The 57,671-nt window shown below is 34.0% G+C and carries 50 protein-coding genes, 3 tRNA genes and 1 other RNA gene (1 of these 54 running past the window's edge); 20 read left to right on the top strand and 34 right to left on the bottom strand.

What is annotated here, in order from left to right:
* The 6 genes from tyrS to RBR53_10325 form a co-directional block, all read right to left on the bottom strand.
* A protein-coding gene (gene tyrS, locus RBR53_10350; GenBank protein MDY0133054.1) for a tyrosine--tRNA ligase crosses the window boundary here: on the bottom strand, positions 1-312 show its start. The gene continues 969 nt to the left of window position 1, outside the view; the window shows 312 of its 1,281 coding nt (coding positions 1-312); its start codon is at positions 310-312; its stop codon lies beyond the left edge, outside the window.
* 160 nt (positions 313-472) lie between these two features.
* The gene (gene rny, locus RBR53_10345; GenBank protein MDY0133053.1) at positions 473-2,035 is read right to left on the bottom strand and encodes a ribonuclease Y; all 1,563 of its coding nucleotides are present in this window, start codon (positions 2,033-2,035) and stop codon (positions 473-475) included.
* A 306-nt stretch (positions 2,036-2,341) separates the two neighbouring features.
* Positions 2,342-2,525: non-coding RNA, 6S RNA (gene ssrS / locus RBR53_10340), on the bottom strand.
* A 6-nt stretch (positions 2,526-2,531) separates the two neighbouring features.
* Positions 2,532-2,813, bottom strand: a complete 282-nt coding sequence (locus tag RBR53_10335; protein ID MDY0133052.1) for a hypothetical protein — start codon at positions 2,811-2,813, stop codon at positions 2,532-2,534.
* A gap of 15 nt (positions 2,814-2,828) precedes the next feature.
* On the bottom strand, positions 2,829-3,074 hold the full coding sequence (locus RBR53_10330) for a hypothetical protein (protein ID MDY0133051.1): 246 nt from the start codon (positions 3,072-3,074) through the stop codon (positions 2,829-2,831).
* A 150-nt stretch (positions 3,075-3,224) separates the two neighbouring features.
* On the bottom strand, positions 3,225-3,983 hold the full coding sequence (locus RBR53_10325; protein ID MDY0133050.1) for an NTP transferase domain-containing protein: 759 nt from the start codon (positions 3,981-3,983) through the stop codon (positions 3,225-3,227).
* Positions 3,984-4,298: 315 nt separating this feature from the next.
* Between RBR53_10325 and RBR53_10320 the strand changes: the two genes are divergently transcribed.
* The 6 genes from RBR53_10320 to RBR53_10295 all read left to right on the top strand — a co-directional run bounded on the left by RBR53_10320 (position 4,299) and on the right by RBR53_10295 (position 11,486).
* Positions 4,299-5,132 (top strand): GGDEF domain-containing protein, encoded by an 834-nt coding sequence (locus RBR53_10320; protein ID MDY0133049.1) that lies wholly within the window; start codon positions 4,299-4,301, stop codon positions 5,130-5,132.
* Between the two features lie 8 nt (positions 5,133-5,140).
* Positions 5,141-5,818, top strand: coding sequence for a protein phosphatase CheZ (locus RBR53_10315; GenBank protein MDY0133048.1), 678 nt, complete (start codon positions 5,141-5,143; stop codon positions 5,816-5,818).
* Between the two features lie 202 nt (positions 5,819-6,020).
* Positions 6,021-6,704: a GntR family transcriptional regulator gene (locus RBR53_10310; GenBank protein ID MDY0133047.1), complete on the top strand. Its 684-nt coding sequence runs from the start codon at positions 6,021-6,023 to the stop codon at positions 6,702-6,704.
* Between the two features lie 4 nt (positions 6,705-6,708).
* Positions 6,709-8,220, top strand: coding sequence for an FAD-dependent oxidoreductase (locus RBR53_10305; GenBank protein MDY0133046.1), 1,512 nt, complete (start codon positions 6,709-6,711; stop codon positions 8,218-8,220).
* A gap of 11 nt (positions 8,221-8,231) precedes the next feature.
* Positions 8,232-9,788 (top strand): FGGY-family carbohydrate kinase, encoded by a 1,557-nt coding sequence (locus RBR53_10300; GenBank protein ID MDY0133045.1) that lies wholly within the window; start codon positions 8,232-8,234, stop codon positions 9,786-9,788.
* Between the two features lie 9 nt (positions 9,789-9,797).
* Positions 9,798-11,486, top strand: coding sequence for an FAD-binding oxidoreductase (locus tag RBR53_10295; protein ID MDY0133044.1), 1,689 nt, complete (start codon positions 9,798-9,800; stop codon positions 11,484-11,486).
* Positions 11,487-11,515: 29 nt separating this feature from the next.
* Here the strand turns inward: RBR53_10295 and RBR53_10290 are convergent, their stop codons facing one another.
* The 6 genes from RBR53_10290 to RBR53_10265 form a co-directional block, all read right to left on the bottom strand.
* On the bottom strand, positions 11,516-12,628 hold the full coding sequence (locus RBR53_10290; protein ID MDY0133043.1) for a hypothetical protein: 1,113 nt from the start codon (positions 12,626-12,628) through the stop codon (positions 11,516-11,518).
* A gap of 78 nt (positions 12,629-12,706) precedes the next feature.
* Entirely contained in the window at positions 12,707-14,248 is a 1,542-nt protein-coding gene (locus tag RBR53_10285) for a hypothetical protein (protein ID MDY0133042.1), read from the bottom strand.
* Positions 14,249-14,285: 37 nt separating this feature from the next.
* A complete protein-coding gene (locus RBR53_10280) occupies positions 14,286-15,197 on the bottom strand; it encodes a Wzz/FepE/Etk N-terminal domain-containing protein (protein ID MDY0133041.1) in 912 nt (303 codons plus the stop codon).
* 25 nt (positions 15,198-15,222) lie between these two features.
* Complete coding sequence (locus RBR53_10275) at positions 15,223-18,555, bottom strand: SLBB domain-containing protein (protein ID MDY0133040.1); 3,333 nt, start codon at positions 18,553-18,555, stop codon at positions 15,223-15,225.
* A 36-nt stretch (positions 18,556-18,591) separates the two neighbouring features.
* The gene (locus RBR53_10270; protein MDY0133039.1) at positions 18,592-20,490 is read right to left on the bottom strand and encodes a nucleoside-diphosphate sugar epimerase/dehydratase; all 1,899 of its coding nucleotides are present in this window, start codon (positions 20,488-20,490) and stop codon (positions 18,592-18,594) included.
* Between the two features lie 65 nt (positions 20,491-20,555).
* Positions 20,556-21,326: a TerB family tellurite resistance protein gene (locus tag RBR53_10265; GenBank protein ID MDY0133038.1), complete on the bottom strand. Its 771-nt coding sequence runs from the start codon at positions 21,324-21,326 to the stop codon at positions 20,556-20,558.
* Positions 21,327-21,700: 374 nt separating this feature from the next.
* Here RBR53_10265 and RBR53_10260 point away from each other — a divergent pair, with 374 nt between their 5' ends.
* The gene (locus tag RBR53_10260; GenBank protein MDY0133037.1) at positions 21,701-22,033 is read left to right on the top strand and encodes a PilZ domain-containing protein; all 333 of its coding nucleotides are present in this window, start codon (positions 21,701-21,703) and stop codon (positions 22,031-22,033) included.
* Between the two features lie 21 nt (positions 22,034-22,054).
* On the opposite strand, the gene RBR53_10255 is transcribed toward RBR53_10260, so the two are convergent.
* Both RBR53_10255 and RBR53_10250 read right to left on the bottom strand, forming a co-directional pair.
* Positions 22,055-23,755, bottom strand: a complete 1,701-nt coding sequence (locus tag RBR53_10255; GenBank protein ID MDY0133036.1) for an FAD-dependent oxidoreductase — start codon at positions 23,753-23,755, stop codon at positions 22,055-22,057.
* Positions 23,756-23,862: 107 nt separating this feature from the next.
* Complete coding sequence (locus RBR53_10250) at positions 23,863-25,857, bottom strand: U32 family peptidase (protein MDY0133035.1); 1,995 nt, start codon at positions 25,855-25,857, stop codon at positions 23,863-23,865.
* Positions 25,858-25,931: 74 nt separating this feature from the next.
* Here RBR53_10250 and RBR53_10245 point away from each other — a divergent pair, with 74 nt between their 5' ends.
* From RBR53_10245 to RBR53_10225, 5 genes are all read left to right on the top strand, one after another.
* Complete coding sequence (locus RBR53_10245) at positions 25,932-28,058, top strand: DEAD/DEAH box helicase (protein MDY0133034.1); 2,127 nt, start codon at positions 25,932-25,934, stop codon at positions 28,056-28,058.
* Positions 28,059-28,088: 30 nt separating this feature from the next.
* Positions 28,089-29,675, top strand: coding sequence for a peptide chain release factor 3 (locus RBR53_10240; GenBank protein ID MDY0133033.1), 1,587 nt, complete (start codon positions 28,089-28,091; stop codon positions 29,673-29,675).
* Between the two features lie 172 nt (positions 29,676-29,847).
* Positions 29,848-33,519 (top strand): DUF3683 domain-containing protein, encoded by a 3,672-nt coding sequence (locus RBR53_10235; protein ID MDY0133032.1) that lies wholly within the window; start codon positions 29,848-29,850, stop codon positions 33,517-33,519.
* A gap of 150 nt (positions 33,520-33,669) precedes the next feature.
* A complete protein-coding gene (locus tag RBR53_10230; GenBank protein ID MDY0133031.1) occupies positions 33,670-34,017 on the top strand; it encodes a hypothetical protein in 348 nt (115 codons plus the stop codon).
* 1 nt (position 34,018) lies between these two features.
* Positions 34,019-34,216 (top strand): hypothetical protein, encoded by a 198-nt coding sequence (locus RBR53_10225; protein MDY0133030.1) that lies wholly within the window; start codon positions 34,019-34,021, stop codon positions 34,214-34,216.
* Between the two features lie 120 nt (positions 34,217-34,336).
* Here the strand turns inward: RBR53_10225 and RBR53_10220 are convergent, their stop codons facing one another.
* Together RBR53_10220 and RBR53_10215 are read right to left on the bottom strand one after the other, a co-directional pair.
* On the bottom strand, positions 34,337-34,972 hold the full coding sequence (locus tag RBR53_10220; GenBank protein MDY0133029.1) for a class II aldolase/adducin family protein: 636 nt from the start codon (positions 34,970-34,972) through the stop codon (positions 34,337-34,339).
* Positions 34,972-36,054: an aminotransferase class I/II-fold pyridoxal phosphate-dependent enzyme gene (locus RBR53_10215; GenBank protein MDY0133028.1), complete on the bottom strand. Its 1,083-nt coding sequence runs from the start codon at positions 36,052-36,054 to the stop codon at positions 34,972-34,974. The genes RBR53_10220 and RBR53_10215 overlap by 1 nt, the downstream gene beginning before the upstream one ends.
* A gap of 134 nt (positions 36,055-36,188) precedes the next feature.
* On the opposite strand from RBR53_10215, the gene RBR53_10210 reads away from it, so the two are divergent.
* On the top strand, positions 36,189-36,692 hold the full coding sequence (locus RBR53_10210) for a DUF2937 family protein (protein ID MDY0133027.1): 504 nt from the start codon (positions 36,189-36,191) through the stop codon (positions 36,690-36,692).
* A gap of 266 nt (positions 36,693-36,958) precedes the next feature.
* Here the strand turns inward: RBR53_10210 and RBR53_10205 are convergent, their stop codons facing one another.
* Together RBR53_10205 and RBR53_10200 are read right to left on the bottom strand one after the other, a co-directional pair.
* Entirely contained in the window at positions 36,959-38,131 is a 1,173-nt protein-coding gene (locus tag RBR53_10205) for an FprA family A-type flavoprotein (protein MDY0133026.1), read from the bottom strand.
* A gap of 269 nt (positions 38,132-38,400) precedes the next feature.
* Entirely contained in the window at positions 38,401-39,057 is a 657-nt protein-coding gene (locus tag RBR53_10200) for a TetR family transcriptional regulator (GenBank protein ID MDY0133025.1), read from the bottom strand.
* 81 nt (positions 39,058-39,138) lie between these two features.
* Between RBR53_10200 and RBR53_10195 the strand changes: the two genes are divergently transcribed.
* The 4 genes from RBR53_10195 (at position 39,139) to RBR53_10180 (ending at position 42,754) form a co-directional block, all read left to right on the top strand.
* On the top strand, positions 39,139-40,509 hold the full coding sequence (locus RBR53_10195) for an aldehyde dehydrogenase (protein ID MDY0133024.1): 1,371 nt from the start codon (positions 39,139-39,141) through the stop codon (positions 40,507-40,509).
* Positions 40,510-40,863: 354 nt separating this feature from the next.
* Positions 40,864-41,472, top strand: coding sequence for a sigma-70 family RNA polymerase sigma factor (locus RBR53_10190; GenBank protein MDY0133023.1), 609 nt, complete (start codon positions 40,864-40,866; stop codon positions 41,470-41,472).
* Positions 41,465-41,722: a zf-HC2 domain-containing protein gene (locus tag RBR53_10185; GenBank protein ID MDY0133022.1), complete on the top strand. Its 258-nt coding sequence runs from the start codon at positions 41,465-41,467 to the stop codon at positions 41,720-41,722. The genes RBR53_10190 and RBR53_10185 overlap by 8 nt, the downstream gene beginning before the upstream one ends.
* Before the next feature lie 111 nt (positions 41,723-41,833).
* Positions 41,834-42,754, top strand: coding sequence for an Hsp33 family molecular chaperone HslO (locus tag RBR53_10180; protein ID MDY0133021.1), 921 nt, complete (start codon positions 41,834-41,836; stop codon positions 42,752-42,754).
* Positions 42,755-42,864: 110 nt separating this feature from the next.
* Here the strand turns inward: RBR53_10180 and RBR53_10175 are convergent, their stop codons facing one another.
* A complete protein-coding gene (locus RBR53_10175) occupies positions 42,865-43,404 on the bottom strand; it encodes an HD domain-containing protein (GenBank protein ID MDY0133020.1) in 540 nt (179 codons plus the stop codon).
* A 90-nt stretch (positions 43,405-43,494) separates the two neighbouring features.
* A complete protein-coding gene (locus tag RBR53_10170) occupies positions 43,495-43,884 on the bottom strand; it encodes a nuclear transport factor 2 family protein (GenBank protein MDY0133019.1) in 390 nt (129 codons plus the stop codon).
* Positions 43,885-44,135: 251 nt separating this feature from the next.
* On the opposite strand from RBR53_10170, the gene RBR53_10165 reads away from it, so the two are divergent.
* Together RBR53_10165 and RBR53_10160 are read left to right on the top strand one after the other, a co-directional pair.
* Positions 44,136-44,774: a YchE family NAAT transporter gene (locus tag RBR53_10165; protein MDY0133018.1), complete on the top strand. Its 639-nt coding sequence runs from the start codon at positions 44,136-44,138 to the stop codon at positions 44,772-44,774.
* A 44-nt stretch (positions 44,775-44,818) separates the two neighbouring features.
* Positions 44,819-45,667 carry a mechanosensitive ion channel gene (locus RBR53_10160; protein MDY0133017.1) on the top strand — a complete coding sequence of 283 codons (849 nt, stop codon included), beginning with the start codon at positions 44,819-44,821 and terminating at the stop codon, positions 45,665-45,667.
* Here RBR53_10160 and RBR53_10155 read toward each other — a convergent pair.
* The 14 genes from RBR53_10155 to RBR53_10090 all read right to left on the bottom strand — a co-directional run bounded on the left by RBR53_10155 (position 45,664) and on the right by RBR53_10090 (position 56,697).
* Positions 45,664-46,740 (bottom strand): patatin-like phospholipase family protein, encoded by a 1,077-nt coding sequence (locus RBR53_10155; protein MDY0133016.1) that lies wholly within the window; start codon positions 46,738-46,740, stop codon positions 45,664-45,666. The genes RBR53_10160 and RBR53_10155 overlap by 4 nt on opposite strands.
* A complete protein-coding gene (locus tag RBR53_10150) occupies positions 46,737-47,225 on the bottom strand; it encodes a PaaI family thioesterase (GenBank protein ID MDY0133015.1) in 489 nt (162 codons plus the stop codon). Before RBR53_10150 ends, RBR53_10155 begins: the two co-directional genes overlap by 4 nt.
* A 15-nt stretch (positions 47,226-47,240) precedes the next feature.
* Positions 47,241-47,843: a hypothetical protein gene (locus RBR53_10145; protein MDY0133014.1), complete on the bottom strand. Its 603-nt coding sequence runs from the start codon at positions 47,841-47,843 to the stop codon at positions 47,241-47,243.
* A gap of 11 nt (positions 47,844-47,854) precedes the next feature.
* Positions 47,855-48,475, bottom strand: a complete 621-nt coding sequence (locus RBR53_10140) for a DUF1847 domain-containing protein (GenBank protein ID MDY0133013.1) — start codon at positions 48,473-48,475, stop codon at positions 47,855-47,857.
* Between the two features lie 309 nt (positions 48,476-48,784).
* The gene (locus RBR53_10135) at positions 48,785-49,297 is read right to left on the bottom strand and encodes a universal stress protein (GenBank protein MDY0133012.1); all 513 of its coding nucleotides are present in this window, start codon (positions 49,295-49,297) and stop codon (positions 48,785-48,787) included.
* Between the two features lie 154 nt (positions 49,298-49,451).
* A tRNA-Asp gene (locus tag RBR53_10130) sits at positions 49,452-49,528 on the bottom strand.
* A gap of 20 nt (positions 49,529-49,548) precedes the next feature.
* Positions 49,549-49,624, bottom strand: a tRNA-Val gene (locus tag RBR53_10125).
* Positions 49,625-49,836: 212 nt separating this feature from the next.
* A complete protein-coding gene (gene mutL, locus RBR53_10120) occupies positions 49,837-51,657 on the bottom strand; it encodes a DNA mismatch repair endonuclease MutL (protein MDY0133011.1) in 1,821 nt (606 codons plus the stop codon).
* Positions 51,650-51,832, bottom strand: coding sequence for a hypothetical protein (locus tag RBR53_10115; protein ID MDY0133010.1), 183 nt, complete (start codon positions 51,830-51,832; stop codon positions 51,650-51,652). The genes mutL and RBR53_10115 overlap by 8 nt, the downstream gene beginning before the upstream one ends.
* 2 nt (positions 51,833-51,834) lie before the next feature.
* Positions 51,835-53,292 carry an Asp-tRNA(Asn)/Glu-tRNA(Gln) amidotransferase subunit GatA gene (gatA, locus tag RBR53_10110; GenBank protein MDY0133009.1) on the bottom strand — a complete coding sequence of 486 codons (1,458 nt, stop codon included), beginning with the start codon at positions 53,290-53,292 and terminating at the stop codon, positions 51,835-51,837.
* 140 nt (positions 53,293-53,432) lie between these two features.
* Positions 53,433-53,723: an Asp-tRNA(Asn)/Glu-tRNA(Gln) amidotransferase subunit GatC gene (gene gatC, locus RBR53_10105; GenBank protein ID MDY0133008.1), complete on the bottom strand. Its 291-nt coding sequence runs from the start codon at positions 53,721-53,723 to the stop codon at positions 53,433-53,435.
* A 15-nt stretch (positions 53,724-53,738) separates the two neighbouring features.
* A complete protein-coding gene (locus RBR53_10100; protein MDY0133007.1) occupies positions 53,739-54,446 on the bottom strand; it encodes an SPOR domain-containing protein in 708 nt (235 codons plus the stop codon).
* Positions 54,447-54,496: 50 nt separating this feature from the next.
* Positions 54,497-56,158 (bottom strand): arginine--tRNA ligase, encoded by a 1,662-nt coding sequence (argS, locus tag RBR53_10095; protein ID MDY0133006.1) that lies wholly within the window; start codon positions 56,156-56,158, stop codon positions 54,497-54,499.
* 83 nt (positions 56,159-56,241) lie between these two features.
* Positions 56,242-56,697: a hypothetical protein gene (locus tag RBR53_10090; protein ID MDY0133005.1), complete on the bottom strand. Its 456-nt coding sequence runs from the start codon at positions 56,695-56,697 to the stop codon at positions 56,242-56,244.
* 826 nt (positions 56,698-57,523) lie between these two features.
* Here RBR53_10090 and RBR53_10085 point away from each other — a divergent pair.
* Positions 57,524-57,613 (top strand) — tRNA-Ser (locus tag RBR53_10085).
* Positions 57,614-57,671: the final 58 nt, after the last annotated feature.

Raw genomic sequence — 57,671 nt, 5'->3', positions numbered from 1 at the left:
TAATTGATTTTTTATTCCGTTTTTATTAAATTCAACGGCTTCAACAGTGAGCATATTTCTCATCTCTGTTTTTCCACTGGGGTCACCTATCATTCCAGTACCTCCGCCCACAAGGGCAATGGGTCTGTGTCCAGCTCTTTGCATATGTGCAAGAGACATTATGGGAACAAGACTCCCCACATGAAGACTTGAAGCTGTTGGATCAAAACCTATATAACATGACTGCGGAGATGAAAGATATTGATAAAGACCTTCCTCATTTGTGAAAGTATCAACAAAACCTCTTTTTTTAAACTCATCTATTACATGCATTTCTCTAATCTCCGCTGTTTATATTTTTTATTTGTTTTATTTACAATTGCCCTTTCGGGCCGGCTTCCAGGCATTTATCTCAAGTTTCCAAACTCTCTTGGATCCCCAGATTACCAGCACCGAATCAAATTAACTGCCTGATTTTCACTGAAGAAGCAAGTTATTTATTAGCATACCCCACAGCCCGAACCTCACGAATAACAGTAACCTTGATCTGCCCAGGAAAAGTAAGCTGCTCTTCAACCGACCTGGCAATATCATGGCTAAGCACCACAGCCTCATCATCAGATATTTTGGAACTTTCAACAATTACCCGAAGCTCACGCCCGGCCTGAATTGCATAAGCACCAGAAACCCCGCCAAAACCGCAGGCAATATGCTCAAGGTCTTCAAGTCTTTTCACATAATTTTCAAGAAGCTCTTTTCTAGCTCCAGGCCTTGCCCCTGACAAAGAGTCTGCAGACTGAACAAGAAGGTCGTAAACTGTTTCCGGAGGAACATCCTCATGATGGGCTGCTATGGCCTGAACCACAGCTTCTGACTCACCATTTTTAGCAGCAATTTTCGCTCCAATAAGAGCATGGGGACCTTCAACCTCATGATCAATGGCCTTTCCAATATCATGTAAAAGACCCATTCTTCTGGCAAGCTTAATATCAAGACCAAGCTCGGCAGCCATAATTCCACACAAAAATCCAACTTCAATGGAATGCTGAAGCATATTCTGAGCATAGCTTGTTCTAAATTTCAAACGACCAATAACCATGATAAGCTCAGGATCAATTCCATGAACTCCCAAGTCAAAAGCGGCCTGCTCTCCGGCTTCCTTAATTGTCTTATTGACTTCTTCTTCAACTGAAAGAACAATCTCTTCTATTCTTGCAGGATGAATTCTTCCGTCTGCAATAAGCTTTGTAAGAGCAATTCTTGCAACTTCTCTTCTCACGGGATTAAACCCTGAAAGAATAACAGCTTCAGGAGTATCGTCAATTATAAGATCAATTCCAGTTGCAGCTTCAAGGGCCCTGATATTTCTTCCCTCACGGCCAATGATTCTTCCTTTCATATCATCATTTGGAAGTTCGACAACAGAAACTGTTCTTTCAGCAACATAATCCCCTGAATATCTTTGAATTGCAGTTGCAATAATTTTTCTAGCTTCTTTGTCCGCCTGCTCCTGGGCTTCTGAAGTAATTCTTTTAACAAGTTTTGAGCCTTCGTATCTTGCATCTTCTTCCATTTCTCTTAAAAGAATTGCCTTAGCCTCTTCCTTGGTAAGCCCAGAAATTTTTTCCAACTGGGACTGCTGCTCAGCAACAAGACCAGCCAGCCTTAATTCTTCTTCTAAAGTAGCTTTTTCTCTTTTTTCAAGTTCTTTTGATAAAACAGAAAGACCGCTGTCCTTTTCATCAATAAGCCTTTCTTTGTTTTCAAGGTTTTCTTCTTTCTGAATCAGCCTTTTTTCCTGAACCCTTAATTCAGAACGCATCTCCTGAGTTTCTACATCAAACTCAGACTTCATCTTAAAAAGCCTGTCTTTAGCTTCAATTTGAGCTTCTTTTTGGAGATTTTCGGCTTTTTGCCTTGCTTCGGCTACTATCCTCTGAGCTTCCTGCTTTGCTGCATTAAGACTGTTTTCTATAATGCTGTTTTTAATCCACCAAGCTACTCCAAACCCTGCAGCAAAAGCAAAGAGAACCAATATAATAAAATTTTCACCCATCTTGTATTCTCTCCCACAATATAAATATATTAGATGTCAAAATTAGAGGTTGAATTAAAAAAACTTGGTAGATCCCGAAAAAGAACAAAACAACATTTAGATTTTAAAGCTCAAAACTAAAATCACCAATACAAGTTCTTTTATAAAAACATCCCATCAACCCCTAAAATACACTTAAAATTATAAAAAACTTTTGATTCAGATATAATTTCAAATGAAATTCGATTTACAACCAACAGATTAAAAAAACAAGAAATGATTTTGTGAGAATGGATATTTAGGAAGAGAACTAGGCAAACTATATTTAAAAACCCCGCTATGCCGTTATGATCAAACGCTGATCCAAGTGGATCAGGGCGGCCGTCTTGATAACCCCTTTAGGCTTTTCCCTGAAAGTGGGAACTTGCACACCAGGATCAGTGAAGACAACCTTGTCTGTAAGTGTTGGGTCAGGTTTTATAATCATTATACACGTACACAGCAGGGTTAATTTTCATTAATTCAATTTTACTAAAATTTTTTCTATATCAGCTTCTAAATTTTTTTCAATTGAACGAAGCTTTTCTTCAACTTCAAAATAATTGTTTGCTATATTCATTACTGCAATCAGCAGCTTAACCAGTTTGGGAACGGAAGCTGAGCTTTCACTAAGCTTTGCTTGCACTTCATCGAGTTCTTTAAGAAAAAAATCCAAAACATCTTTGTTTGACTCATCATCTAATTTCGATTTAAAGCTGAACTTTTCCCCAAAAACGTCTATGTTTATTATTTCACTCAAATTATATTATCTCTTTTAATTTCTTTCATCATTGTATTCGGATATTTTTTCGAGAATATTATCAATTTTAAGCTTTAATTTTTCACTTTCCTCAGCCTTTTCAACTTCAGCGACTTCTTTAAGCTCAAGCTTTTCTTCAAGCTCTGAAATTTTTGTCTTTAAATCTGAATTTTCTCTATCCTGTTCAATACATTTATTAATAAGAGTTTCTACTTTTTCTTCCAACCTGTCAAACTGGCTAAAAATTTCCTCGTTTTCCAAATCACACCTCACTTGCTTTAGCGGCAACTATAATATTTTTATCTTTTCAAAGTCAAGTTATTTAGTTGGGGAAGATAAACTTGTTAAAAGGCAAAACTTCAACCCTAAATCCACAACCTGATCCCCCAAAAGATTCCAATTAAACCAAGGCTAATTAAGCTCTTGATAAGACTCCTTAAACAAGACCCTTGCCAATTCCAGCTCTTTTTTACTGTTTACACCAACAGCTTCCAAAGGATTGTTTAAAATATGACAGCCGACTTTATTATTGTTTTTTAAATATGAAATACTCACAAGATCTGTCAGGTAATATTCCTCCTGGGCATTACTGCAATTAATTTTTAAAAGGCCATTTGTTAAAAAGTCTTTGTCAAAACAATAAATACCAGAATTAACAAGTTTAACAGCCTTTTCCAAATCATCAGCATCAGCTTGCTCAACTATTTTCACTATATTTCCATTTTCATCTTTAATAAGCCTTCCATAACCCGTAGGATTTTCAAGCTCCATCCCAAGAACAGAAACATCAAAACCGCCCTTTGAATGTGTTGATGCAAAATCAATTAAAGTTTCAGACCTTATAAGAGGAGTGTCTCCGCAAAGAACCATTATATTTTCAGCAGATAAGTCCAAATGTTTTATGGCTGATTTTACAGCATCTCCTGTACCGTTTTGATTTTCCTGGAAGGCAAATTTTACTTTTTTTGATTTTAAAATAGCAGATTTAACATCTTCTGCCTCATGGCCAACAACAACAACAATATTATCACTTAAACCTGAAGCTGCTTCACAAACCCTTAAAACCATGGATTTCCCATCAACTTCGTGAAGCACCTTAGGTAAATCAGACTCCATTCTCTTGCCTTTTCCTCCGGCAAGGATAATAACACACCAATCTTTTTTGCCCATAAAATATTTATTCTCCTTTTCTTACCCTTAGCTTAAGCTAGAATTTTTCACTAAATAGAATAAAAAACCAGATCAGTCTAATTGTTTTTTTAATATCTGCTCCAGCTTTTCAAATTTTAGAAAAATTACAACAACTTTATCTAAACTTTCAAGTTTTTATAAAATTAAAGACCCATGTTTAGATTATTCAACCAAAACTAAAAAAACAGGGTAAACATAAACAAAACTTTTAAATTCTAAATTAAATCTGATATAAGAATCATTATAGATAACTAACAAAAAGATTTTGTAAACTTCAAACTATGTGAGCAAAAAATGGAAGTTCCTCAATTAGACTTATTTCTTAATATAATTCCCCTTGAGATCTGTGTAATCAACCTTGAAAGGGAAATAATATATTACAACAAAGTTATGGCTGAATCATCTGTAAAAGATGAATTGCAAAATAAAAAAATTGACGAAATAATGACAATTGAATCTTTGGACGACCAAAATCTTTTTTTTGAACTTATCAAAAAAAGAAAGGCCAAAACAGAAGAATGCCGGTTGTTTGGACAAAAAAGGTTTGTAAATTCTGAATACAACGAAAAAAAACGCGAAATTTATCTTGTTTTTATTCCGGCCAAATTTGATTCAAAATATCAAAAAAAAGATCTTTTAACCGGACTTCACACAAGAGAGGTTTTCTTTGACAGGGCAACTCAGCTGATATATGGGTGCGAAAGGCAGAATCAAAAAATGGCTGTTCTTTTTCTTGACCTTGACGACTTTAAACCAGTAAATGACACTTATGGTCATGAGGCTGGAGATATTGTACTAAAAGTCATCTCAAAAAGAATGGAAAACAGCCTGAGAAAAACAGATTTAATTGCAAGGTTTGGGGGAGATGAGTTTATCCTGGCTCTTTCTGAGCTAAAAGAGCCTATCCACGCCTCTCTTGGTGCAAAAAGAATTTTAAAACTCATAGAAAAACCAATAGATATCGGCGACCGGGAAGTAAGGATTTCTGCCAGTATAGGGATTTCAATTTTTCCTGATGACGGGAAAAATATAAATGAACTTTTGAAAAAAGCTGACTCAGCTATGTATAAATCAAAAACAAACAATAGCGGATATTCTTTTTTTAACCTTCAAAAACTTTTGGACTAAAATTAAATATGGAAGAAGAAATTCTGACTAAATTAGCCAGCAAGCTTAACAAACAGGTGAGCAGGACAATAAAAGAAACCCTTGAAGCTTCAATAAAAAAAGAAGTTACAGCTGCCCTTGGAAAAGCTTTATCTGACGGAGAATTCTACCAGTCAATGACAAATGAAGCCCAAGACGGCCTTAATCAGCTAATGACAGAAATCAATAAGCTGAAAAAATCAACCGGAATCCACTATAATAACCCAAACAATGAATCGCCAGGTGATATTTTTCATTGTGCAGCAGACAAACTTTCTGAAATTTACTCCAAAACTGAAGATGCCACTTTTACAGTAATGGATATTGTTGAAAATCAAATGGAATTGATTTCAGAAGCTGAAAACAACAACTACCTTAAAAACCCCGATGCCCCAAAGCCAATTCTTAATCAAATGAACGAAAATATGGTAAGAATATTAACAGAATTAAGCTTTCAAGACATTATCGGCCAAGAGATGAAAAAAGTTATAGATTTTATAAAAAATATAGAAGAAATAATAAACAAACTCTATATTTCACACAATCTTATGCTTAAAAGCAAGAAAGCAAATCCTGAACTTGACTGCAAAGTTATAAAAAAAGAAGTCCAGGAAAAAATATCACAAGAAAATATTGATGCTCTTCTCTTGGAATATGGAATTGATTAATCAAACCAGGCTAAAACAAACCTCTAACTTACTATTAATTCACCAACACCCCAACCAAATCTTGTAGCGAAAAACTTATTTTCTAATTTTTTTAAAAAATACTCCTTATTAAAAAAATTAAATTAAACCTAAATTAACAATTGTTTTTTTACCCCTCAACTGGTATGACCTCTTGCCAGAAATCAATCTTTGGGAGAAAAAAATGAACAAACCTGTCAAACCCGGTGCCCATGCAAGAAGTAAAATAATAAGAAAAATAATTAAAGGTGAATGGGAACCCGGAACAAATCTTCCTTCGGAAAGAAAACTTTCCAAACATCTTGGAGTTACAAGAGCAACCTTAAGAGAAGTGCTTAAACTCGTGGAAAAAGAAGGTTGGATTTCCATAAAGCACGGGAAATCATCCACAGTAAACAACTTCTGGGATGTGGGAGGCCTTGGAATTTTAACAGGACTCAATGAAAATAAAGATCTTTTCCCTTTTCCATTAATTATTGATCTGCTTGAAGTCAGGGCTGGAATTCTTCCCATTTGTGCCAAAACCGCTTTTAATAAAAACCTTGATTCTTTTAATCAGCTAATGAACCTTAAAATTCCCCAAGAAAATTCATCCCCAAAAGAGTTTACCCTTTATGATTGGCAGCTTCAGGAAAAAATTGTGGAATTCTCTGAAAACAGGGTTTACAAGCTTCTTTTCAATGATTTCAAACCTTTATTTTTATATTTTGGTGAAAAATATTTTAAACTGAAAAAAGCAAAAACTTCATCAACAACCTTTTACAATGAACTTAAATCTATTTTGGCCCAAAATAAAAACCCTGAATTTTTGATATCTGAATCAATGAAAGAATCAATATCTATCTGGAAAAAACTCAATGGGAGTTAAATTAATGGAAGATCAAAGTTTTGACATAATCATAATTGGCGGAGGAATTACAGGGGCTGGTATTTTCAATGAGATTTCCTGCTCCGGACTTAAAATTCTTATAATTGACAAGGGCGATTTTGGGTCAGGCACTTCAAGCAAATCTTCAAAACTTGTTCATGGAGGATTGAGATACCTTAAAGATGGCAATCTTCATTTGACCCATGAATCTGTTGTCCATAGAGAAAGGCTTTTAAATGAAGCAAAAGGCCTTGTTTCTCCAATTGAATTTATAATGCCTTTGTATAAAGGCCAGTCCCCTGGAAAACTATCAATGAAAGCCGGGCTTTGTATTTATGATTTAATGGCTTTGAAATTGCGTCATAAATATATTGACAAAAAAAATCTTTTAACCAAATTTTCAAACTTAAACCTTGAAAATTTAAATGGGGGATTTTCTTTTGTTGATGCAGCAGTTGATGATTCTGCTCTTGTAGCAAGGCTTATAAATGAGGGTTTAAGATCTAAAAACACTTATTTTGAAAATTATTGTGAAGTTGTAAAAATTGAAGATATAAAAGGGAGTAAAATTGTTCATGGAAAAACAGAATCTGGGAAAATAAAAAAATTAAAAACAAAAATAATAATAAATGCTTCTGGAGTTTATGCTTCAAACTTATCTTCACTTCCTGAAAAAAACAGCTTTATAAGACCTTTAAAAGGAAGTCACCTTACAATAAAAAACAAATTAAATCTTGATTTTGCACTTTCATTTACTCATCCCAAAGATAAAAGACCTGTGTTTTTCATTCCCTTTGAAGGAGTTTTAATTCTTGGGACAACTGATATTGATGCAAATTCATTTAAAGACCTTAAAATAAATAAAAAAGAGGCAGCCTATCTTATTGAGGGGGCAAATCATATTCTTGGTAAAAATAAAATCCTAGATAAAGATATAATTTCTTCTTTTTCAGGAATAAGGCCTGTAATAAGTTCTAAAAACACCAACAAACCTCCTTCAAAAGAATCAAGGGAACATCTTGTCTGGGAAAACAATAAAATTATTTCTGTAACAGGTGGAAAACTTACAACTTTTAGAAAACTTGCCTGGGATACAATCAAACATCTTGATAGACATTTTAAAAAGATAAAATTAAAAAATAAAAAAGATCCTGTCTTTAAAACTTTAAAATCCTATTCTTCTGATGAAGAATTAAGACTGATTGGAAGATATTCTTTTAATGCTGATTTAAAATATTGTAAAATAAATTCACTTTTTAAAAACATAGAAAATACTCCCATAAGTTTAGCTGAAGTTTATTGTGCTTCAAAAGATGAAACAATAAAACACCTTGATGATTTGCTGATCAGAAGAACAAGACTTGGACTTGTTTTAAAAAATGCCGGGCTTGATTATATGGATGAAATAAAAAAAATAAGCTTTGAAAATCTTGGCTGGGATAATGATAAATGGGATTTTGAAATTAAAAGATATATTTCAATTTATAAAAAATATTTTTCACCAAAAATAATTTAACAGGAAAATAAATGGAATCTCTTGTTTTATCCATAGACTGCGGTACTCAAAGTTTAAGAGTGCATATATTTGATTTAAAGGGCAATCTTCTTGCCGGAGAAAGAACTGAATATCTTCCATATTTCAGTAAAAACCCTGGATGGGCTGAACAAAATCCTGATATTTTCTGGGGAAGCACAATAAATGGAATAAAAAAACTTAAACAAAGAAATCCTGAATTGATAGATAAAATTAAAGGAATAGGAATAACTGCCCAAAGAAATACAATGATTTGCTGTGATAAAAACGGCAACCATTTAAGAGATGCAATCACCTGGCTTGACCAAAGAAAAGCAGCCCCTGTTTTTAAGCCGAATTCTTTTGTAAAAGCAGGAGCAAAAGCCCTTGGAATGCTTGAAACAATTTATAAAGTTCAAACCGAGGGAAAATCCAATTGGATAAAGCAAAATGAAGCACAAATCTGGGATAAAACATTTAAATACCTTCAAGTGTCAGGTTTTTTAAATTTTAAATTAACAGGTGAATTTAAAGACTCAAAAGCTTCTCAAATTGGTCATTTACCCTTTAATTATAAAAAAATGAACTGGGCTTTAAATGGCGAAATCCAGTCTCTTTTATTTCCCATTGAAAAATCAAAACTTCCAGAACTGGTAGAACCCGGAGATTTAATAGGAAAGCTCAGTTTAAAAGCTGCTAAAGAAACCGGACTTAAAAAAGGAATCCCTATAATAGCCTGCGGTTCTGATAAAGGCTGTGAAACCATTGGAATGGGAGTATATTCTCCTGAAATTGCTTCTTTAAGCTTTGGAACCACTGCCACTGTTCAAACAACCAGCAAAAAATATTTTGAGCCAATAAAATTCATGCCTGCCTATCCTGCCCCTTATCCAGGACATTATAATCCTGAAGTGGAAATCTTCAGGGGATATTGGATGATAACCTGGTATAAAAACGAGTTTGCCCATCCTGAAATAAACGAATCCCAAAAAACAGGGATTTTACCTGAAGTGCTTTTAAACAAACTTCTTGACAAAACTCCTCCAGGAGCCATGGGGCTTATTCTTCAGCCTTTTTGGAGTCCTGGATTAAATCATCTTGATGCTAAAGGCGCCATCATAGGTTTTGGAGATGTTCATACAAGAGCCCATGTTTACAGAGCAGTAATTGAAGGATTGTCATTTGCTCTTTATGACGGGCTTTTAAAAATTGAAAAAAAATCAAAAATAAAAGTAAAAAAACTTGCTGTTTCAGGAGGAGCCTCCCAAAGTGACAATATCTGCCAGATTTCAGCTGATATTTTCAACAGACCAATAATCAGAGGAAAAACTTCCGAAACTTCAGGGCTTGGGGCTGCAATAATAACAGCAGCAGGACTTGGTTTTTATAAAGACATTAAAGAAGCCGGAGAAAATATGGTTGAATATGGGGATAAGTTTTATCCTGATAAATCCAATGCTTTATTATATAAAAAAATTTACAAAAATGTTTATTCAAAAATTTATCATGCTTTAGAGCCTGTTTATAAAGAAATTAGAAAAATCACAGGTTATCCTGAAATTTATAAATAAGGGAAGAAAATGAAAAAAAACTTTGAGCCAGAATGGGTGAAAACAGCTCCTGCCAAAAATAGTTTTAGATCAATTTTTAAGTGGGGAGATCCCAATGAATTTAAACATCCCAATAAAAGACTTTACTCCTTAATTAAAAAGACTTTTGACCTAACTGACAATGATTTTATAAAGCCTTTATCAGATTTGGGAAATGATGAAGTTAAAGGTGAATCTGAAACAAAAATTTTAAGTGAAATAATTGAAAAATTTATTGAAATTTCAGGCAATGAAAATATTGAATCTGATCTTTATTCAAGGGTAAAATATTCCAATGGAAAAACCCTGGAAGAATCAATAAATTTAAGACAAAAATCAATTGAAAATTTAACAGAGATTATTATTCATCCAAGAAACAAAAATGAAATTTCTCAAATTGTAAATATCTGCAATAAAAACAAAATCCCTGTCCATGTATATTCCGGGGGATCTTCAGTAACTTTAGGCCACCAATGCCCTGAAGGCGGAGTAACCCTTGTTTTTTCAACTTATATGAACAAAGTGATTGAGTTTAATGAAATTGATCAAACAATTACAGTTGAGCCAGGAATTATGGGCCCTGATCTTGAAAGAATTTTAAATCAGGCCCCAAAAATTTTAAATGCCAAAAGAAAATATACCTGCGGACATTTTCCCCAGTCCTTTGAATATTCCACAGCCGGAGGATGGGTGTTAACCCTTGGTTCAGGTCAGGCTTCCACTTATTATGGAGATGCCAAAGACCTTGTAATTTCTCAAGAATACATTACTCCCAAAGGAAAAATTAAAACTTTGGATTTTCCTGCAACCGCAACCGGCCCAGATTTAGGTCAAATATTTTTGGGAAGTGAGGGGATTTTTGGAATTTTAGTTGAGCTTAAACTAAAAGTATTCAGATTTATGCCTGAAAATAGAAAAAAGTTTTCATTTGTGTTTCCTTCATGGAAAGACGCTGTAAATGCTTCAAGGGAAATTATTCAGTCTGAAGGAGGACTTCCTGCTGTATTAAGAATTTCTGATGAAGAAGAAACAGATATAGGCCTTAAGCTTTATGGAATTGAAGGAACTCCTTTTGATGGATTTATGAAGCTCAAAGGCTATTTACCCATGAAAAGATGTCTTATGCTTGGCCATACTGAAGGATTAAAACCTTTTTCCAAATCTGTATTTAAAAACATTAAAAAAATATCCAAAAAATTTAAGGGAACTTATTTGACTGGATATCCTGTTTCAAAATGGGAAGAGGGAAGATATAAAGATCCTTATTTAAGAGAAGATTTAAACGATTTTGGAATTTATATTGATACTTTGGAAACAAGCGTTAAATGGTCAAATCTTCATAAGGTGCATAAAAATGTACGAAGTTTTATCAAAAAAAGAAACCAAACCATTTGTATGACCCATTGTTCCCATTTTTATCCCCAGGGAACAAATTTATATTTTATTTTCATGGGTAAATTTAATTCAAAAGATGAGTATATTAATTTTCAAAGAAAAATTATTGAAAAAATTGATTTAAGCGGAGGATCACTATCCCATCATCATGGAATTGGGAAAATGATGGGTCCTTATTTAAAAAATCATATTGGAAAAAATGAAAATGATTTTTTAAAAGCTGTTAAAAATTATTTTGATGAAAATAAAATAATGAACTCCAGGGGTATTCTTGGGATTGAATAAAAATTTAAGGGCATAAATCTGCCCTTAATTTAAAAAGAGTAGGTCAGGCCTGCGTGTAAATATCCATATTTATGATCAAAAGTTGTCTGGGTGTATTTGTTGTATAAAAATGGAACTACTCCGTTTAACTGTCTGTATAAATATTGACCGCCAAAGTTTAGGGAGATTTTTTCTGTTAAAGGATAAATAAGTGAAACATTTAAAGCATGGTTGTCAGGTTCATAATCTAAATCACTGTCTCTGTTAAAACGAATAAAAGTGTATACAAGGTTTAGCTTTAAATCAAAAATTAAAGGGAATTGAAGGTAAGTACCTGCAGAAAAATAGGTTTCATCATCTCTGTCAAGATTAATTGGAAAAGAGTTTAATGCTTTTTTTTGGTTTTCTGTCATATATTTTTCAAGGCTTTTTGAATAATCATCCAAATTTGTATCAATGGCGGCATTTACCTTGGTTTTTCCAATTTCCCCAAAAAAACCTGAATAAATTTTATTATAATTATAATGAATTGAAGCTCCTGAATAAAAAGAGGAAGAATCCATATCTTTAATTGAGATATAGGGCTTGTCTAAATTTTTAGCATCTTTACTAAATACAGCTATCTTATCTTTTTTAAAACCATAGCCATTTTCTTCACTGAAAACTACCTCAATCTTTTGACCTGGAAAAATTCTTTTAGCCATAAAGTTTAAGTTGTCTAAATTTGAATATTTAATATCATCAGCATTCATATATTCATAGCCTGCTGAGAAAACAAAAACAAAACGATTGATTTGTTTTTTTAAATTTAATTCAATCCCTAATTGATCAACTTTGATAGAATCTAGTCCATAATCATAGTCAGCTTGTCCTGCTGTAAGTTCTGCACTTATCAAAGGTGAAAAATTATAAAAGAACTTTAATTTACCGCCGACCATATCTCCGGGGGCAGAAATTGAATCTAAATTAATGGTTTTGCTTTCATTTTTAATTACATCAAAAGGGTCAAAGTTTTTATCAAGATATTGGAATTCTAAATTTATAGAATTTAATTCTTTAAACCAAAAAGAATTGTCAGTTAACCTCCCTGTTCTATCAAAAAAAGCAAAAGAATTATTTATAAAAACAAATAAAAAGATAAAAGATAAAATTAATTTTTTCATAGACTCTGCCTGAAGTTATAAAAAAAGTCTGCCCTTAATTAAATGGACAGACTTTAATAATTAGTAACTTTTTATTGGTTAATTAAATACAATATTACCATAAACAGATGTAAACTTGTTTGTAATATTTCCATCTTCATTAGCATAACCAAAAACAATTTCTGGTGTAGTTTTTAATGAAAAAATCACTTTAACTTTGCCCGAAACTGTTAGTTTATCAAGATCTACAGCTATTTTTTCGTCAGTTGATAGTTTTTCATTAAATCTGTCATACCATTCTTCAAGATCTATTAGAACTTCACCACTAGCTGTTAAAGAATCTTCTTTTTCATTTACAAGCTCTGACTCCACTAAGTTACCTTCTGAATCTCCCTTAACTACTTGAACTTTTGCACCTTTTGCAACTTTCAAATCCACTGTTGAACTTTCCGACTTCAGGCTTACAGGGATAGTTAAGCTAAAATATCTTTTGTCTTCACCTGATTCAATTTTAACTATAACTTCAGCTTTTTGTTCTATACCTGCTCCTGAGTTTACAAGTTCAAATTTAACTTTAGGAAGAACACCACTAGAACGAGTTATATCCCCACAGTTCCCTGATTTAGATACATTTTCACCGTTAAATTGATTACCCTTAAGATAAAAACCTTTAATCGGAGTAGAAAGTTTTGTACCTGCTGCATCAGCGTTGCCTTTCACGGCCTTCTTTAATTCATCCTTTGCTATATCGGCAACAGTCTTTCCTACTGGAGGTACTGTTACAATTCCGTCCTTAATATCATCAGATACGGCTTCAAGATAACTTGTTACAAGAGCAATTTCATCATATAGATCATCATCACTTTTTTTATAAATTCCTGTAGAAATATTCTTTACAAGCTCTTTAGCTTTACTAGCTTCAGTAACATTTTTACCTTCAAATGCTTTTTCCATTGAATTTTCAATAGCTGTGTTAAGATTACTCAAATTACTCAAATCATATCCTGCCATTTCTAAAGCTATTTTTTGAGTAGCATCTGCAAAATCAATCTCAGAAACATCTGCCGCAACCTTAATTGCACTTGCCAAAATAACATTAAACTTGTAAATTTTCTGGGCATCTTCACTTCTATCAGCAACTACGTCAGTTGCAAGAAGATCCATACCCTTCACACCAAGTCTTTCTGCTATAAAATCATTTGCCTCTTTTGTTGATTTGCCGGTATCTTTTTTATACTGATAAATCATGGTTGTTACAGGGCTTATAATTGCTTTTTTTCCAACTTCAGGCGCAGGTGCCTGAAAAACACCGCGAAACTCTGCATAATCATTTGCTCCTGTATCCCAAGAGCCTTTGTCTTTACCGCCGATAACAACTAAAGGAAACTCTAAGTCTGAATCACTTAAGTTAAGATCAAATTTACCATCCATATTTGTAATAGCACTTGGTTCTCCAGGATCTGGTTTATTGTTTTCATTTAGATCAATAAAAACAGTTGAATCAACAAGATATCCATCCTGAGCAGCCCCAGTTATCTTTTTTCCTATAAGCTCAAAATCATCCCCATCACCACAACCAGCAATAAAGATCATGCCCATTAAAGCAAAGATCAAACTCAAACTTTTAAATAATTTCTTCATATTACTTCTCCTTAAGTATTATTAAAATAAAACCAGTTTAAGACTCTTCCTTAAACCTTTCTTTAGCTTGTGATACAAAATTTAAAGCAAATACCAGAAAGATTCCAAAGAAACCTCCTGAAAAACCTCCAAGCAAAACTATTAACTTTCTATTTGGCTTATGGGGTAATTCAGGTGTAACAGCCGGGTCTACGACTTGAAAAGCAAAGTCTTTTTTTACCTGGGCCATAGATTGATTCTGGATTTGCTGTTCTATCAGTTTATAAAAGATTTTCTGCATATTGACAACACTTGTTTGCTCTATTTGTTTTTCAAGGTATTTAACTTTTGTGTCATATTCGTTTATTTTCCTCTCTCTTATATAATTATTTACAAATAAAACCAATTGGTTTGCCCAAATTGATGCAAGTTCGGGATCCTTCCAGGAAACTTTAAGTGAAATTAAAGAATTGTCTTTATTTTCAGACACAGTCATTATACTTTCATTGAAAAACTTACATGCTTTATAAATTGAGGGGGGATCTTCATCTTTTTTAAGAATCCAGGTTTGTTTTTCATCATCCCAGATATCTTGATAAAAAATCGACATTAATTTATTTTCCTCAATAAATTCTTTAAGAAAAATTCTAGATTTTAAAACTGCAATATAATAATTCTTGTCTGGGTTGCTGTCTGACAAATCAACTCCTGCTATGGCTGCAAAACCTCCTAGTCTTCCAAGGCTTGAACCTTTATTGCCACCCTCATCTCCTACTATCAAAGTTGTTTCAGCAAGATAATATCTATCGGAAAGAAGAGCATAGCCTATGGCAATGGCAGAAAAGATTAAACCCGAGGCAATGATTATCCATTTTTTATCCCAGAGTATTTTAATCAGCTCAAGAATATCTATTTCATCTTCATCACAATATTCTTTATCATAAATTTCAGGTAAGCCAGTCTGATTCATTTAAATTCACACCTAATTTATATTATTAATATACACCAACAGTTTTAAGAGCAGCTGTAGTAGTGGCCAGGTTGTAAAGAATTTTTGTGACTTCTCCCCAGAAAACAAGACCGCTCATAGCTGTAACATCATAGGGTACCACAATTGTATCTCCAGGATAAATATCCTTGTTTTTTGAAGAAAAAAGACCTTTACTTCCTGATTTATAAGGAACAACCCTTCCGTTTGCCCTGATTGTATAAATTCTTTTAACAGAAGCACTTGCTGTAACCCCTCCTGAAGAATCTATAAAATCAAAAACTTTCATCCCGCTTTGATAAAGATGGGAAACAGGAGTATACACTTCTCCCATTACTGTAACCTCATCTTTATACATTGGGATATGAAGATGATCTTTATCTTTAAGCCTTATATCATTTTGCTTTTTTGAAAGAACAGACCCAAGGTCAATTACAAGTCTTCCGCTTGGTGTTGCGTTTTTAATTCTCTGAATCAAAGATAAAAGAGCAGCGTCTTCCTGTTGACTGGTTTCTACTGCTGCACCCTGAAGCTTTTTGCTGGAGAGCTGGGCTGAAAGCTGATCTACATAGGCATCATACCTTTGCTTTTCCAATTGTTTCAGTTCTTCTCTCATATAGACACTACCGTCAATAAAAGCGTCGTTTGTAAGTCCTCCGGCAATTTCAACAAGAGTTGAAATAGTGTCGCCTTTTTCTATGAAATATACTCCGGGAAACTTTACTTCTCCTGTAATTAAAACAGAAGGAATCTCACGCCAATATGGAACAGTTTTAATAAAAATCCGATCCCTTGGCTGAAGATAAAAAGCATCTACACCATTAAGACCTTTGGCAGATAAATTTATTTTATGCCTTTTTATACGAAACTCTTCAAAATCATCAATTACTGACCTTGAAATTTCACAATATTTTTCATAGGAACCTTCAACAAATCCCCCTGCAAATTCAATTAAATCTTTGATTGTAAGTCCTAAGGTAAGAGGATATTCTCCTGGAAATCTTACTTTCCCTCCAATATTTACAACACTAGAAGCTTCTTCGTTATCAGCCTGACTTTTAAGCTTGCTCACTACACGACTTAACACTGCCGGCCTGTTTGTGTTTTTTGAAAACACATAAAGCTCATCAAGGGGTTTGATGGGAAAATTAAGATTATTATTTAAATCAAGCTTAAAAACTTCTATTTTCCCATTGTCTTTATATGTTCTTACCAGAACAATGTACTTAAAATCAGTGGCTATTTTAAGCCCTCCTGAATAAGCTACCAGTTTTCCCAGAGTATCTTCAGAAGCTAAGGGATAAATCCCAGGATATGCTATGTTTCCTGAAATTTGAGTAACAAAGGGAAACTCTGAATTTTCAAAGCCTTTACCGCTTACAATCTCTCCTAGAGAATCTTCACCTAAAAAAGTTCCAGGACTTGAGGCAATTTCAGCTGCAGTTTCACCAGGAACTGATGGCGGTGTTTCTACTATGCTTTCCTGAGCAGACTCGGATAGTCTCTTTTCTGCCTGCTCAGGCTGCTCAAAAACTTCGGTTCCTGAAACAGAAACTTCTGAATCATCAGAAACCTTTAAAATTTCAGGAACTTCAAATTCGCCACCTTCCATTCCGTATAATATTTGACCTACAACAGGCTTTAAAAAATTTGCTCTGTTTACCCGCGTAGAAAAAATATAAATTGAGTCCCCGGGTTCAAGTTGAAAATCTTTGTCTTTTTCAAGACTATTGTTAAAAACAAATAATTGGCCTGAATCTTTATTTATTCTTGAAACAACATAATAATCAAATTCTGTAAACGGTTTAAGACCACAGGCCTTTTCTATATAGTCATTTACAGTATCGCCCTGTGAAAGAGGGTATTGACCTGGATAAAAAACATTGCCCTTAATGGCTGCAGTAGGAACAACTCCATCACTGTCGGAAATTCTGGATTTCAAAAGCCTGACTATGGCATTGGTATAAGTTAGTCTTGAATTATCTTTGGGAAGAATATAAATTCTATCAAAGGGTTTTAAATAAACATTTTGGGTTTTGTTAATTATTTTTTCAGGAGAAAAGGAAATAACCTCAAATTGTTCAAATCTTGATTTTTCCCTTAAAATAATTCCATATTCAAGATCTGTGTTTCTTTTAACTTTTTCATGATTTGGAATAATTGTTCTAAGATTCATTCCTTTTTTAAATTCATAAGTGCCTTCTGCAAACACATTACCTGAAAGAGTAATTATTTTTTGAGTTTCTTTTTGAAAATATGGGATATAAATATAATCATTTTTCTTTATTTTTGTATTTCCCCAATTAGAATTATCAAGCTTTACAACCTTACAAACCCTTTTGTTTTCTGAATCTGTTGTATAAACTTTTATAAGTTCAAGATCATTAGCTCTCCATAACCCACCTGCCATATTGATGATTTCACCAAGGGTTGTTTCATCTTTAAGCTCATAAATCCCAGGTCTTTTAACTCCTCCTCTGACTCCTACCTGGCTGCCTACAACAGGTATAAAAATTGTATCACCGGGTAAAAGACGGGTATCTTTTTTTGTGTCTCCTTTAAGAAGAAGATCGTAAAGGTCAAAAGTCTGGATAATTTCCCCGTTTCTTTTGAGCTTGATATTTCTTAGGGAACCAATATCTTTTACCCCGCCTGAAACAAGAAGTGCATTGGTAAGTGTGGAAAGAGAGCTTAAAGTATAACTTCCTGACTTAAATACCTCCCCTAGTACAAAAATTCTCATGGAACGAAGTTTTCCCAAAGTTACACTCACTTCACTGCCCACAGATTCTTTTTTTATTTTATTTGTAATAAAAGATTTAAATTCGTCAAAACTCATTCCAGAGGCCACTACAGGACCGAAATTAGGAAGATTTAAAACTCCTTCTCTGTTTATAAAAAGAGAATAACTTATATTATCTCCTCCATAAATCTGAATAATCACCTGATCTCCGGGCCCGATTATATATTCTCTTGGTACAGGTATTTCAGTTACAGGTGCAAAAGTAGTTGGACTTCCGGAAAAAATATCATAGCCGTATTTTTTTAAATTAACCCCTTGCCACCCAGGCTGCCAGATATCTGTATCTTTATAAACAGAACCGGGTTTACCCATTGTTGTTTCAACAGCCCTTGGTTTTACACTCTGGTGCTCAACAAAGCTATCTGGAGTTTGGCCAGAAGATTTTTTAGCCTGATATTGGCTTTTAAGATATTCCTGCTCCAATTCAGTTAAATTTTCGAACTTGTCAATCTGTTCCGGAGTAATTTCTGCGGAATACAAATAAGAAGGCCAAAGCAAAATCATAAATACAAAAAATTTCTTTAAAAACCTTTTCATAAACTTCTCCAAATTCTTATAACAAAACTAATTTTTTTAATTTTTATGCTCAAAACAAGCCGGCAAATACTCAGGCACTATGTTTTTAAGAACCCTTCTAATTTCTTCGCTTTTTTGGGCATGGGCAAATTGCTTTAACTCATCAATTTTTATTTTTATATCCGAAAACTCACATTCACGGCTTTTTAATACCATAATTTCTCCATGGTCAGTGGGCATTACATTTTCGCCTTCAGTTAAAAGCTCTTCATAAAGTTTTTCACCGGGCCTTAGACCAACATACTCAATTTTTATATCTACATCAGGTTCAAATCCAGAAAAGCGGATAAGGTCTCTTGCCATTTCATCAATTTTAACAGGTTCTCCCATATCAAGAACAAAAATTTCTCCACCTGAACCCATGGCTCCTGCCTGAAGAATAAGCTGGCAAGCTTCTGGAATAAGCATGAAATATCTAATTATATCAGGATGAGTTATGGTAACAGGTCCTCCATAACCTATCTGCTTTTTAAAAAGGGGAATCACACTGCCCACACTACCGATTACATTTCCAAATCTTACAGTGATAAAACTGGTGGTTGAATTTGAATTTCTATTTTTATTTTGAACAATAATTTCGCAGATTCTTTTGGAAGCACCCATTACATTGGCTGGATTCACTGCCTTGTCTGTTGAAACAAAAACAAATTTTTCACAATTAAATTCACTTGCCATGTCCACCAGCTTCATTGTACCAGAAATATTATTACTAACTGCTTTCCATGGATAACTTTCAAGCATGGGAACATGTTTATAGGCTGCGGCATGAAAAACTATTTCTGGTTTTCTAAGTGAAAAAACTTTGTACAAATCGTCTTTTTCCTGGATATCTCCAAGAAAAGGAATAATTTTTATACCTGGAAACAAATTTTTAAGTTCAAGATCAATTTCATATAAAGGGCTTTCAGCTCTTTCAAACAAAATAAGTTCTTTTGGTTTATACTTTAAAATCTGAGCACACAACCCGCTTCCTATTGACCCTCCAGCTCCTGTAACAAGGATGATTTTACCGCCTAGATAATCTCCAATACTTTCATTATCCAGCTTTACAGGTTTTCGTCCAAGAAGGTCTCGATATTCAACATCTCTTATGGATTTTAAGGAAACATTGCCTGTTATAAGCTCTCCAAGACCTGGAACTATTTTATACCGGGCAGTTGTTTTTTTGCAAAGATCTACTATTCTTCTAATCTGGGCGGCTGTAGCAGTGGGAATGGTGATTATTATTTCTTCAACTCCTGCAGTATCAACATATTTTTTTATTTTATCACTGGCTCCAAGAACTGGAAGCCCGTGGATTTTTTTACCTTTCTTTTTAGGACTGTCGTCAAGAAAACCTATAACCTTGTAATCAAGGCTGGTGTTATCTCTTATTTCTCTATATATTTTCTCTCCACAATCACCTGCACCTATTATAATTGTATTTTTAAATTTTTTTCTTTGATTTTTTAACTCGAAAAACTGCTTTAAAAATCCAGTGCCGGTTTTGTATTCACCAAGATAACCCAAGAAAAACCTGACTGAAGCCCTTGAACCAGAAATTAAAATAATAGTAAGACACCAGTCTATGAAAAAAACAGACCTTGAAATCCCTTCAAACTTTGTTTTAAATAAAACAAGAGCAATAAAAACAAGGGATGAAACAGTTGAGGCTTTTAAAATATTTATAAGATCTCTTGTGCTTGTGTATCTCCACATTCCTTTGTAAAGATCAAAAAAATAAAAAACAACAGCCTTTATTAAAATCGAAACAGGAAGCATCCATAAAAAGGATTCAACCACATTTTCACTAAGTCCGTAATCATAGCGAATTTTAAAAGCTGAATAAAGAGACAGGCCAAAAAGGATTAAATCTGTAAATAAAACTATTAAATAATTTCGATAAGACTTTAACATTTTAAAATTCCTAGTTTAGCAATCCGACCTGATATCTAGCTATTCAAACTCAAGAAAAATCTAAATCAAAAATTTCTTTCTTTTGAGATCGCCTCATAAGCCTCTTGAATTTCTCGAAATTTTTCATGGGCCAGCTCAACAAACTCATCGGGAAGACCTTTGGCTATTATTTTATCAGGATGATACTCACTTACAAGTTTTCTATATTGTTTTTTAATTTGTGAATTGTCGTCTGAAGATGAAGAGTTTAAAACCGAATAATAATGAGTTGAAGCAGTTGTTGTATATCTTGATCTTATAGAACTGAACTTGGAATCTGAAAAACCAAACATTTTTGAGGTAGTTTCTATAAGTCTTTCCTCTTCAGAAACCACAGATCCATCACTTGAGGCAACCCTGAAAAGAACATCAATCATAAGTTCAAGGATTTGCTCTTGATCTTTAAAGGATTGATAAAATTGTTTTGCAAAAGACTCAAAAGATTCCTGGGAATTGCGTGCTGCTCTAAATATATTGATTGCTGCCTGCTGGCTTACAGGATCTAACCTTAAATCCTTTACCATAAAATCTTTAACAGCTTGAATTTCATTTTCTGTTATTTGACCATCTGCCCTGGCAATTTTTGCAAGCATTGAAAAAGCAGCAACAAAAAAGGTCATTTCCTTTTGTTGACGGCCGCCTGACTGGTAAAAACCTTGTGTTTGGCTTCCGCCTTCCAGATATCTTTGTTCAGATTTGTCGAATTTATGACCCAGGGCAGCACCTAAAATAGCTCCCAAAGGACCGCCCAAACCAAGACCTATTGTTCCCCCAATAAGCTTTCCAATCCAACCCATCTTAATTGTACTCCTGAAATTTATCTGCTTGAATCAAAGATTTCACGTCTTTGCAAAAAATTAAAAAAGAATCAAATATCCAACTAATCTAGTCCAATCATTAATTAACAGCCGTTATAAACCAATAAATATTCCTATTCAAGATCTAAATTAAACTCCAAAATTAAATCTTTGGGTAAATTGAATAAAAAACAATCGGTCTTAGAAAATAAACTTTTATAGAATAAAAGATTCTCAATTTAGCCTTCTAAGTTTTTATCCGATAAATCCAAGGCTTTATCCCGATTAAATAGACTGATAATCCTATGGATTTTATTTAAAGGAGAGATTAAAATAAAAAAATTATTTAATTTAAAAACCAGTCAGGTGGAAAAATGGCAGAAGAAAAAAGATCTTATCCAAGAAAACCCTATTTTATCCCCATTGATTATATTGATAGAAATAGGATTTACAGGGAGTATATTGTTGATATAAACCCAAGCGGAGTTTTCATAAAAACAGACAATTCTGTACCGGTTGGAAATGAAATAAGCCTTACCCTTCCCTTCCCCTCTCAAAATCAGCTAACAATTTCAGGAATAGTTATAAGAAACACTTCCCAGGGAATTGCCGTAAGATTTCATAAAAAAGATATTGATTTGATTTCAAAAATTGAATCCCTGGTGGAAAAAATTGAGGCAGCAGCCCAAAATGATGAATGGGGGTAAAAAACTTACCCCCTGATAAAATTACAAATCAAATCCGTATTTCTTAAGAAAAGCAACTCCGCCCTGAACACTTACATTTTTCTCATAACCAAGCTCATTTAAATTAATCTGGGCTTCATAAGATCTTACCCCTGTATTACATACAAGAACAATTTCTTTATCTTTGGGCACTTCTTCTATTCTTTTTTTCAATTCATCCTGGGGAATGCTTTTCCAGAAAGCCGGATATTTTTCAACATAGGGTCTTGCATCTTTTTCTGCACGACAGTCAATCAAGGCAACTTCACCTGATTTGATTTTTTCCCAATATTTTTCAAACTCTTTACTTCCTATGGGCCTGAACTGCTCATTTAAAAGATTGTCTGCCACGTTTCCAAGGGCGTTGATAATGTCCATGGCAGAAGCAAAAGGCGGAGAATAGGCTATTTCAAGATTACTTACATCATCTATGGTGGCACCCTTATCAAGGATTACTGCAACAGCATTGATCCTTCCAACAGTGGCATCACCATTGGCTCCATAACCCTGAATACCAAGAACTCTTCTTGTACCTCTTTCAACCACAAGTTCAAGATAGATAAGATCTTTTTCTGGATAAAAATGAGCTCTGTCAAGCTGGCAGATCTGAACACTTACTGCGTCAAATCCTGCTTTTAAGGCGTTGTCAAGATTAAGGCCAGCACCGCAAAGACAGCCGTCAAAAATTTTTACAACAAAACTTCCAACCCCGCCCTTAAATTGGCTGTTTGAGCCTGTTATATTTGAACCTATAACTCTTCCCTGCCTGTTTGCCATTGAACCCAGAGGGAAATATCCCCATTGACCTGAAACAAGATTTTTAATTGCAACACAATCACCCCCTGAATAAATATCAGGATCTGAAGTTTCAAGCCTGTCATTTACCAAAATTGCATCAAAAGGGCCTGTTGCAAGACCTGCTTTTTTGGCAAGTTCAGAGTTTGGAACAACTCCAGGAGCCATTATCACAAGATCTGTTTCAATCTCTCTTTTATCTGTAACAACTTTTTTTACACTTCCATCACCTTCAAGGGCTGTAACTTTTTCACCAAGATAAAACTTTACTTCATTTTCTTCCATTTCAGTCATGGCAATCTTTGCCATTTCTTTTCCCACAAACCCGGGCATGACCTGGTCGGCAATTTCAATCACGCTTGTTTCAATTCCCCACATATCAGCAAGAGCTTCTGCCATTTCAAGACCTATAAAACCTGCTCCCACAACAACTGCTTTTGAAACTTCACCAGCTGTGATGGCTGATTTTATATCAATGGCGTCCTGAAGTTTTCCCACTCCATAGACATTTTTAAGATCAAGGCCTTTAATTCCAATATCTCTTACCCGGCAACCTGTTCCAAGAACAAGCTTATCATAATCAAGCCAGTCTTCTTTTCCTTTTGATACAATTTTTACTTTTTTACTTTTTCTGTCAATTTCAACAACTTCTGTTCCTGTCATTACCTTGACATCTTTACAATTTGTAAAAAAGTAATCATCCCTTACCATATGAAAGCTTGTTTTCATAAGATCAGAAGAATCACTTACATCTCCTGATACATAATATGGAATTCCGCATCCTCCGTAAGAAATGTATTTTTCCCTGTCAATTAGTATAACCTCTGCAGTTGGATCGGTTCTTTTCACCCTGCAGGCTACTTTTGGTCCCAGAGCAACTGCTCCTACAATAACTATCTTTTTGGACATCTTCCCTCCATTATTTAAATTTACAAAATTTATGTTTTTAGGCAGGATTTCTTTTACGACTTTTAAACCCAGCTAGAATAATCAAACAAATTTTAATCTATTTGTCATCATAAAAGATTTAAGTCCCAATTAAGCTTTGAACTTTTCCTTCTTTCAGACAATACCTCTTTTGGAACATCTTCCTTTATTTCTACAAACAAGGAATATCCAGCCTTTTTAAGCTGAGTTTTAAATTCTGTAAGATCTATTTCCCAGGAAGGATAAATCCAATAAAGAGAATCATATTTTCTTGCAAATCCTCCCTCTTTTTTAGGGCTGAAAAAAAGATCTTCAACCTTGAGTTCATCAGCCTTTACAGCAGAGATTGCATAAGGAAAATAACCCTTGGTTATTATACCCAAAGGAAGGTTTGAATTTAAAGGCATGGAAAGGAATTCCTCTTTGCTAAGCTCAGGACTTACAATTGCTCCTTTAAACCCGTTTTTCAACATAACTTCGGCTGCAAGGGTATTTGTCAGGTTGGAAAACGGTCCTCCCCAGACATTTAAATCCCTGATCTTTTTAAAAAGCCCTGCCTGCCACAAACCATTTGCAACAAAATTTCTTCCGCCTTTTTCTATGATTAAATCTATTGCATCAATATAGATCTGTTCTTTTTCAGGCCAGATAAAAGGGGGAATCCAAAACCATTGTCCAGGAGAAAACGGCTTTTTGTTTAATGGCAGATTTTCAATAAACTGCTCATCTATCCAAAAACCTCCTGGAATGGAAAGATTTCCCTTTTTTGAACATCTTTTAACAAAGGTTTCTTTGGGATAAATTTTTCTTTTATCTTTTTTTACAGGTTTTCCAGGCATTGAAAAAGAAACCGGAGAAGTTTTGCTTACTTCAATTTCATCATATTCAGCTTTTAAGGAATTTATAGCTTTTATTAATTCCTCTTCTTTTCTATCAATTAAAAAAACAGGAGTTTTTGAAGGGGGGATTTTTTTAAAATCACTTGCCCTGAATACAAACTTTCCTCCCTTTGGAAGGGAAAGGGGAATGTAAATAACGCTATGAAAAGCATCTCCTTCATAACCAACCCTGACTTTATCTCCCCTTAAAAGAGGTTCTCTTGGATTAAGAAAAAAACTATTGGAATCTCTTGAAATTCGTCCCAAAAATTTACCAGAACCTGTTTCACTTTTTTCACCGGCAGGATTATAGGGCCTCTGGGGCAAAAAATTATAATGAGTCATTGGTCTTCCAAGGGCTTCATCAAAAATTTTGACTGCATCTTTTTTTTCTTTTGCAGTCATTGGCTGATCCCTTAAACTTTTATATCCCCAAACAGTGTAATAAACATAATGGGGAGTTTTTTTCCTTCCCTCAATTTTCCAGGTTTTTACAGCAGGCACTTCCTGCAAAACCTTTACAAGGACATCAATTCCAAGATCCATACATGAAAAAAAACTGTTTTTATCTGAGCCTTGGGAGTAAAGCCTTCTGCAGGGCTGAACACATCTTCCCCTTAACCCGCTTCTTCCTCCCATGAAACTGCTCCAATAGCATCTTCCCGAAATTGCGTAACAAAGGGAACCATGGATAAAGACTTCAAGATCCACCCCAGATTTTTTGTCTGCCATGAGTTTTATCTGATCTATTGAAAATTCCCTGGGCAAAACCACCCTTGAAATTTTATTTTTTTGTGCAATTTTTAAGCCTGAAGGCAAAGACAAGGCCGAAAGAGTTGAAAGATGGAGCTCACTTCTTATTCCAACTTCATTTGCAATTGCTATAATTGCAGGATCATTGATTATTAAGGCATCTGGCTTTACATAGCGTTTTACCCTGACAAGCATTCTTCCAACCTTGGGAATTTCAGAGTCTTTTAGGACTGAATTTATTGCAAGATAAAGCTTTACATCTTTTTTTCTGGCAAGTTGGGAAAGTTTTGAAAGCTCTTCTATGGAAAAATTATCTGCTTCCATTCTTGCTGAAAAATTTTTTAAGGAACAATAGATTGCGTCAGCTCCTGCAGCAATGGCTGCAAAAAATGACTCCATGTTTCCGGCTGGAGCTAAAATCTCCGGTTTGTGTTCCTGTTTTCTTCTAATCATTTGTTTCCTCACTTGCGGTAAATATTGATTAAGTGTTATATCCAAACTTTAAATACTAATTAAAGAGAGTCTTTATGGATAGCAAAAAATTTGGAAATAAAAAGGTTTATAATAAAAACAAAAGAAACGATAATATAAAATTTGGCAAAAACAAAAGGTTTTCAAAGAAAAGCACTTCAGGTCCTTCAAAACTCAAGCCGGGTTCAGACAAAAAATTAAAAGAGGTTTTCAAAAGAATAGGGGTTCCTGGGCCAACAGAATTTAAGGCAGACAGGTTTCAGCAGGAAGCAATAGATCTTGTTCCAATTGAAGACTGTATTGTTACAGCACCAACAGGTGCCGGAAAAACCTGGATTGCTGAAGTTGCCATGGAAAAAATTTTCAAGTCCGGGGGAAAATCCTGGTATGCATCTCCTTTAAAAGCCCTTACAAACACTTTGTATAAAGTTTTTTCTCAAAAATTCGGGGAAGAAAATGTTGGAATTTTAACCGGGGATAGAAAAGAACTTCCTGATGCTCCAATTATAATAGGTACTACAGAAATACTTAGAAACCACCTTTACGATGCAATGCATGAAGGCCGGGACATTGATACAGACTATGTAATAATGGACGAGGCCCATTATCTTGGAGATGAAGACAGGGGTGTTGTTTGGGAAGAGGTTTTAATTTATCTTCCTGTAAGAACTCCTGTTTTGCTTTTATCAGCTACAATTGAAAATACAGACCAAATTGCAGGATGGATGGAATCCATAAGAAAAAGGGAATGTAAGGTCATTAAAGCCCAAAAAAGGCCTGTTGAACTCTACCCTCTTTTTATTCATCCTTCAGGAACACTTTTTCCTTTTTTTGAAACTTTGAAAGAGAAAGGAAGGCCTCCTGTAACAAGAATTTATAAAAAGGTGAGAAAATATATTTCAAATCCCCAAAGACCGCTTTTATCTTTGCCAGGAAGACTGCCTCCCATGGGGGATCTCATAAAGATTTTTGACAAATACAATCTTCTTCCCTCAATATTTTTCCTTAAATCAAGGGCGGATTGTGACAACTCAGTTGAGATCTGCGGAAGAAACCGTCTTACAACTACAAAAGAACAAAGAGAAAAAATAATAGAAAAACTTGATTATATGGTGGAAAAACATCCCCATATAAAAAATCACCCACAAATTAAGCATGTTATAAACTCCGGAGTTGCTGCACATCACAGTGGTCATCTTCCCCCGTGGAAGGAAACAGTTGAAGAACTTATGACAGAAGGACTTTTAAATGCTGTTTTTGCAACTTCTACTGTGGCCGCAGGGGTAAATTTCCCAGCAAGAAGTGTGGTGCTTTCAAACTCAGACAAATTCAATGGAGTTGAGTTTCTTCCCCTTACCCCCACAGAACTTCACCAAATGACAGGCCGTGCGGGAAGAAGAGGAATGGACAATATTGGATTTGTGATTTCACTTCCCGGCAAATTTATGGACTTTAAGCTTCTTGGAAAACTTTTCTTTCAAAGTCCTGGACCTGTGTTGAGCAAACTTAAAATAAATTTTTCAATGGTATTAAACCTTCTTTTATCCCATTCCCCTCACCAGATTGAGATCTTAATTGAAAGATCCCTTGCTTCATATCAGATAAAAGAATCTGTTGAATTAAAAAAAGATTTTAGAAAAAGAATGGAATTTTTAAAAAAGACAGGATATGTGAATGAAAACGAAAGCCTTACCTCTGATGGTGAATGGGCTTCCCAGCTTAGAATAGATTATCCTCTTATAGTTGCAGAAGGTTTTAGAAAAGAGCTTTTCCCAAAATCCCCTGTTCTGCTTGCTTCAATTATTTCATGCTTTGTAACAGACAGGGAATATAAAGACGACTTTCTTTTCCATAGAAGCATTCCAAAATCCTTGAGAAAAGAATATATAAAAATAAAAAAAGAGATGGAATCTTTTTTTACAGATCTTCAGGATAATGGATTTAACGTTCCCAAACTCTATCTTACTCCTGCTGTGTTGACATATCACTGGGCAATGGGAGTTCCCTGGGAGGATGTGAGCAGATTAAGTGAAATTGCTGAAGGTGATCTTGTAAGACTGTTTCTTAGGACAGCTGACAATTTAAGACATATAAAAAATCTTACAAAGGTATTTCCTGAAGAAGCTGCTGGAGCAGCAGAAGCTATTGAACTGATTTTAAGGGAACCTGTTATAACAGATTAAAACAACAATTTTTGAAAGAATAAGTTTAGTATGGGTAAAAAAATAGAAGAAGAAATAAAAAAAAGAAGAACTTTTGGAATAATAAGTCATCCTGATGCTGGTAAAACTACACTTACTGAAAAACTCCTTTTATTTGGAGGTGCCATTGAACAGGCAGGGGCAATCAAGGCAAGAAAATCAGAAAGACATGCAACAAGCGACTGGATGGCAGTTGAACAGCAAAGAGGAATTTCTGTAACCACTTCTGTAATGAAATTTAATTACAATGATTATGAAATAAACCTTCTTGACACCCCTGGTCATAAAGATTTTTCAGAAGATACATACAGGGTTTTAACAGCAGTTGACTCCGCACTTATGATAATTGACAGCGGCAGCGGTGTTGAACCCCAGACTGAGAAACTAATGGAAGTGTGCAGAATGAGAAACACTCCCATAATCACATTTATAAACAAGCTTGACCGGGTTGGACTTGAGCCTTTAGATCTTCTTTCTGAAATTGAAGATAAACTCCAGATAGAATGCACTCCCCTTTCCTGGCCAATCGGGATGGGAAAAGAATTTAAAGGAGTATACAATCTTGTGGACAAATCAATCCTTCTTTTCCGTGCAGGACAGGATAAACGCCCTGAAGATGTGATTGGATTTGACTCAATTTCAGACAAAAAACTTGATGAGATTCTAGGCTCTCAGGCTGACAGGTTAAGGGATGATGTTGAACTTATAGAAGGAGCTGCTGATCCTTTTGATCTTGAACTTTTTTTAAAAGGAACCCAGACCCCTGTGTTTTTTGGATCAGCCTTAAACAACTTCGGAGTTCAAGAAATTCTTGACGCTCTTACCAAATATGCCCCTCCTCCTTATCCAAGGGAAACCTATACAAGATTTGTAAAACCCAATGAAGAGGATTTTACAAGTTTTGCTTTTAAAATTCAGGCAAATATGGATCCCCAGCACAGGGATAGAATTGCTTTTATGAGGGTATGTTCAGGAAAATTTACCAAAGGAATGAAGGTTATTCACCATAGAATCGGAAAAGAAATAACCCTGGCCAATGCAATAACTTTCATGGCAAGAGAAAGAAGCCATGTTGAAGAAGCCTGGCCCGGTGATATCATTGGTATCCACAACCATGGAACAATAAAAATTGGTGATACTTTCTCCCTTAAAGAACCCCTTAAGTTTAAAGGAATTCCAAACTTTGCACCTGAACTTTTTAAAAGAGTTGTCTTAAAAAATCCCCTAAAAGCAAAACAGCTTAATAAAGGGCTTATCCAACTTTCAGAAGAAGGTGCAATTCAGTTTTTCAAACCATTAATTGGAAATGATATAATTCTTGGAGCTGTTGGAGAACTTCAGTTTGATGTAACAATAGGAAGGCTTAAAGCCGAATACAATGTTGATGCTGTTTATGAGCATGTTAATTATTCAGTGGCCCGCTGGGTTGAATTTGAAAATGAAAAAGAAGCCAAAGAATTTGAAAGAAAAAATCAAAGCAATTTGGCCTTAGATTCCGAAGGATATAAAACATTTCTTACAACTTCAGAATGGCAGCTTGGATTTATAAAAGAAAAATGGCCAAAGGTTAAATTTCTTAAAACAAGAGAACATGATTGATGTTTAAGCTCAGCTCTTTTTATTCAATCTGGGTTTAAGCTTAAAAAACAGCCCTTAAAAGCTGCTCAATTCAGATAAATTTTTTATTTTGCCTTTAAAAGATTTAACCCACTCTTATTATATGATACTTTAGTTGTTTTTAACAAAATTATTTTATTGGTGTGAGGCTAAAATGACAAGCACAGGATATAGAGAAATACCTTATAATTATACTTCAGCAGATGATGAACAAATTGTATCAAGAATCCTTGGAGAAGATACCTGGCAGATCCTTGAAGGGTTAAGAGCCCAAAGAGTTACAGGAAAATCAGCCAGGCTTCTTATGAGATTTATCGGAGATATGTTCATTCTTAAAAGAAATCCCTTTGTTTTTCAGGAGCTGATTGACTCTTCAAAAAGAAGAAAAGAATATTTTAAAAAAAGCGGAGATGAACTTTCATTAATTGAGGCTGCAGCTTTAAATGATGATGTTTTTCCTGTTGTAAAAAAATGCAGAAAAGTTCTTGAAGATCTTAAACAAGAAATAAACCAAGTTAATAAAAAAAGAAAAAAAGCTTTAAAAGTTCTTGGTGAAATTGTCAAAAAAGAAAATGTATATTTTGACCCTTTCACTTTAAACAGTCATGCCACAGATGCAACGGACTGGAGAATGTGTCTTCCCTGGGCTGTTGTCCGCCCCTATCACGAAGATCAGGTACCAAAACTTTTAAAAGCAGTTGAAGAACTTGGAATGCATGTAATCCCAAGAGGAGCAGGCACAGGTCTTACAGGAGGCGCAGTTCCTCTCAATGAAACCTGTATAATGATTAACACTGAAAAGCTTGCAAGAATAAACGGGATAGAACAAAGAGAATTTGAAGGCGATAACGGCGAAAAAAAACAAATGTCTGTTTTAAAAGCAGACGCTGGAGTTATCACAGACCAGGCCATGAAGTATGCCCAGGAACATGACCTTGTTTTTGCAACTGATCCCACAAGCTCCTGGGCCTGTACTCTTGGCGGAAATATAAGTGAAAACGCAGGCGGTAAAAAAGCTGTTCTATGGGGGACCTGTATAGACAATGTATTGGACTTTAAGGTTGCTATGCCAGGAGGTTATTTTCTTTTTGTGGAAAGAACAGACCATAGGATGAGAAAAATAATCCATGAGGACATAGTAACTTTTAAAGTTACCAATCTTTCAACAAACAAGTCAGAAGAAATTAAACTTCTTGGAAGTGAAATAAGAAAGCCAGGACTTTGGAAAGATGTTACAAACAAAACTCTTAGCGGAGTTCCAGGCCTTCAAAAAGAAGGATGCGACGGAATAATAACTTCTGCTTCTTTTATTCTTTATGAAGACTATAAATTCAAATCAACCTGCTGTCTTGAATTTTTCGGTGAAAGCATGGATGAAGCAAGTCTTGTAATTTCAGAGCTTTCAAAATCTTTTGAGGACAGAACAAAAGAAACCTTAATGGCTTTAGAACACTTTGATGACGAATATATAAAAGCCATTAATTACAAGGTTAAAGCCCCAAAAACTGAAATTCCAAAGGCAGTTCTTTTAATAGATCTTGTTGGGAATACTCCCAAAGAACTTGAAGCTGGAAAACAAAAATTTTACGAGCTGCTCAAAAACTATAAAAACACAGAAATCTTTTTTGCAGCAGATGAAAAAGAAGCTGATAGATTCTGGGCCGACAGAAAAAAATTCGGAGCTATTGCAGCTAGAACAAATGCTTTTAAACTCAATGAAGATGTGGTTCTTCCCATAAGTTCACTTGCTGATTTTGCAAGATATGTTGATGAATACAATAGAAATGAAAACAGGCACAGCCAAAAGCAGGTGGTAACCACTCTTTCAGGTTATATAAAAAGCCTTCAGACAAAGCTTGAAAACAGGGAATGGATGGATTCAAAGTTTCCTGAGCTTGAAAAAATTGCCGGTAAAACAATTGAAAACATTGACAAAGCATCAAACAAAGACCTTGAAAATGAAAAATTTCTTTCAGAATTTATGGAAAAACTTTTTAAACTTTTTACCGGGGACAGTGAAATAAGAGATTCCATTGAAAAAGTTAAAAAAGAAACAAGAGACAAACAAATTACAATTGCAACCCATATGCACGCAGGGGATGGAAACAATCATGTAAATATCCCTGTATTTTCAAATGATGTTGAAATGATGGCAAGAGCCCATAAAACTGCCGATGATATAATGGAAAAAACTGTTTCTCTTGGCGGTGTTGTCAGCGGTGAGCATGGAATTGGAATTACAAAAATCAAGCATATGGATAAGGAAGAAATTAAAAGGCTGGATGAATACAGAAAGAAAATAGACCCAAAAGGCATAATGAATCCAAAAAAACTTTCTGATCAATCTATAGACAAAAAAGTTTTTACCCCTTCATTTAATCTCCTTGGGCTTGAAGCTTCAATTTTACAATATGGTTCGCTTAAAACCCTTGCTGAAAAAATTTCAACTTGTGTCAGGTGCTGTAAATGCAAACCTGTATGCTGTGTTTTTTATCCTTACAAAAATATGTTTTATCATCCCAGGAATAAAAACCTTGCAATTGCGGCAATAATTGAAGCTATCTTATACGATGCCCAAAGAACCCACACAGGCTCTAAATTCAATGTTTTAAGTTATCTTGAAGAAATAGCTGATTATTGTACAATTTGTCATAAATGTCAGCCTCCCTGCCCTGTAGATATTGACACAGGCGAAGTTACAATACTTGAAAGAGAAATCCTTTCATCTTTAAAATACAAACATACTCCAATTGGAACCAGGGCTGTTTTGAAATATTTAAAATCAAGTAATCAGCCTTTGAACAAAATTTTTAAAAACCTTGTTTTAAAACCAGGGGTAAAAGTTCAAAATTTTGCAAAAAAAGGGCTGGATTATATTGAAGGTAAACTGCCTGTCAAAATTAAAAACTTTGAAATTGACCCGCTTAACAATGAATTTATAAAAAGCAGAAAAACATATTTAATGCTTCAATCATCTGCAACCGGCCCTTCAAAGGAAACAATCAGAGATTATCTGCCGTCCTGCTCTGACAACCAGGCTGTGATTGTAAATCCTCCTGTAAAAACTGATTCCAGCGTTTTTTATTTCCCGGGATGCGGCTCTGAAAGACTTTTTGGCACAATTTCAATGGCTTCTTTATATATTCTTTTGAAATCAGGAAAAAGGGTAATTCTTCCACCGCCTTATCTTTGCTGTGGATTCCCTATTAAGATTAATGCAAAAACCCTTGATTTCAGTGATATTAAATTAAGAAATACCATTGTTTTCAACCAGATAAATGAAATGCTCAAATATCTTAATATTGATTCCTGTGTTGTAAGTTGCGGAACCTGTATGGAAACTTTGAAAAAAACTGAGGTTGAAAAAATATTTGATACAAAAATCAAAGATGTAAGCCTTTATGCCCTGGATAATGGACTAAAAGATATTAATCTTCCCAGGGGTATTTATCATAAACCCTGCCATGATTCCGCTGAGGACAACGCCCTTGGAGCCTTAAATAAAATAAGTGATGGCAAAACCATGATGACAGATTCATGCTGTTCAGAAGCAGGCACAATGTCAATTTCAAGGCCTGATATTACAAACTCAATGCTTATAAAAAAGAAACATGACCTTTTGTATCTTAAAAGCAATTTTTCTGAAAACAAAGAGCCTAGAGTTTATACAAATTGCCCTTCCTGTATTCAGGGTTTATCCAGAAATAAAGACAATGGATTTGAGCCTGTTCACCTTGCTGAAGCAATTGCAGAAGAAATTGGAGGAAAAGACTGGAAAGAGTCTTTGAAGCAAATGTGTAAATCTGCAGAAACAGTTAATTTTTAAAAAAACTTATGGTGAGGTTTCATTAAAGAAACCTCACTTAAAATCTTTTACTTTCTAGAAATTTAACTCCATTCCAATTAACCTGTTGACACTGCTCATCTTAAACTTTAACCTTTATTAATTACCCCAACTTTTAACAAAGAAACTAAAATGAAAAAATTAGTTATTGTAAATTTTTTAATTGGTATTTTAATTCTTGCTTTAATTTCAGGATGCACCAAAGGAAAAAAAACTGAGATGAGATACCATTCAATTCTTGCCAGCGGTGAACTAATTGATATTTCATTTTATTTATATTTTAACAACCAAACTGACGTTGAAAAAGTCCTTGAAAAAAAGGATAAATTTATCCACGCCCTTAATTTAATGTTTAATTCATACAAAAAACATCAACTTTCAGAAGCCAGAATAAACAGTGTTTTAAAAAATACAGGAAATATGGTATTTGACAATTCGGTAAAAGATGTTGAGTTAAAATCAATCAAATACAGGAACTGAAATGTCAGATAAAAAAAACGGAAAATCAAAAAACAAATCCCAGGAAATGCACGAAAGAAAAGAAGCGCTTCAAGCACTTCCAAAACCAATTAGAGAAAAACTAACTGATGAAGAAATAACTGCCTTTCTTCACAAAGAAGTATGGCCTGAATCTCTTTTTGACAAGCTTACAGACTTTATTTTCCCACCTGATAAATAAAACCTAAATCGAGCTCTCCCTTTCTCTAAGCACAAAAAACAGAATCAATTCAGATTATTACAATTAAAAACTGGAGCTAAAAACTGTGGTTCCAGTAAAATTGTAAATATACAAACCAAATTATCTTCCAAGATAATTGGCTATTTTATCAACAGCATCTTCAATTTGAACTTCATCAAGTTCAAAAGGTTTACCATAGGAAAGAGAAATCAAATAAACTTTTGAAGCAAATTCAATATGAAGTGCTGTTGAATAAGCCTGGTAAAGATTTTTCCCAACAGCAACAAGACCATGATTTGCCATGAAAACCGCATTGGTATCCAAAATAAGAGAACAAATGTTATCACCAAGCTCTTTGGTTCCAAACCCCGCATAATCAGCAACAGGAACTTTTTTTCCGGCTGAGGCAACCAGATAATGAATTGGGGGAAGTTCTTTTTTAAGACAACCAAGAGCAGAGGCATAAACACTGTGGGTGTGGACAATACTTTTTACATCTGATCTTGTTTTATAAATTTTTGAATGAAAGTCTTTTTCAGAAGAAGGCGGTTTCCCTTTTCCAAGAAAATTACCATTTTCATCAAGCTCTGAAATATCTTCAGCCAAAAGCTCTTCATATTCAATTCCGCTTGGAGTTATATAAATTTTATTATCCAAAAAAACACTTATATTGCCGCCGGTTCCAAAGGTCAGTCCGTCTTTTTTCATTTTAAGACAATATTTTATAATTTCATTTCCAATTTCTTTTTTATTCATTATTCAGCCTCAAAATAATTTAAAAGATTGTCTTTTAAAAAAACATTATCTTCATGGGTTTTAAATGAAAACCTTATATATTTTTCACCCAGTCCTTTTATATTTGAGCAGTCTCTTATCACAATTTTTTTTTCAAGAAGTGATTCAAAAACAGTCCTGGAGTTGTTTTTTACGCTTTTGAGCCTTCCAAGGGTATAAATATTATTGGAATTAACAAATTCAAGGGCTTTATTTAAAGATAAATCTTTTAAAAAAAACTCTTTTTCTTTTTCAATAAATAAAGAAGTTTTTTGGAGGAATGTTTTTGTAAGCTCCATATTTTCGTTTAGATAAGAACAAACTCCTGAAGCAACAGCATTTACTTTCCAAGGAAGATCATAAATTTTTGGATCTGCCGAGGAAGGAAGTATCATAAACCCAAGCCTTAATCCCGGAAGAGTAAAGATTTTGGAAAAAGACAAAAGGACATAGAGGTTTTCCATGTCTTCAACTGCCAAAGTCCTTTTTAAAAAATCCTTTTCAAAAGGAAGATAGGTTTCATCTATTATAAAATAAGTGCTTTTATTTCTTTGTATCAAATCAATGATCAAGTTTTTATCTGTTAAAGTTCCGGTTGGATTGTTTGGATTACAAATAAAAACCATTGAATAGTTTTTAACTTTCTTTTCAAGGATAGAAATATTAGTTTGAAAATCATTTTTCTTATCCAAAAAAACATAATCTGAATCTATTTTTCTTATTTTGCAGGCTTTTTCGTAGTCTGAATAAGTAGGCCCTACAATAAGAACTTTTTCAGGTTTTAAAGTTTCAGGAAGTCTATGGATAAATTCTGTTGTTCCACTTCCAGGAACAATTCTTTTTTTATCAGTATTAATTAAATTTGAAATAAATGATTTTACTGAACCAGAATCGTATTCTGGCAAAAGAACCAGCTCTTTTATATTTTCATTTAAAAATTGAAGAAGACCTTTGGGAGGACCAAGAGGATTTATATTGGAACTGAAATCTTTTAGCTGTGAAACATCTACCCCTATTAAAGCTGAAAGTTCCTTTAAATTTCCACCATGGACAAGAACACTCATTTTCTACCCCTTTGTACTTAAAGGATTTAACCTTAAAAACAATTTTAAATTAATTTTTTCTTTTTTACAATTGCAACAATCAAAGTGTTTATATAATATTTAAAAGATAAAATATCTTTAATTAAGGGTTTAAAATGAAAACTATTGCCCAGTACTTAAGACTGATACTTTTTCTTGGAGGAATTTTAGTAGGAGTCCAGATTCCAGGTTTTATGAATGCTTACCACAATAGTCTCCTTGCCCATTTAAATGAATCAGAAAAAAGCCTTGGACATTTTCAAAAAGATGCAGACAAATATTTTAATGGAAACCTTGATTCCCTTATAACCCATTATAAAATCAATAAAGACCCTGTTTTTACTGAAGGCGGAAAAAGTATTGACTTAATTTATCAAAGAAATCTTTTACTTAATAAAGCATTTTCAGATTTCAATAAAAACTTTTTCAATGCATTTGTCCATGTTTTTATAAAGCCTGTTAAAGATATAAAAAAAGAAGTTTTAAAAGCTTATTCATATAGTCTTAGATTAGATAAGACCTCCATAATTGCAGGACTATTATCTGGAACTATTCTTGCCGGCCTTCCTGAAATTATTTTTTTGATATTTTTTAAATTTGTAAAACGAAATTTTTATTAATGATTTAAACTGATTTTAAATTAAAAACTTAGAAAACCCGAATTGATTGATTTCCAAGTTTGTCTAAAATAACATTAAATTTGGATCAGGCTATAATCATCTATCCCTGATCCAATTTAAAGCAAGTAGATGTAATAAAACTGAAAAGTCTTCAAGAGTTCATGTTTTTTCAATATAAAAACTTAAATTTATAGTAATCTTAAAGTATGAAACTCTCTATTCAGGAAAAATATAAAAGGCGGAAATATCCGCCTTAATTAATTTTACTATTTAAAACCGCTGTCATTGTGTTTTTTTGCAATAAGTTCTGCCAGGTTATCTAAAGCAGCCAAAGTATCTTTTCTTGGCAGTCCTTTGCACAACACGGGTTCCAAAATCTCTGCTTTTATATTTGAAACCATACCAGCAAGGGTTTCAACAGTTTTACCTCCCCAGCCATATGAACCTATAATTGACAAGTATCCAGGTTTAGGCCTTAAAGCATTTGCAAGAAAAGCAGCAGATGCAACCACCGGGTGGGGTCCTGCAAGAACAGTGGGAGTTCCAATAACTATAGTACCTGAATCAATAAGAGAAATGGCAAGTTTTCCAATATCAGTTACTGAAAGATTAAAAAGTTCAACTTCTACGCCTTTTTTTAACAAAGCATTTGCAAAATGATCAACCATTATTTTTGTACTGCCGTGCATTGATATATAAGGGATTACAACAAGATTTTTGGGAGTGCCCGAAACCCATTTTCTATATAAATCTAAAATCCACTGAGGCTCTTTATAAATCTGACCATGACTTGGTGCTATCATTTTGATTTCGTAATCTGAAAGTTTATCAAGATTTTTGGCAATCATGGCCCTGAAAGGCATCATAATTTCTGCGAAATAACGTTTTGCCGCCTCATGGACCCTGCCCTTATCTTCAACATAAATACTACTGCTGGCAATATGGGATCCAAAAAAATCGCAGCTAAAAAGTATTTTATCTTCAACAAGATAAGATACCATTGTTTCAGGCCAGTGAACCCAGGGAGTGTGGATAAATTTAAGGGTTTTATCTCCAAGGGAAAGGGTTTCACCATCATCTACCACAATAAAAGAATCTTCTGAAATATCTAACAAATCCATGAGAAAACTTTTTGCTTTAGCTGTAACCACAACTTTTGCATTGGGAAATTTTGAAAGAACATGGGGAATGGTCCCTGAATGATCTTGTTCTGAATGGTGTGAAACAATATAATCAATTTTGGGCACTTCTGAAAGAGAGTTCATAAAAGACTCGGAAAACTCAGGATCAACAGCATCAAGTAATGCAGTTTTCTCACTTCCTTTTATAAGAAATGAATTATAAGTTGTTCCGTCGGGCAAAGGGATAAGAGAATCAAAAAGCCTTCTATCCCAATCAATAACACCCAGCCAATAAACAGATTCTGTAATTTTTTTCATTTCACTTACCTTTCTTTTTGTTGAAATTAAAGCTCCTGCCTTGAAATTTTTCCTTTGTCATTAAAATATAATTCAGAAAACAACCCATAAAAGCCTGGGTTGAATAAAAATCAGGGATAAGCCTTAACCCATCTCAAGTTTACCAATATTTTTTTCTTTTTGAATTGATTTTACATGATTTATATGGGCTTGCAAATCTTAAATAAATCTAATATTTAGTCTGATTTTAAATTACCAGTAAACTTAATTTTCAACAAAACCTTTAATCTTTAGATAGTGGTTTTACCCAAAAAGGCAGTTGACCATAAATTACCAAGCAGTTTTGGAAACACCTTTTCAAAATCAAACTGAAGGTTTACAAGACCTCTTGATTCTAGAACATCTTTTGCAATAAAAGCAGGTTCTGCCATCTGACAAAGACCAATCATCAAGGAAAAACTTCCTATAAATAATTCAATGGCTTCCCTTGTTTCAATAAAAGGGAACAATCCTTTTAGATCAAAAGCTGTTTTTTCAATTCTTTTATTCAGATATTCCTTAAACTCAACAACAAAATCATAATCTCCGCACTTTTCCATTAAAAGATTATATCTGCTGCCAAGCCTTACCAAAAGAAAATCAGACGCAAAACCAGACATCACATCCATCAACTCAGGCAAAGAAGCCTCTTTATTTAAAACTGAGTCAAGTTTATCAAAACAAGCTCCTATGCATTGCCTTAAAATTTCAAGATCCATTGCCTCCCTTGTTTTGAAATAAAGATAGATTGTTCCTTTTGCAAGCCCTGCCTCTTTTGCAATTTGGGAAACAGGAATAGAAAGATTTTTTTCTATTATATAAATATTTTTTGCACTGTTGATAATAGCCTGTTTTCTTTGTGCTTTTGCCTTATCACTGATTGCACGTTTTTTTATTTTACCCTTCATTTAACCCTCAAATTTCTTGACAAATGACCCAAGGTCAATTAACAAATAACTCTCATTCATTAATAACCACCAGGAGAAACCATGTCAAACTCAATCAACCATATTACCGAAAAACAAAATGATTTTTTTAAAAAAGGTCATACTCTTGATATAAAATCAAGAAAAGAAAGGCTTAAAAAACTATTAAAAGCCGTTGAAAATTACAATAAAATAATCAGTTCTGCCCTAAACCAAGACCTTGGAAAATCACCTGAAGAAGCTTTGATGACAGAAATAAGAGAAGTAAGAAAAGAAATTGGATTTACAATAAAAAACTTATCAAAATGGTCAAAACCAAAAAGAGTTCCTACACCAATAACATTACTTGGTTCAAGAAGCCGGATTATACCAGAGCCCCTTGGTAAGGTTCTAATTATAGCCCCATGGAACTACCCTTTCAATCTTTCAATCATGCCTGCAATTGCTGCAATTGCAGCTGGAAATACTGTTATTATAAAACCTTCTGAACTTGCTCCTGCAACATCTTCTGTTATTTCAGAGATGATAGGAAAAACTTTTGAAAAAGAAGAAATTGCTGTTGTTGAAGGAGGAATTGATGAAACTACAGAGCTTTTAAATCATCCCTTTGACCATATTTTTTTTACAGGTGGTGAAATAGTAGGAAAAATTGTAATGAAAGCTGCTTCAAAAAACCTTACTCCTGTAACACTTGAACTTGGGGGTAAATCTCCTGCCATTGTTTTAAAAAATTCAAATTTAAAAACCTCAGCAAAAAGAATTGCCTGGGCCAAATTTACAAATGCAGGCCAAACCTGTGTTGCACCAGATTATGTCCTTGTTGATAAATCTGTTAAGTCAGAATTTCTTCACCATCTTAAAAAAAGCATAATTCAATTTTACGGTGAAAATCCTTTAGAAAGCAAATTTTACGGACGGATAATAAACCACAGGCATTTTGAAAGACTGGAAAAACTTCTGGAAAACCAGAAAATTGTTACAAATTTTGATAAAAACCATGCAAAAAAATATTTTGCTCCCTGTGTTCTTGACGATGTTTCAGAAGACAGTTTAGTAATGCAGGAAGAAATTTTTGGTCCAATCCTTCCAATTGTTTCTGTTAATTCAAGAGATGAGGCAATTAATTTTATAACAAAAAGACCAAAGCCCCTGGCTCTTTATGTTTTCACAGAAAATAAAAAAGACTCAGATGAAGTTCTTGCAAAAACATCTTCTGGAGGAGCCTGTGTAAATGATGCTCTTATACATTTGTCATCACCCCATCTTCCATTTGGAGGCGTTGGTACAAGCGGAATGGGAGAATATCACGGACAATGGGGATTTAAAACTTTTTCCCACTATAAATCAGTTGTTCATTCAACTACAAAATTTGATATTCCCTTAAGATACCCTCCTTTTCCAGAATGGTTTAAAAAGCTCATGAATTTAATCTAACCTAAATTTGAAACTTTGTGCAGTTCCAGACTTTATAAAGACATTTGAGCTTTTAATAAATTCTATTATTTAAAAAAATATTTAATGTCCAAGTGTAACCCTTTTTGATTTTTGATCTCATAACTTATAATTGAACGAAAATATATTTTTATTTCACCTTAGAAAACAGTTTTATTTTCACAACTTTCCAGAAGTTTGGATAACAAAAATATACAAAAGGAAAAAAAATGGTTGAATTATTCGGGTTATTTGTTTTTATAGCAGTTTGGATTCTGTTGCAAAAAGTTATACTCCCAAAAATGGGGGTGCCTACATGAATGAGTGATGCTTGTCAGGTGACAAGAAAAGAGATAAATGAAAAACCAGGGAAAAAAACCAATAGTAAAAGATGAAGATTCTGAACTTATTTTAAAAATTAAAAACGGCCAAACAGATTTGTATGAAACTCTTCTTTCAAGATATGAAACAAGAATTTACAATTTCGGCCTTAGAATGTGCAAAGATGTTTCAGACGCAGAAGATCTTGTCCAAGAAACATTTATAAATATTTTCAGATATTTAAAAGACTTTAGAATGGAATCAAAGTTCAAAAACTGGGCTTATAAAATTGCAGCTTCAGTCTGCATGAAAATTAAAAGGAAAAATAAAAGCCCGGAAAAAGAACTTTCAATGGATGACATTCTTTCTGGTCATAATGAAAAGGAAGTTTCTTCCCAGATTCCAGCTTGGGTAAATCAGCCTGCAGAAGCTCTTATGAACAAAGAAATCTCCCTTGAAATAAAAAAGGAAATAGATAATCTTCCTCCAAATTACAGAATTGTTCTTGTTTTAAGAGATATGGAAGGGTTTTCAACAAAAGAGGTTTCTGAAATGCTTGATTTGAGCGAATCAAACGTAAAGGTAAGGCTTCACAGGGCAAGGATTTTTGTAAGGGAAGGCTTAAAAAGGTACTTCAATGACTGATAATCAACAATACTCAAATCACTGCATTCAAATGTTTGAAGTTTATTCCCGGTATCTTGACGGTGAACTTGATAAAAACCAAAAAAAAGAAGTAGAAGAACACCTGGAAACATGCAATGAGTGTAAAGCGTGCTTTATGACACTTAAAAAAACCAAGGAACTCTGCACCAAAATGCCCAGGGTAAAAGCCCCTGATAATTTCACTTCAAAACTTCATTCCACAATAAAAGATATTTTAAATTGTAAATAATCTAGACTTAATCTTTTTGTAATCAAGATTGACTAAACTCAGATTGTAATTACTTTTTATCTTGATTACACTTATAAATTAATATTTCAACTTGTTAAGTACAGGACAACCATGCAGGAAACCGAAAAATTAAAAAAAAGACTGATTGAGAATACAAAGGACAGAGTTTATTCTTTTGTAATGGATGAAGGAAATTTCAGGGGTGCTGTGATTCACTCCACACGACTTGTTAAAGACTTGAAAGAAAGACATTCTCTTGGAATTATAGAAACCCTTATTCTTGGTCATGCATGCTCAGGCACAGAGCTCATGGCCACCACTCTTAAAGGAAACAACAGACTTAAGTTTCACATTCAATGTTCAGGGCCTGTAAAAGGTTTGGTATGCGAGGCCAACTCCTTTGGAGATGTAAGAGGGTATTTGTTCCAAAACCCCATACCCATAAAAGAAGCACCAAAGGATTTTAGAACTTCACCATATTTTAATGCAGGATTTATGACAATTACCTATTTTAAGGAAAACTCAAAATCTCCCTATTCTGGAAAAGTGATGCTTGAATACGGAGAAATAGCCCAGGAAATTGCAAATTATTATCTTACTTCAGAACAAATTCCAAGTGCATGCAATCTGAGCGTAACATTTTCACCTGATGGAGAAGTAACAGGTGCAGGAGGAATTTTAATCCAGAAAATGCCCGGAACTGATGATATCACCCTGGAAAAACTTGAAAATTCATTTTTAAGTCTTCCTTCAATTGGAGAAGAATTTTCAAAAGGATACTCTCCTGAAGATATAATTTACGGCAGTTTTAAAGAATTTAATCCAAAAATTCTTGATAATAAAAGAGTTGCTTTTTCTTGTTCCTGTGAAAAAGAGCGGATGCTTGCATATATAAAAGGACTTGGAAAACAAACCTTAAAGGAAATTCTTAATGATAACAATTTCCCCCTTGAAGTTGTTTGCCATTACTGCAGTAATAATTTTTTATATGATAAAAACATTATTCAACAGGCATACAATGAGGCTAGATAAGTTTTGATTACCACTTGTTTTGCACTGATTTTACAAACTTCAGTCTGGGTAAATAACATATGATATCAAAACTTAACTACCCAGGCCAAAAATTTGAAACTTAGCTTAAATTATATCCAGCCTTTGTAGGTTTCAATTTTTTTCTTTAGTCTTTTTGAAAGAAAGCAGCTTTCTTTTCCAAGCTCTTCTAAAATAAGCAAAGATTCTTCAAAATAATTTTTTATTTTTATCTTTGTCCAAAATGAAGGAGGCTTGTAAAGATTTGAAATCCTATCTGCAATTTTTACAAGCCAAATTTCAAAGGGCTGGTTTTTTATTCTTTCAAGGCTGTCTTTCATTGCCTCTTTCTTATTTGAAAAATCTTTATTTTTAGTTAAAGCAAGAACTCCATCAGCTGTTTTTTTGCCAAACTCTTTTAAAACCAAACTATAAGTTGCTTCTGTATCCTCTAAAACATCATGAAGAAGTGCTGATTCCACGCAAAAATCACCTTCACTAATTTTATGTTCAAAGGGAATAGCTTTGATTATCTCCATTGCAACAGCAACTGGATGAATAATATATGGGAGCTCTGATCCAGGTATTTTTTGACCCAAATGCCATTTTGAAGCAAAATTTAAAGCTTTTAAATATTTGTCCTGAGACCACATAAGTTCCAATTTTTAATTTAAAAAATTTATCCTGCCCATAAAAAAATTCTAAATCCCATTTGGATTGAAGAATAAAGCAAAAAACCAGAATCATTTTACCTGTTCAAGCATTTCACCCATCATTTTATGGATAAGGTTGATAGCTTTTAAAGGTCTTATCATTACCTTAAATGATACTATTTCACCCTTTTCATTCCATGAAATCATATCAACTCCGTTAATAGTTATTCCATCGATTTTAGTTTCAAACTCAAAAACTGCATTGTTTCCCGAAACAACTTCCCTTACATAGCGAAACGTTTCATTTACAAAAACATAAAGAGCAGCTGTAAGATAAAGCTTTGTAATATCTTTTCCTTCCTGAGGAGTATGAACAACAGGTGAATAAAAAACAACTTCATCTGAAAGAATCTTATCAAGCTCTTTTGGATCTTTTGATTTTACCAGTGAATGCCATGAATCGACTGTGTTTGAAATCATATTTAAACCTTTCATAAAGTATTAAGTTTAACTTATTACTCCAATAATATCAGAGCAAAAATAATTCAAGAAAAATCTAATTTAAGTCAATCTAAATTTTTACAATTTACAAAAAAACAAAGCCAAAAGACAATCTAAGTACAGCAATTATTAAATTAAATGACTTGATAAATTAAATGATGTATATAAAAAATCAATTAAATCAAATTGTTTTTAATTCAGAACAAGCAGTTATTAAATGGAGGATTCCCATGGAATCGATTGAATCTTACTTTAAATTTTTTATAGCTCTGGTTGCAATTGTAAATCCAGTTGGAGCTGTTCCTATTTTTTTAGGTGCCTACAGCGGACAATCTTTAAAAAACAAAAAAAAAGCAGTAAAAACTACAGCTTTCACTGTATTTTTAGTTCTACTTATTTCTCTTGTTTCCGGTGATATAATATTAAAAATTTTTGGAATTTCCATGGCATCCTTTCGAGTTGCAGGAGGAGTTTTAATTCTTCTCATGGCATTCAGCATGCTCCAGGCAAAAATGAGCCCCTCAAAACAAACCAAGGAAGAAGCTGAATTTCTTGAATCACATACAAGGGAAAACATTTCAGTAGTTCCCCTTGGAATTCCTGTGATGGCGGGACCCGGAGCAATAAGCACAGTTATTCTATATGCTCAAAAACATGAGTCAATTATTCACTACACTATTTTACTTTGTTTAATTATAAGCATTGCCGTTTTTGCATGGATTGTTTTAAGGGTTGCTCCTTCAATTGCATCAAAGCTTGGTCAAACAGGAATAAACATTGTTACAAGAATTATGGGACTTTTAATGGCTTCAATAGGAATTGAATTCATAGCAAATGGTATTAAATTACTTTTTCCTATTCTTGGCTGATTTTTATAAAAAAATTGAACTATTTTTATTAAGAAAGTTTGAATATGAACTACGAAACTATATTTAACAATCCTTTTTATCTTAAATTTATTCAAACAATTATAATAACTATTATAGTGTTTGTTTTAAAGAAATTTGCCAAAAATAAACTAATAATGCCAAGTGAAATTGACATTCAGGCCAAAAGAAAATGGGTGGTAACTTCAAAAAATATCTCATTTTTTATTTGGCTTTTTGCTATCATAATTATCTGGATTGACCAGCTTCAAGCGTTAGGGGCTACCCTGGTTCTTTTTGCAGCAGCTTTTGTTGTAGCAACAAAAGAGTTTATCCTCAACATAATGGGCTATCTTTATAGATCAGGAACCAAAGCTTTTTCCATTGGAGACAGAATTGAAGTAAATACAATAAGAGGTGACGTTCTTGATCAAAATATCACTGGGGTAACTCTTATGGAGGTTGGTTCAGGCTTAAAAACCCACCAGTATACCGGCTCCTCAGTTTTTATTCCAAATGCAATTTTTCTTTCATCTCCAGTCAAAAACGAAACAATGATGGGAGGAGAATATGTTTTTCACATAATAACGGTAAACCTTAAAATAGATGACGACTGGAGAACCGCAGAAAAAGACCTTTTGGAATCAGCAAGGGAAGTGTGTAATCCATATATTGATTCTGCTGTAGAACAAATGACCTATGTTTCAAAAAGACATGCTCTTGTTCAACCTGGAATAGAGCCCAGAATAAACATCCAGATTCCAGAATATGACAAAATAACTCTTCAGCTCAGACTGCCAGTCCCTTCAAAAAGAAGGGGAAGAATAGAAGGTGAGGTACTTAGAAAATACTTATCAAAACAAACAGCTTTAAAAAATGAACAAAATTTGTCTTAAATTCTTTGAACCAGTTTTTTTATTCCATTGCCCTCAACAGCATCAATAAATTCCTGGCCAAGAACAAGGCTTTTTTCCTTTGCTTTTTTCCAAAAACTGATTCTTTCTTCATCTTTTCCTTCAAACCTTTTAAAATCTTTTCTGTCAGGAATTCTTTTAAAAGGAAGATCCAAAACAAATTCCTTTGAAGGAGCCAAAAGAAGAACATTTTTTAAATCATCTTTACTTGGCCTTCTCCAAAAAAGTTTTTTATCAAACCATCCAGGAATTATTTTATCATAGAAATGATTGTATAAAACAATTTTTCCCTCATCATCCCTTCCTGTAAAATCAAAAACAGGATGATAATCTATAATACCTCCGTCTCTGTAAACTCCTTTTGGAGCACCTTCAATATTTTCAATTCCGTTCATCAACACTGGGATTGAGCCCGAAGCAAGAAGAGCTTTTTTAAAGTTTTTCTCTGAAAGAAAAACCCTGTTCATAGGAAAACCTTTGATAGACAAAAAAGGAGGCTTTGTTCTTTTATCAAAAAAGAATGTCCTTTCAAAATATTTACCTAGGTTTTCTCTTTTAAAAATATTAAATAACCCTGCTTTTAAAAGGGCTTTAGACTGGGAAATCAGATCTTTTTCTGCAGTGTTACCAAGGCACCTGACAGCTGAAAATGAAATTCTAAAAACAGGATGATTTAAAATTTCATCTATTTTAACCTTGTCAATGGTTGAATCAATAATATCTTCTGCAGTTTTAGAAATTTCATCAGTTGTGACTTTTTTGCCATACCTTTGATTTATATACAAATCTGCCAGGAGATCAAAAGCCTGCTTACAATCTTTTTGACAGGCTGCTGCAAATTTCCAGGCTCCAATTGAGGTTCCAAAAAAGTGTACAGGCTCTTTTTTTTCTTTTAACCAATCTCCAAAAACTATTTTATCAAGTCCATAAATGGAAAGCCATTTTGCAGCACCTGAAGCAGAAACACAAACCTTTATGTCCTCAGGAGAAAGACCTTTTTCCATGATTTGTGAATAGGCATTTTCTCCTGCCAGAAATAAAAGATTTTTTTTCATTCTAAATTAAACATCCCTTCTATTTCTTCTAAAAGAGAATTAGGAACTATATTGAGCTTTTTAAATTTTTCAGGTTCAAAAAGAACAAACTTTCCTGTTGCTCTTGCACAAACCTCGTTATCTTCGTTGTAAATCTCACTTGACATAATTGCTTTTTTTTCACTTATCTGCTCATGGATCCACCCTGATGATTTAACTTTTTTTTCTATATAAACAGGTTTTAAAAACTCTATTTCCATTGACTGGGTTAAAATAAATTTTTTAAAAAAATAAATTGCCGCCCAGGACATGGTTTCATCAAGAATTGTTGAAATTACTCCCCCATGAACTAAACTAGCCCATCCTCTATGGTGGGGAGATATCACAGTTTCCCCCTTCATAATTTTCCCATTGGTCTCAAATTCCAAGTAAATACCACAGGGATTTTCTTCACCACATGCAAAACACTTTTTATCAGAATTATAAAGTTTACGCCATTTCTCCATTTATTCACCGTTTATTTAAAATCTTATTCTATAACCAAAAAGAAAGTTATGATTTTCTTTGTTCCAATCATGGCCGCGATCGTCAAAACTAGCTTTTAAATACCTATACTCAGCTATAATCGCCGCATTGCCCATTATATGAAAATTCAAATTAACCCTGCCGTCTAAAAAATATTCTCCGTCATTCCAGGTAAGAGGTTTGGGTGAAAAAGAAAACTCACCGCCCAAAGAAATGGGAATTCCAAGGGGATTAATTTTTTCAGGAAGATCAGAGTCAATACCTAAAAGAAAACACAAGGAAGCAAGCTCACTTGAAAAATCCGAATTTTTTTCAGCATCAAGATAAACAGCTTTGAATCCAAGTTTATATCTTACTCCAGGGATAAAATCATCGCTTTTAACTCCCAAATCAACGCTGAAAAGATTGAAATAATCTGATTTATACGTCCCTTCAAAACCTGCCACCATGTAACCATAGTCAATTTTGTTCAAGTAAGCAAGGCGACCATCTATGGTTGAGTTATTGGCATAAAGAGCTGCTTCGATATTGGCTGCCTGGGCATTGGAAAAAAATCCGAACATACACGAAAAAAAAACAATAAAACAAAACTTTTTCATTTTTTATCTCCCTAATTATTTTTTAAAAAATTATAATAAGTATCCAAGGTATAAATAGGACCAAGAGGATTATGTGCTGTAACCTTGTCCTTAGCCGCCAAAACAGTGCACATTGAATCACTGTATTTCATAAAAATTGAATCATGTCCAACACAAAGACCCACCACAATATTCCATTCTGTTTTAGCCTCATTCAGTGCAAGAGCCTGAAGATAGGGATTGCAAAAAGTTTTATTTAAATTTTTTTTATCCCCTAAGTCAAATTCAGATTTTTTAAGATTTCCACAAGAGCATATAACTGAATTAACCTTAATTCCTCTTGATTCAAAAAGCCTTTCAATGATTTCAGCCTCTTTTTTTAAACCTGAACAAAATGCTATACCAACTTTATTAAACTCCATTTTTTCAGCAATATAAAGGGTTTCTTCAATTCTTGATTTTTTAGGACCCTTAATGTCTGATGAGATTTTGTAAATTTTTTCTATTTCAGAATTAAAATATTGATTTTTAATCTCTTCCCTGCTTGATTCAAACTCCTTTGTTGGACAATTCTTTGGAAATTTTTCACCTCCGCGGCAAAGTCTTTCTTTTTTCTCAAAAGGACATTTTGAGCATTTGGGATTATAACTCATTTTAACACCTAATTTTTTTAAATTCTAAGCTCTTCCTTGTCAAGTTTTTTTACAATACAAGAAATATCTGCTGTTTCAAGAATAAAAACCAAATAAGCAAATTTAATTTTTTACTTTTACAACCAAAGCATGAAAAGAAAAAGTCCCCTTTAAATTTTACGGCAGGAGACTTTTTATATCTGAATTAAATTGTTTAATCTTTAAGTTTTGTCATTGTTGGATTAAAGTTATATAGTTTAAAAACCATCAAACCCCACACTTTAAGTTTAATTTTGAAGTAAAATTCAGTAAATTCATTTTTCCAACCGCTTATTTTTTCTTTTTGTTCAAAGGTACAAGAAAAACAGGGATCTTGGACTTACGGAGAACTCCCCTTGAAACACTACCCACAAGAAGCTCCTCAAGCCGTCCATGACCATGGGTTGCCATCACGATCACATCAAAATCATCTTCTTTTGCTGTCTTGAGTATTTCAGTAACAGGATGGCCTATTTTTATAAGAATATCTGTAAAAGTGGCATTGGATCCGTTTTTTATATAAGGAGCCATTTCTTTTGATGTCTCTTCAACCCTTTCTTTTACTGAATTTTTAGCATTCTCAAATCTTTCTGTTTCCATTTCTTTCCACTTATCAAACCCAAAATAAAGCTCCATCTCAACACCGGTACTGAGTGAAAGCTCTTCAAAAACATTGGGAACCACATGGATTGTTGTCATATGAGCGTCATACTGGCAGGAAATACTCATTGCATACTTCATTGCTTCCCTTGCAGCCTCAGACATGTCAGTGGCATATAAGATTTTTTTTACAGGCTTAAACATTTCCCCTCCTTTCAGCGAACAGTTGGGATAATTATTTATTGCAGTGAATAAAAAAAACTATACCACCTTTAGAAAAAATTAATAATGAAAATATGAATATAAAAAAAGAAAAACCTCCAAGGAGATTTCCTTGAAGGTTTTTTAAAGGCTTATTTGGCGGGAGCGACGAGACTCGAACTCGCGACCTCCGGCGTGACAGGCCGGCGTTCTAACCAACTGAACTACGCCCCCGCTACTAAAGGATGATTTTATGGTGGGCGAAACAGGGCTTGAACCTGTGACCCTCGGCTTGTAAGGCCGATGCTCTCCCAACTGAGCTATTCGCCCATTCAAATCAACGGATATCTTTTATGATTATTCAAATTAAAAGTCAAGGATAATGTTTTTATTTTCCAAGTTTATTTTTTTCACCTTAAATTAAAACCAACCTTTTTTTTAAAAAAAGAGCTTATATCAAATGATATTTACCGCAAAAACCCCTTAAGATGGAGACTTATAAAATCCTTTGTCTGATAAAAAAAATCTTACTTTCAAATATTTTAAACTTTTCTTTTAAATGACTTTTCAATAAAATTCCAGTCAAACATAATCCAGATTGGCCTTCCATGGGGGCACCTTGAAGAATTCTCACATTTATCAAGTTCTTTAAATAAAGCCTGAATTTCCCTTAAATCAAGTTTTTGATTTCCTCTTATTGACCCATGGCATGCAATTAAAGCTATGGAATCAGAAATAATTTTTTTTATTTCATAGGTTGGAGCAAGATCTTTAAACATTGAAGCAATATCAAGAATAAGAGGTCTGAAGTCAATGTTTCCAAGAATTAAAGGAACAGATTGTACTGCAAAGCTGTTTCCCCCGTAATGGGAGATTTCAAGACCGAACTTTTTAAATTCTTTAAGCATTAAAAGAAGCTTTGGCGACTCTAGGACTCCAGCTTCAATTACCTGGGGAAGAAGAAGTTGCTGGGATCTTCCCATATTTTGCTCATATGATTTTAAAAGAGACTCATATCTTACTCTTTCATGGGCTGCATGCTGATCTACAAGAATCATTCCATCTTTAGATTCACAAACTATATAAGTGTTTTTTATTTGAGAAACAATTGAAAGATCTGAATAAAAAAAATCTCTTAAACTTTCTTCTGATTTTGATGAAAAAAAGGAATCATGTTTTTTTTCAAAACCAGGGTCATTGTTTTGAGATAAAATATTTTCATCTTTTTTTTCAATAACCTCAGGGTTGGTAAAAGGAGTAAATCTGGTCTGGCTGGCTGAATTTTTTTCCTTAACATATCTTAAGCCGGGCTCAGGGGTCTTTCCATAAAAAGCACTTGATTTTAATAGGACAGGATTTGATTTCCATTTGATTTTATCCTCTTTTCCAATGGAATCGGCAATCCCTTTTTTAACACTTGCCAATACAATTCCAGGCTCTGCAAATTTAACCTGACTCTTTGAAGGGTGAACATTTACATCAACCTTGTCAAAGGGAAGGTTGATAAAAAGGACACAGCCAGGATAGCGGCCTTTCATAAGCCTTCCTTCATAGCCCTGATAAACAGCATAGGAAATTGCTCTGTCTGATACATATCTGTTGTTTACAAAAATATAAATTTTGCCTGAAGAGCTTCTGGTGATGTCAGGAGAACCAGCAAAGCCTTTTACCTTAACTCCCATATACTCATTGGAAACTTCATGAAGACTGTTTTTAAAATCAGAACCCAAGACTTCTAAGGCCCTGTCTGAAAATTTACCCCCTGGCCATTCTTTTACAACTCTTTTATTGTGAACCAGTCTGAAATAAACTCCAGGAGATGAAAGGGCAAGACAGGCAACCACCTCTGAAATATGACCCATTTCAGTTATTTTTGATTTCATGAACTTTCTTCTTGCAGGAGTATTGAAAAAAAGATGGGAAACTCTTATTTCAGTGCCATCAGGAACTCCTGTTTCCTTAACATCAACTAAAGTTCCTCCCTTAATTTCTATTTTTGTACCTGAATTTTCAAGTCTTGATTTAGTAAAAAGTGAAAAATGAGAAACTGATGCTATGCTTGGCACAGCTTCTCCCCGAAAACCAAGGGTGTTTATGGAAAAAAGATCCTTGGCCTCCCTTATTTTACTGGTAGCATATCTTTCCATGGATAAAAGTGCATCATCACGGGTCATTCCTTCTCCGTCATCAAACACCCTGATTGATTTTTTCCCGCCCTCTTCTACTTCAATTACAATTCTTCCAGAGCCAGCATCAATTGAATTTTCAACAAGCTCTTTTACAACAGAGGCGGGCCGCTCTACAACTTCTCCGGCTGCTATCTGGTTTGAAAGATTTTCTGGAAGAATTCTTATTTTAGACATTTTTAATTTTTGAAGCCTTCATTAAATATTCAGATTCAGTCGGAGATAAATCAAATTTCATACAAGCCTTTTGAACAAGATCTTTTCTTTTAAGCTCCTTATCCGCTTTCATTTCCGAACAAATCCATTTGACTGCTTTTTTTATTGCATCATTTTTAGGTATGGGAAGATCCATAATCAAAGCTCCGGTTTTTTTTTATGAAAATCTGTTTCGTTTTGAAAATTAAATCCTGCTTTTAAAATCCGTCCTTCTTCAAAAGAAGGTGCCATCAGCTGCAATCCCATGGGAAGATTTTTTGATGTAAATCCGCAGGGGATTGACATTGCCGGGATTCCTCCAAGGTTTGCTGAAATTGTAAAAATATCAAACAAATAAATCTGCAAAGGATCATCAATTCTTTCGCCAATTTTAAAAGGAGGTTCAGGAGTAACAGGTGAAAGGAGAATATCTGCCTTTTCAAAAACTTGTTTAAAATCACTGGTAATAAGGGTTCTTATCTTTTGAGCCTGGGCATAATATTCATCATAATATCCTGCTGAAAGGGCGTAAGTACCTATAATTATCCTTCTTTTAACTTCAGCCCCAAAGCCTTTTGTTCTTGTTTCCTTATACATTTCAAGGAGATCTAAAGCTTCTGCCCTTGTTCCATATCTTATTCCATCAAATCTTGTAAGATTTGAACTTGCTTCTGAAGAAGAAATAATATTATAAGCCGGAATTGAATATTTTGTGTTTGGAAGAGAAACTTCAACAATTTCAGCTCCAAAGCTTTTAAATACATCAATGGAATTTTCTATTGATTCTAAAATTTCAGAATCCATTCCTTGAGTATCCATATATTCTTTTATCACTCCAATTTTCATCCCTTTCATCCCTTTTTCAAGAAATGAAGTGTAATCAGGAGGATCCAAAGGAAAACTGGTGGAATCCTTTGGGTCAAAAAAACTAATTGAATTCATTGCCATTGCGGCATCCTCAACCGATTTTGTAATAGTTCCCACCTGATCAAGGGAAGAGGCAAAAGCAACTACTCCATACCTTGAAACCCTCCCGTATGTGGGCTTCAAACCTGTAACTCCGCAATTGGCTGCAGGCTGCCTGATGGAACCTCCGGTATCTGACCCAAAAGATACAAGACTCATTTCTGATGCAACAGAAACTGCTGAACCTCCGCTAGAACCTCCGGGAATTCTTGAACTATCCCAGGGATTTTTAGTGATTTTAAATGCTGAGGTTTCAGTTGTAGAGCCCATGGCAAATTCATCCATATTTACTTTCCCTGTGATTACAGCTCCACCTTTTTTAAGGGCTTCAACAATAGTTGCATCATATGGAGGAACAAAATTTTCCAGCATTTTTGAGGCACAGGTTGTTTTCACTCCTTTTGTGCAAATAAGATCCTTTAATGACACAGGAATTCCAAGCAAAGGAGAACTCTTGCCTTTAAAAATCATTTTATCGGCCAATTTTGCCTCATTTAAAGCAGATTCTTCACATATAGTGATATAAGCATCTAGTTTTGGCTCTACTTTATTTATTCTTTCAAAGACTGATTTGGTAAGTTCAAGGGATGAAATCTCTTTTTTATCAAGCTTTTGTCTTGCTTCGGCTACAGAAAATTCATAGGGTTCCATTTTCTATTTTTATCTCCAAATTTATTCAATTTTAATTTTAAAACCTTAAACACTCAATTATTCTATCTAAAAGGGAAATTTTCAATCCTGATTGAATTGAAATAAAGCTCTCAACCCAGTTAAAGCATTATGGAAGCTGCTCAACCTTTTATTATTTTTGGCACCACAAACATTTCATCGTAATGCTCAGAACAATTTTTTACAGCTTTTTCACTTCCAAGAGTTTCTCCGACAATATCTTCTCTAAATCTATTTACAAGTGACAAAGGCTGGATTGTTGGTTCAATATCTTTTGTATCTGCTTTTTTTAAAATCTCAAAATATGACAAAATATCATCTATTTGTGAAGCCAGCCCTTCCATTTCTTCCGGCAAAATTTCAAGCCTTGCAAGATGGGCAACATATAAAACTTCATCCTGTGAAATAGCCATTTTCAATTTCTCCTATTAGTTTATTTTAAGAACAATACCGTTAATCTTAAGTTTTTCAAGAAGCTTGATTTGAATATTTTCTGCTGATTGCCGTTTCTCGTATTTTCCCACCCTGACCCTATGCCATAAAACATTATCTTCTGACTTTCCTGAAACACTATAAGCAGGGAATCCCTTTTTTGATATTTTATCGGCAAGCAATTCTGCGTCTTCTTTGTTTTTCATTGCAGCAATCTGTACAGTGAAACCAGCCTTATCCAAAACTAATTCAACTTTTTTTTCCTCAATTGGTAAAACTTTTGCAGTTTCTTTTTGTGTTTCCGGAACAGTTTCTTCTGCAGAGAGCTCAAAAACAACTTCCCCTTGTTTTTTTTCTCCTTTGTATAAAGGAGTTTTCAAAGGAAGCTTTTCCTCTCCTTGAATAATTGCCTTATTTACCTGAACTTCTTTTTCAGAGTCAAGCTCCCTGTAAAAATCAACCTTTAACCTTACAGGTTTAAGTTCTGCAGGGGCCTCAAAATGAGTCAAATCACCAGAATCTTCACCAAAATCAAAGTTTATGGAAACTGTCCCCCTGCCTGTAAATACTCCTAAAACAAACATGGCAAAAGAGTAAAAAACAATCTCCACTAATCTGGAAGGAGGAAAAATTTTTACTTTATTTTTTTTTGAAGGGGAATTCCCCTTTGTTTTCTTTTTGCTCCTAATATTTGCCATTGCCATTCGATTAAACTTAAAAAGTTAAGGCCTCACCTGATTTTCAACTTTAATACCTACATTTTTTCCGGTGCACTCACTCCAAGAAGGCTAAGTCCGTTTCTAACCACTTCCCTGACCGCACTTACAAGATAAAGCCTAGAACACGAAAGAGCCTTATCTTCTATCAACACCTTGTGTTTGTTGTAATATGAGTGAAAACATCCAGCAAGATCCATAAGATAAAATGTCACCCTATGGGGCTGTTTTTCCCTGCCGGCATTTAAAACCGCATCTTTATATTTCATAAGAGTCTTTATAAGTTCAATTTCTTCATCATTATCAAGAAGAAGCAAATCAGCATCCATTATATCTGAACTTAAAATTGAAAACTCTTTTTGGGCTTTTTCAATTATACTTGATATTCTTGCATGTACATATTGAACATAATAAACTGGGTTTTCGCTGGATTTTTTCTTTGCAAGATCCAGATCAAAATCAAGTCCTGAATCATAACTTCTCATTAAAAAGAAAAATCTTGCAGCATCAACTCCTACTTCATCAACCACATCTCTTAAAGTATCAAATTCTCCTGCTCTTGTTGACATCTGGACAAGCTTCCCACTTCTAAGCAAAGTAACAAGCTGAACCAAAATAACATGAAAGTCATTGCTTTTACGACCTGATGCCTCAATAGAAGCTTTGATTCTATTGATATAGCCATGATGATCTGCACCCCAAACATCCACAAGCTCATCAAATCCTCTTTCAAACTTATCCATATGATAAGCAATATCAGAGGCAAAATAAGTTGTTTCCCCATTGGAACGAACCACTACCCTGTCTTTTTCATCACCAAAATCCTGGGTTCTAAACCATTTAGCTCCGTCTTTTTCATAAATGAGATCTTTATTTTCAAAAAACTCTATAGTAGGAAAAATCTTATCAGAATCATAAAGAGACTGCTCGCTGTACCAATTATCAAAATTAACATTAAAAGACTTTAAATCATCCTTTATTCCTTTTAAAATAGAGTCTGCTGAGTATCTTGCACAAAAATGCACAGCTTCTTTTTCATTTTTTTCTAAAAGAGTTTTTCCATGCTTGGCTTCAATCTCTTTTGCAAGGCCTAAAATATATTCTCCTTGATAATGATCTTCTGGGAAATCAACTTTTTTTCCTATGAGCTCCAAATATCTTAAATAGACTGAGTTTCCAAGAGTGTTGATCTGAAGGCCTGAATCATTGATATAGTATTCTTTTTTTACCTCATATCCACATTTTTTTAACACAGCTGCTGTTGCATCTCCTACTGCAGCCCCTCTGCCGTGTCCTATGTGAAGAGGTCCTGTAGGATTTGCACTTACAAATTCAACCAACACTTTTTTACCGCTTCCAAAATTGTTTTTACCAAAATCATCTCCTTTGGAAAAAACCTCTTCAAGCATTGGAGGAAAAAAAGATTTATTTATAAAAAAATTAATAAATCCCGGCCCTGCAATTTCTATTTTTTCAATATAATCTTCTTCAATAATGTTTTTTAGAATTTCAGCTGTTTTTAAAGGTGACTGCTTTAAAACTTTTGCAGAAACCATGGCTATATTCGATGCAAGATCGCCATGTTCTTTGCTTTTTGTCTCAGACACATCAAAAACAGGAATCTGGGCTTGAGAAAAAAGACCCTTCTGACAGGCTTTATCCCATGCCCTTGATACTGAATCCCGAATAAGAGATTTCATAAACTATTCCCCTTTAAAAACCATCCAAATAAAAATGGGGGTTACCCCCCCTTTAAAAATAACAATCCTTATTTGTAAACAAATTAAACACCAATATCCAAGTCAGGTTCCTCATCAATCTTTATAGTCTTTGAAGTACCTATTTTCCCCAGTTCTTCATCAACAGATTCAAGAGCATCATCTCCTCCGTCAAGAATATCGTCTAATAGCTCATCTTCATCAAAAAAAGCCTCTTCTTCACGCTCCTTTTTTGCAATGGCTACATCATCAAAAATTATTTCAGCATGGTTATCAGCTTCTTCAGAATAAACTTCTCTAACTGCCTCTCTAATCTTTGTCATATATGAAAAAGGAGGGAACATATTATCGGTTCTTAAAAAGTCCAAAAGCTCATCATCATCTTCCAGGACTTTCATTAAACCTTCAGAGTCAAATTTCTCTTCGCATAAAAGGGAGAAGATACCTTCTTCCAATTCGCCATATTCCCTGATTACAAGACTTGCGTCCTCCTGTTTTTCCAGCAGATACTTCTGCTTCATCTAAAACCTCCTTCAAGGTTGCTTACTAGTGTTGTTGTTTTAAAATCTTATCTTTTTTATTATATTACAAAACAAAATATAATCTCAAGAAATGAATGCTCTTCTCCTGAATAAAACATTCAATAAACGACTATAATCACGATTAGCTGTAAATCCAAATTTTTTTGATAATTATGAGTGCTTACAGGTAAAAAATTTTTTAACAAGTTCACCATAAACAGAGCATTTTTACACGGTGAAATAAGATTTAACTTATAAAACTGTTTTATTTAACTCAAGAGATTTATAATCTAAGAATTTTAACAAACTTAACCCACCCTGATCCAGCTATAGATCGGTTTAATCTTAAATTTCTTGAAGCTTCATTTGGTGGAAACTTTTCTGAACTTTTATCCTGTTTTGGCTTTAACCGTCTGATCATGTTTTTGTTTTCAAATTTTAATAAAAAAAAACAATATCAGCTTTACTTAAAAACTATGGGCTTTTGGATAAGTTCTATATTTATAAACTTTTCTGTTATCATAATTATTATAAACTGAATTTTTTTGCTGCCATGATTTACTATAAATTAAATAAGATCTCAATAAAATAACTGGTTCATTCCCCACCTTCATTTATCCAAGAAGGGGACTTTTCAGCAGGGTTGTTAAAAATAATCCAACATTTTTACTTTAAACTCCCAATATAACAAAAACATTAAAATAACCATCATTTTAAAAATCAACAATATCAATCTTTTGCAGCTTTAATCTAGTTAATCACAATCTTTTTTTAAAAATTTATTTGACCTTGCCTCAAATATAATGGTAATAGGTTTTCTTGTAGCGGAGGAGTGGCCGAGTGGCTGAAGGCGGCGGTCTTGAAAACCGTTGAGCGTGAGAGCGTTCCGTGGGTTCAAATCCTACCTCCTCCGCCATTTTTATTTGGAGAGATGGCCGAGTAGGCTGAAGGCGCTCGCCTGCTAAGCGAGTAAG

This window comes from Desulforegulaceae bacterium (assembly GCA_034006035.1).
Taxonomy (GTDB): domain Bacteria; phylum Desulfobacterota; class Desulfobacteria; order Desulfobacterales; family JACKCP01; genus JACKCP01.
Note: the sequence above shows the minus strand (reverse complement) of the source record. Positions and strands in the feature narration are given on the sequence as shown.

Bases quoted from the DNA above. Each gene is read 5' to 3' on its own strand.
- rny (MDY0133053.1), bottom strand. From the start codon at position 2,035: ATGGGTGAAAATTTTATTATATTGGTTCTCTTTGCTTTTGCTGCAGGG.
- RBR53_10325 (MDY0133050.1), bottom strand. From the start codon at position 3,983: ATGGGCAAAAAAGATTGGTGTGTTATTATCCTTGCCGGAGGAAAAGGC.
- RBR53_10320 (MDY0133049.1), top strand. From the start codon at position 4,299: ATGGAAGTTCCTCAATTAGACTTATTTCTTAATATAATTCCCCTTGAG.
- RBR53_10315 (MDY0133048.1), top strand. From the start codon at position 5,141: ATGGAAGAAGAAATTCTGACTAAATTAGCCAGCAAGCTTAACAAACAG.
- RBR53_10310 (MDY0133047.1), top strand. From the start codon at position 6,021: ATGAACAAACCTGTCAAACCCGGTGCCCATGCAAGAAGTAAAATAATA.
- RBR53_10305 (MDY0133046.1), top strand. From the start codon at position 6,709: ATGGAAGATCAAAGTTTTGACATAATCATAATTGGCGGAGGAATTACA.
- RBR53_10300 (MDY0133045.1), top strand. From the start codon at position 8,232: ATGGAATCTCTTGTTTTATCCATAGACTGCGGTACTCAAAGTTTAAGA.
- RBR53_10295 (MDY0133044.1), top strand. From the start codon at position 9,798: ATGAAAAAAAACTTTGAGCCAGAATGGGTGAAAACAGCTCCTGCCAAA.
- RBR53_10290 (MDY0133043.1), bottom strand. From the start codon at position 12,628: ATGAAAAAATTAATTTTATCTTTTATCTTTTTATTTGTTTTTATAAAT.
- RBR53_10285 (MDY0133042.1), bottom strand. From the start codon at position 14,248: ATGAAGAAATTATTTAAAAGTTTGAGTTTGATCTTTGCTTTAATGGGC.
- RBR53_10280 (MDY0133041.1), bottom strand. From the start codon at position 15,197: ATGAATCAGACTGGCTTACCTGAAATTTATGATAAAGAATATTGTGAT.
- RBR53_10275 (MDY0133040.1), bottom strand. From the start codon at position 18,555: ATGAAAAGGTTTTTAAAGAAATTTTTTGTATTTATGATTTTGCTTTGG.
- RBR53_10270 (MDY0133039.1), bottom strand. From the start codon at position 20,490: ATGTTAAAGTCTTATCGAAATTATTTAATAGTTTTATTTACAGATTTA.
- RBR53_10265 (MDY0133038.1), bottom strand. From the start codon at position 21,326: ATGGGTTGGATTGGAAAGCTTATTGGGGGAACAATAGGTCTTGGTTTG.
- RBR53_10260 (MDY0133037.1), top strand. From the start codon at position 21,701: ATGGCAGAAGAAAAAAGATCTTATCCAAGAAAACCCTATTTTATCCCC.
- RBR53_10255 (MDY0133036.1), bottom strand. From the start codon at position 23,755: ATGTCCAAAAAGATAGTTATTGTAGGAGCAGTTGCTCTGGGACCAAAA.
- RBR53_10250 (MDY0133035.1), bottom strand. From the start codon at position 25,857: ATGATTAGAAGAAAACAGGAACACAAACCGGAGATTTTAGCTCCAGCC.
- RBR53_10245 (MDY0133034.1), top strand. From the start codon at position 25,932: ATGGATAGCAAAAAATTTGGAAATAAAAAGGTTTATAATAAAAACAAA.
- RBR53_10240 (MDY0133033.1), top strand. From the start codon at position 28,089: ATGGGTAAAAAAATAGAAGAAGAAATAAAAAAAAGAAGAACTTTTGGA.
- RBR53_10235 (MDY0133032.1), top strand. From the start codon at position 29,848: ATGACAAGCACAGGATATAGAGAAATACCTTATAATTATACTTCAGCA.
- RBR53_10230 (MDY0133031.1), top strand. From the start codon at position 33,670: ATGAAAAAATTAGTTATTGTAAATTTTTTAATTGGTATTTTAATTCTT.
- RBR53_10225 (MDY0133030.1), top strand. From the start codon at position 34,019: ATGTCAGATAAAAAAAACGGAAAATCAAAAAACAAATCCCAGGAAATG.
- RBR53_10220 (MDY0133029.1), bottom strand. From the start codon at position 34,972: ATGAATAAAAAAGAAATTGGAAATGAAATTATAAAATATTGTCTTAAA.
- RBR53_10215 (MDY0133028.1), bottom strand. From the start codon at position 36,054: ATGAGTGTTCTTGTCCATGGTGGAAATTTAAAGGAACTTTCAGCTTTA.
- RBR53_10210 (MDY0133027.1), top strand. From the start codon at position 36,189: ATGAAAACTATTGCCCAGTACTTAAGACTGATACTTTTTCTTGGAGGA.
- RBR53_10205 (MDY0133026.1), bottom strand. From the start codon at position 38,131: ATGAAAAAAATTACAGAATCTGTTTATTGGCTGGGTGTTATTGATTGG.
- RBR53_10200 (MDY0133025.1), bottom strand. From the start codon at position 39,057: ATGAAGGGTAAAATAAAAAAACGTGCAATCAGTGATAAGGCAAAAGCA.
- RBR53_10195 (MDY0133024.1), top strand. From the start codon at position 39,139: ATGTCAAACTCAATCAACCATATTACCGAAAAACAAAATGATTTTTTT.
- RBR53_10190 (MDY0133023.1), top strand. From the start codon at position 40,864: ATGAAAAACCAGGGAAAAAAACCAATAGTAAAAGATGAAGATTCTGAA.
- RBR53_10185 (MDY0133022.1), top strand. From the start codon at position 41,465: ATGACTGATAATCAACAATACTCAAATCACTGCATTCAAATGTTTGAA.
- RBR53_10180 (MDY0133021.1), top strand. From the start codon at position 41,834: ATGCAGGAAACCGAAAAATTAAAAAAAAGACTGATTGAGAATACAAAG.
- RBR53_10175 (MDY0133020.1), bottom strand. From the start codon at position 43,404: ATGTGGTCTCAGGACAAATATTTAAAAGCTTTAAATTTTGCTTCAAAA.
- RBR53_10170 (MDY0133019.1), bottom strand. From the start codon at position 43,884: ATGATTTCAAACACAGTCGATTCATGGCATTCACTGGTAAAATCAAAA.
- RBR53_10165 (MDY0133018.1), top strand. From the start codon at position 44,136: ATGGAATCGATTGAATCTTACTTTAAATTTTTTATAGCTCTGGTTGCA.
- RBR53_10160 (MDY0133017.1), top strand. From the start codon at position 44,819: ATGAACTACGAAACTATATTTAACAATCCTTTTTATCTTAAATTTATT.
- RBR53_10155 (MDY0133016.1), bottom strand. From the start codon at position 46,740: ATGAAAAAAAATCTTTTATTTCTGGCAGGAGAAAATGCCTATTCACAA.
- RBR53_10150 (MDY0133015.1), bottom strand. From the start codon at position 47,225: ATGGAGAAATGGCGTAAACTTTATAATTCTGATAAAAAGTGTTTTGCA.
- RBR53_10145 (MDY0133014.1), bottom strand. From the start codon at position 47,843: ATGAAAAAGTTTTGTTTTATTGTTTTTTTTTCGTGTATGTTCGGATTT.
- RBR53_10140 (MDY0133013.1), bottom strand. From the start codon at position 48,475: ATGAGTTATAATCCCAAATGCTCAAAATGTCCTTTTGAGAAAAAAGAA.
- RBR53_10135 (MDY0133012.1), bottom strand. From the start codon at position 49,297: ATGTTTAAGCCTGTAAAAAAAATCTTATATGCCACTGACATGTCTGAG.
- mutL (MDY0133011.1), bottom strand. From the start codon at position 51,657: ATGTCTAAAATAAGAATTCTTCCAGAAAATCTTTCAAACCAGATAGCA.
- RBR53_10115 (MDY0133010.1), bottom strand. From the start codon at position 51,832: ATGGATCTTCCCATACCTAAAAATGATGCAATAAAAAAAGCAGTCAAA.
- gatA (MDY0133009.1), bottom strand. From the start codon at position 53,292: ATGGAACCCTATGAATTTTCTGTAGCCGAAGCAAGACAAAAGCTTGAT.
- gatC (MDY0133008.1), bottom strand. From the start codon at position 53,723: ATGGCTATTTCACAGGATGAAGTTTTATATGTTGCCCATCTTGCAAGG.
- RBR53_10100 (MDY0133007.1), bottom strand. From the start codon at position 54,446: ATGGCAATGGCAAATATTAGGAGCAAAAAGAAAACAAAGGGGAATTCC.
- argS (MDY0133006.1), bottom strand. From the start codon at position 56,158: ATGAAATCTCTTATTCGGGATTCAGTATCAAGGGCATGGGATAAAGCC.
- RBR53_10090 (MDY0133005.1), bottom strand. From the start codon at position 56,697: ATGAAGCAGAAGTATCTGCTGGAAAAACAGGAGGACGCAAGTCTTGTA.